The sequence below is a fragment of the Curtobacterium sp. PhB78 genome, from assembly GCF_003751685.1.
In the GTDB taxonomy this organism is placed as follows: domain Bacteria; phylum Actinomycetota; class Actinomycetes; order Actinomycetales; family Microbacteriaceae; genus Curtobacterium.
The window spans coordinates 1-54,486 of record NZ_RKIA01000007.1 but is presented as its reverse complement, the minus strand read 5'-3'; the positions used below and the strand labels follow the sequence as shown (position 1 = coordinate 54,486).

57 protein-coding genes are annotated in these 54,486 nt (G+C 68.4%); 35 read left to right on the top strand and 22 right to left on the bottom strand.

Annotation, left to right across the window (positions count from 1 at the left end; genetic code table 11):
• Nucleotides 1-89 precede the first annotated feature (89 nt).
• From EDF53_RS16120 to EDF53_RS16110, 3 genes are all read left to right on the top strand, one after another.
• Nucleotides 90-803: a DUF4232 domain-containing protein gene (locus EDF53_RS16120; protein WP_123294503.1), complete on the top strand. Its 714-nt coding sequence runs from the start codon at nucleotides 90-92 to the stop codon at nucleotides 801-803.
• 137 nt (nucleotides 804-940) lie between these two features.
• A complete protein-coding gene (locus EDF53_RS16115) occupies nucleotides 941-1,360 on the top strand; it encodes a GNAT family N-acetyltransferase (RefSeq protein ID WP_123294502.1) in 420 nt (139 codons plus the stop codon).
• A 59-nt stretch (nucleotides 1,361-1,419) separates the two neighbouring features.
• Entirely contained in the window at nucleotides 1,420-2,775 is a 1,356-nt protein-coding gene (locus EDF53_RS16110; RefSeq protein ID WP_148058378.1) for a hypothetical protein, read from the top strand.
• Between the two features lie 9 nt (nucleotides 2,776-2,784).
• On the opposite strand, the gene EDF53_RS16105 is transcribed toward EDF53_RS16110, so the two are convergent.
• Genes EDF53_RS16105 through EDF53_RS16095 form a run of 3 tightly spaced genes read right to left on the bottom strand, consistent with a single transcriptional unit; the run spans nucleotide 2,785 to nucleotide 7,175 of the window.
• Complete coding sequence (locus tag EDF53_RS16105) at nucleotides 2,785-3,723, bottom strand: serine hydrolase (RefSeq protein ID WP_123294500.1); 939 nt, start codon at nucleotides 3,721-3,723, stop codon at nucleotides 2,785-2,787.
• Complete coding sequence (locus tag EDF53_RS16100) at nucleotides 3,723-5,687, bottom strand: M13 family metallopeptidase (RefSeq protein ID WP_123294499.1); 1,965 nt, start codon at nucleotides 5,685-5,687, stop codon at nucleotides 3,723-3,725. The genes EDF53_RS16105 and EDF53_RS16100 overlap by 1 nt, the downstream gene beginning before the upstream one ends.
• A 39-nt stretch (nucleotides 5,688-5,726) precedes the next feature.
• Complete coding sequence (locus EDF53_RS16095) at nucleotides 5,727-7,175, bottom strand: hypothetical protein (protein WP_123294498.1); 1,449 nt, start codon at nucleotides 7,173-7,175, stop codon at nucleotides 5,727-5,729.
• Between the two features lie 98 nt (nucleotides 7,176-7,273).
• Here EDF53_RS16095 and EDF53_RS16090 point away from each other — a divergent pair, with 98 nt between their 5' ends.
• Entirely contained in the window at nucleotides 7,274-8,611 is a 1,338-nt protein-coding gene (locus tag EDF53_RS16090) for a uracil-xanthine permease family protein (RefSeq protein ID WP_123294497.1), read from the top strand.
• A gap of 164 nt (nucleotides 8,612-8,775) precedes the next feature.
• Here EDF53_RS16090 and EDF53_RS16085 read toward each other — a convergent pair whose 3' ends face one another.
• A complete protein-coding gene (locus EDF53_RS16085; RefSeq protein WP_123294496.1) occupies nucleotides 8,776-9,957 on the bottom strand; it encodes an ATP-binding protein in 1,182 nt (393 codons plus the stop codon).
• Nucleotides 9,958-10,131: 174 nt separating this feature from the next.
• On the opposite strand from EDF53_RS16085, the gene EDF53_RS16080 reads away from it, so the two are divergent.
• From EDF53_RS16080 to EDF53_RS16070, 4 genes are all read left to right on the top strand, one after another.
• Nucleotides 10,132-11,442 (top strand): MATE family efflux transporter, encoded by a 1,311-nt coding sequence (locus EDF53_RS16080; RefSeq protein ID WP_123294495.1) that lies wholly within the window; start codon nucleotides 10,132-10,134, stop codon nucleotides 11,440-11,442.
• Nucleotides 11,443-11,510: 68 nt separating this feature from the next.
• Complete coding sequence (locus tag EDF53_RS16075; RefSeq protein ID WP_148058377.1) at nucleotides 11,511-12,683, top strand: lipopolysaccharide biosynthesis protein; 1,173 nt, start codon at nucleotides 11,511-11,513, stop codon at nucleotides 12,681-12,683.
• 581 nt (nucleotides 12,684-13,264) lie between these two features.
• A complete protein-coding gene (locus tag EDF53_RS19070; RefSeq protein WP_148058376.1) occupies nucleotides 13,265-14,086 on the top strand; it encodes a hypothetical protein in 822 nt (273 codons plus the stop codon).
• Nucleotide 14,087: 1 nt separating this feature from the next.
• Nucleotides 14,088-14,477, top strand: a complete 390-nt coding sequence (locus tag EDF53_RS16070; protein WP_185021086.1) for a FlgT C-terminal domain-containing protein — start codon at nucleotides 14,088-14,090, stop codon at nucleotides 14,475-14,477.
• Between the two features lie 259 nt (nucleotides 14,478-14,736).
• On the opposite strand, the gene EDF53_RS19850 is transcribed toward EDF53_RS16070, so the two are convergent.
• From EDF53_RS19850 to EDF53_RS16050, 4 genes are read right to left on the bottom strand one after another with little or no spacing between them, the layout of a single operon-like run.
• Nucleotides 14,737-15,210, bottom strand: a complete 474-nt coding sequence (locus EDF53_RS19850) for a Mov34/MPN/PAD-1 family protein (RefSeq protein ID WP_395873815.1) — start codon at nucleotides 15,208-15,210, stop codon at nucleotides 14,737-14,739.
• Complete coding sequence (locus EDF53_RS16060) at nucleotides 15,195-16,508, bottom strand: ThiF family adenylyltransferase (RefSeq protein ID WP_260215934.1); 1,314 nt, start codon at nucleotides 16,506-16,508, stop codon at nucleotides 15,195-15,197. The genes EDF53_RS19850 and EDF53_RS16060 overlap by 16 nt, the downstream gene beginning before the upstream one ends.
• Complete coding sequence (locus tag EDF53_RS16055; protein ID WP_260215931.1) at nucleotides 16,505-17,044, bottom strand: hypothetical protein; 540 nt, start codon at nucleotides 17,042-17,044, stop codon at nucleotides 16,505-16,507. The genes EDF53_RS16060 and EDF53_RS16055 overlap by 4 nt, the downstream gene beginning before the upstream one ends.
• Nucleotides 17,041-18,000, bottom strand: a complete 960-nt coding sequence (locus tag EDF53_RS16050; RefSeq protein WP_123294491.1) for a nucleotidyltransferase domain-containing protein — start codon at nucleotides 17,998-18,000, stop codon at nucleotides 17,041-17,043. Before EDF53_RS16050 ends, EDF53_RS16055 begins: the two co-directional genes overlap by 4 nt.
• A gap of 101 nt (nucleotides 18,001-18,101) precedes the next feature.
• Between EDF53_RS16050 and EDF53_RS16045 the strand changes: the two genes are divergently transcribed.
• From EDF53_RS16045 to EDF53_RS19455, 3 genes are all read left to right on the top strand, one after another.
• Entirely contained in the window at nucleotides 18,102-18,902 is an 801-nt protein-coding gene (locus EDF53_RS16045; protein WP_123294490.1) for a DUF6602 domain-containing protein, read from the top strand.
• 191 nt (nucleotides 18,903-19,093) lie between these two features.
• Nucleotides 19,094-19,567, top strand: a complete 474-nt coding sequence (locus EDF53_RS19065; protein WP_148058375.1) for a hypothetical protein — start codon at nucleotides 19,094-19,096, stop codon at nucleotides 19,565-19,567.
• 133 nt (nucleotides 19,568-19,700) lie between these two features.
• Nucleotides 19,701-19,889, top strand: coding sequence for a hypothetical protein (locus EDF53_RS19455; protein ID WP_185021085.1), 189 nt, complete (start codon nucleotides 19,701-19,703; stop codon nucleotides 19,887-19,889).
• A gap of 594 nt (nucleotides 19,890-20,483) precedes the next feature.
• Here EDF53_RS19455 and EDF53_RS19060 read toward each other — a convergent pair.
• Entirely contained in the window at nucleotides 20,484-20,804 is a 321-nt protein-coding gene (locus EDF53_RS19060) for a hypothetical protein (protein ID WP_148058374.1), read from the bottom strand.
• A 395-nt stretch (nucleotides 20,805-21,199) separates the two neighbouring features.
• On the opposite strand from EDF53_RS19060, the gene EDF53_RS16035 reads away from it, so the two are divergent.
• The 8 genes from EDF53_RS16035 (at nucleotide 21,200) to EDF53_RS16005 (ending at nucleotide 27,909) form a co-directional block, all read left to right on the top strand.
• Nucleotides 21,200-21,628 carry a hypothetical protein gene (locus tag EDF53_RS16035; RefSeq protein ID WP_123294489.1) on the top strand — a complete coding sequence of 143 codons (429 nt, stop codon included), beginning with the start codon at nucleotides 21,200-21,202 and terminating at the stop codon, nucleotides 21,626-21,628.
• Nucleotides 21,629-21,869: 241 nt separating this feature from the next.
• A complete protein-coding gene (locus EDF53_RS16030; RefSeq protein ID WP_185021084.1) occupies nucleotides 21,870-22,691 on the top strand; it encodes a peptidoglycan-binding domain-containing protein in 822 nt (273 codons plus the stop codon).
• The gene (locus tag EDF53_RS16025) at nucleotides 22,688-23,344 is read left to right on the top strand and encodes an ABC transporter ATP-binding protein (protein ID WP_123294487.1); all 657 of its coding nucleotides are present in this window, start codon (nucleotides 22,688-22,690) and stop codon (nucleotides 23,342-23,344) included. Before EDF53_RS16030 ends, EDF53_RS16025 begins: the two co-directional genes overlap by 4 nt.
• Nucleotides 23,345-23,355: 11 nt before the next feature.
• The gene (locus EDF53_RS16020) at nucleotides 23,356-24,450 is read left to right on the top strand and encodes an FtsX-like permease family protein (protein WP_148058373.1); all 1,095 of its coding nucleotides are present in this window, start codon (nucleotides 23,356-23,358) and stop codon (nucleotides 24,448-24,450) included.
• 451 nt (nucleotides 24,451-24,901) lie between these two features.
• Nucleotides 24,902-25,366 (top strand): hypothetical protein, encoded by a 465-nt coding sequence (locus EDF53_RS19055; RefSeq protein ID WP_148058372.1) that lies wholly within the window; start codon nucleotides 24,902-24,904, stop codon nucleotides 25,364-25,366.
• Between the two features lie 58 nt (nucleotides 25,367-25,424).
• Nucleotides 25,425-26,141, top strand: a complete 717-nt coding sequence (locus EDF53_RS16015) for an ATP-binding cassette domain-containing protein (protein WP_123294485.1) — start codon at nucleotides 25,425-25,427, stop codon at nucleotides 26,139-26,141.
• Nucleotides 26,138-27,331 (top strand): hypothetical protein, encoded by a 1,194-nt coding sequence (locus EDF53_RS16010; RefSeq protein WP_123294484.1) that lies wholly within the window; start codon nucleotides 26,138-26,140, stop codon nucleotides 27,329-27,331. Before EDF53_RS16015 ends, EDF53_RS16010 begins: the two co-directional genes overlap by 4 nt.
• Nucleotides 27,328-27,909 carry a hypothetical protein gene (locus tag EDF53_RS16005; protein ID WP_123294483.1) on the top strand — a complete coding sequence of 194 codons (582 nt, stop codon included), beginning with the start codon at nucleotides 27,328-27,330 and terminating at the stop codon, nucleotides 27,907-27,909. Before EDF53_RS16010 ends, EDF53_RS16005 begins: the two co-directional genes overlap by 4 nt.
• Nucleotides 27,910-28,240: 331 nt before the next feature.
• Here EDF53_RS16005 and EDF53_RS19050 read toward each other — a convergent pair whose 3' ends face one another.
• Nucleotides 28,241-28,501 carry a hypothetical protein gene (locus EDF53_RS19050; protein ID WP_148058371.1) on the bottom strand — a complete coding sequence of 87 codons (261 nt, stop codon included), beginning with the start codon at nucleotides 28,499-28,501 and terminating at the stop codon, nucleotides 28,241-28,243.
• 228 nt (nucleotides 28,502-28,729) lie between these two features.
• Here EDF53_RS19050 and EDF53_RS16000 point away from each other — a divergent pair, with 228 nt between their 5' ends.
• The 4 genes from EDF53_RS16000 (at nucleotide 28,730) to EDF53_RS15985 (ending at nucleotide 31,763) form a co-directional block, all read left to right on the top strand.
• The gene (locus EDF53_RS16000) at nucleotides 28,730-29,092 is read left to right on the top strand and encodes a PadR family transcriptional regulator (protein ID WP_123294482.1); all 363 of its coding nucleotides are present in this window, start codon (nucleotides 28,730-28,732) and stop codon (nucleotides 29,090-29,092) included.
• Complete coding sequence (locus EDF53_RS15995; protein ID WP_123294481.1) at nucleotides 29,092-30,129, top strand: hypothetical protein; 1,038 nt, start codon at nucleotides 29,092-29,094, stop codon at nucleotides 30,127-30,129. The genes EDF53_RS16000 and EDF53_RS15995 overlap by 1 nt, the downstream gene beginning before the upstream one ends.
• Nucleotides 30,130-30,430: 301 nt before the next feature.
• Nucleotides 30,431-30,967 carry a VOC family protein gene (locus EDF53_RS15990; protein WP_123294480.1) on the top strand — a complete coding sequence of 179 codons (537 nt, stop codon included), beginning with the start codon at nucleotides 30,431-30,433 and terminating at the stop codon, nucleotides 30,965-30,967.
• Entirely contained in the window at nucleotides 30,960-31,763 is an 804-nt protein-coding gene (locus EDF53_RS15985) for a MerR family transcriptional regulator (protein WP_185021083.1), read from the top strand. The genes EDF53_RS15990 and EDF53_RS15985 overlap by 8 nt, the downstream gene beginning before the upstream one ends.
• 110 nt (nucleotides 31,764-31,873) lie before the next feature.
• Here EDF53_RS15985 and EDF53_RS15980 read toward each other — a convergent pair whose 3' ends face one another.
• Nucleotides 31,874-32,530 carry a hypothetical protein gene (locus EDF53_RS15980; RefSeq protein WP_123294478.1) on the bottom strand — a complete coding sequence of 219 codons (657 nt, stop codon included), beginning with the start codon at nucleotides 32,528-32,530 and terminating at the stop codon, nucleotides 31,874-31,876.
• Nucleotides 32,527-34,266, bottom strand: a complete 1,740-nt coding sequence (locus EDF53_RS15975) for a CocE/NonD family hydrolase (RefSeq protein ID WP_123294625.1) — start codon at nucleotides 34,264-34,266, stop codon at nucleotides 32,527-32,529. The genes EDF53_RS15980 and EDF53_RS15975 overlap by 4 nt, the downstream gene beginning before the upstream one ends.
• A gap of 116 nt (nucleotides 34,267-34,382) precedes the next feature.
• On the opposite strand from EDF53_RS15975, the gene EDF53_RS15970 reads away from it, so the two are divergent.
• Nucleotides 34,383-35,021 (top strand): TetR family transcriptional regulator, encoded by a 639-nt coding sequence (locus EDF53_RS15970; protein ID WP_123294477.1) that lies wholly within the window; start codon nucleotides 34,383-34,385, stop codon nucleotides 35,019-35,021.
• Here EDF53_RS15970 and EDF53_RS15965 read toward each other — a convergent pair.
• The gene (locus EDF53_RS15965) at nucleotides 34,987-35,925 is read right to left on the bottom strand and encodes an amidohydrolase family protein (protein WP_123294476.1); all 939 of its coding nucleotides are present in this window, start codon (nucleotides 35,923-35,925) and stop codon (nucleotides 34,987-34,989) included. The two genes, EDF53_RS15970 and EDF53_RS15965, sit on opposite strands and share 35 nt — an antisense overlap.
• Before the next feature lie 48 nt (nucleotides 35,926-35,973).
• Here EDF53_RS15965 and EDF53_RS15960 point away from each other — a divergent pair, with 48 nt between their 5' ends.
• Nucleotides 35,974-37,065, top strand: a complete 1,092-nt coding sequence (locus tag EDF53_RS15960) for an amidohydrolase family protein (protein ID WP_123294475.1) — start codon at nucleotides 35,974-35,976, stop codon at nucleotides 37,063-37,065.
• Entirely contained in the window at nucleotides 37,062-37,658 is a 597-nt protein-coding gene (locus EDF53_RS15955; RefSeq protein ID WP_123294474.1) for a TetR-like C-terminal domain-containing protein, read from the top strand. Before EDF53_RS15960 ends, EDF53_RS15955 begins: the two co-directional genes overlap by 4 nt.
• Before the next feature lie 57 nt (nucleotides 37,659-37,715).
• On the opposite strand, the gene EDF53_RS15950 is transcribed toward EDF53_RS15955, so the two are convergent.
• Nucleotides 37,716-38,843, bottom strand: coding sequence for a LacI family DNA-binding transcriptional regulator (locus EDF53_RS15950; RefSeq protein ID WP_185021082.1), 1,128 nt, complete (start codon nucleotides 38,841-38,843; stop codon nucleotides 37,716-37,718).
• Between the two features lie 118 nt (nucleotides 38,844-38,961).
• Between EDF53_RS15950 and EDF53_RS15945 the strand changes: the two genes are divergently transcribed.
• The 4 genes from EDF53_RS15945 (at nucleotide 38,962) to EDF53_RS15930 (ending at nucleotide 43,272) form a co-directional block, all read left to right on the top strand.
• The gene (locus tag EDF53_RS15945; protein WP_260215918.1) at nucleotides 38,962-40,356 is read left to right on the top strand and encodes an MFS transporter; all 1,395 of its coding nucleotides are present in this window, start codon (nucleotides 38,962-38,964) and stop codon (nucleotides 40,354-40,356) included.
• Between the two features lie 9 nt (nucleotides 40,357-40,365).
• Nucleotides 40,366-41,061 (top strand): endonuclease NucS, encoded by a 696-nt coding sequence (gene nucS / locus EDF53_RS15940; protein ID WP_111083752.1) that lies wholly within the window; start codon nucleotides 40,366-40,368, stop codon nucleotides 41,059-41,061.
• A 199-nt stretch (nucleotides 41,062-41,260) separates the two neighbouring features.
• Complete coding sequence (locus EDF53_RS15935; RefSeq protein ID WP_123294473.1) at nucleotides 41,261-41,917, top strand: HAD hydrolase-like protein; 657 nt, start codon at nucleotides 41,261-41,263, stop codon at nucleotides 41,915-41,917.
• A complete protein-coding gene (locus EDF53_RS15930; RefSeq protein WP_311316841.1) occupies nucleotides 41,914-43,272 on the top strand; it encodes a CynX/NimT family MFS transporter in 1,359 nt (452 codons plus the stop codon). Before EDF53_RS15935 ends, EDF53_RS15930 begins: the two co-directional genes overlap by 4 nt.
• A gap of 110 nt (nucleotides 43,273-43,382) precedes the next feature.
• Here EDF53_RS15930 and EDF53_RS15925 read toward each other — a convergent pair whose 3' ends face one another.
• Nucleotides 43,383-44,216, bottom strand: a complete 834-nt coding sequence (locus EDF53_RS15925; protein WP_123294472.1) for an NAD(P)H-binding protein — start codon at nucleotides 44,214-44,216, stop codon at nucleotides 43,383-43,385.
• 37 nt (nucleotides 44,217-44,253) lie between these two features.
• Nucleotides 44,254-44,892 (bottom strand): nucleoside/nucleotide kinase family protein, encoded by a 639-nt coding sequence (locus tag EDF53_RS15920; RefSeq protein ID WP_123294471.1) that lies wholly within the window; start codon nucleotides 44,890-44,892, stop codon nucleotides 44,254-44,256.
• Between the two features lie 54 nt (nucleotides 44,893-44,946).
• Between EDF53_RS15920 and EDF53_RS15915 the strand changes: the two genes are divergently transcribed.
• From EDF53_RS15915 to EDF53_RS15905, 3 genes are all read left to right on the top strand, one after another.
• Complete coding sequence (locus tag EDF53_RS15915; protein ID WP_123294622.1) at nucleotides 44,947-45,315, top strand: VOC family protein; 369 nt, start codon at nucleotides 44,947-44,949, stop codon at nucleotides 45,313-45,315.
• A gap of 76 nt (nucleotides 45,316-45,391) precedes the next feature.
• The gene (locus EDF53_RS15910) at nucleotides 45,392-45,580 is read left to right on the top strand and encodes a hypothetical protein (RefSeq protein ID WP_123294470.1); all 189 of its coding nucleotides are present in this window, start codon (nucleotides 45,392-45,394) and stop codon (nucleotides 45,578-45,580) included.
• Nucleotides 45,581-45,612: 32 nt separating this feature from the next.
• Nucleotides 45,613-46,293, top strand: a complete 681-nt coding sequence (locus EDF53_RS15905; protein ID WP_148058370.1) for a hypothetical protein — start codon at nucleotides 45,613-45,615, stop codon at nucleotides 46,291-46,293.
• Nucleotides 46,294-46,297: 4 nt separating this feature from the next.
• Here the strand turns inward: EDF53_RS15905 and EDF53_RS15900 are convergent, their stop codons facing one another.
• From EDF53_RS15900 to EDF53_RS15880, 5 genes are all read right to left on the bottom strand, one after another.
• Nucleotides 46,298-46,738 (bottom strand): NUDIX hydrolase, encoded by a 441-nt coding sequence (locus EDF53_RS15900; protein WP_123294468.1) that lies wholly within the window; start codon nucleotides 46,736-46,738, stop codon nucleotides 46,298-46,300.
• Nucleotides 46,739-46,816: 78 nt separating this feature from the next.
• Nucleotides 46,817-47,407, bottom strand: a complete 591-nt coding sequence (locus EDF53_RS15895; protein WP_123294467.1) for a TetR/AcrR family transcriptional regulator — start codon at nucleotides 47,405-47,407, stop codon at nucleotides 46,817-46,819.
• A gap of 97 nt (nucleotides 47,408-47,504) precedes the next feature.
• A complete protein-coding gene (locus tag EDF53_RS15890) occupies nucleotides 47,505-48,827 on the bottom strand; it encodes a carboxylesterase family protein (RefSeq protein ID WP_123294621.1) in 1,323 nt (440 codons plus the stop codon).
• A gap of 10 nt (nucleotides 48,828-48,837) precedes the next feature.
• Nucleotides 48,838-50,070, bottom strand: a complete 1,233-nt coding sequence (locus tag EDF53_RS15885; RefSeq protein ID WP_123294466.1) for an MFS transporter — start codon at nucleotides 50,068-50,070, stop codon at nucleotides 48,838-48,840.
• A gap of 4 nt (nucleotides 50,071-50,074) precedes the next feature.
• Nucleotides 50,075-51,373: an MFS transporter gene (locus EDF53_RS15880; RefSeq protein WP_123294465.1), complete on the bottom strand. Its 1,299-nt coding sequence runs from the start codon at nucleotides 51,371-51,373 to the stop codon at nucleotides 50,075-50,077.
• A gap of 255 nt (nucleotides 51,374-51,628) precedes the next feature.
• Between EDF53_RS15880 and EDF53_RS15875 the strand changes: the two genes are divergently transcribed.
• Both EDF53_RS15875 and EDF53_RS15870 read left to right on the top strand, forming a co-directional pair.
• A complete protein-coding gene (locus EDF53_RS15875) occupies nucleotides 51,629-52,429 on the top strand; it encodes a sugar phosphate isomerase/epimerase (protein ID WP_185021081.1) in 801 nt (266 codons plus the stop codon).
• The gene (locus EDF53_RS15870; RefSeq protein WP_123294463.1) at nucleotides 52,405-53,541 is read left to right on the top strand and encodes a Gfo/Idh/MocA family protein; all 1,137 of its coding nucleotides are present in this window, start codon (nucleotides 52,405-52,407) and stop codon (nucleotides 53,539-53,541) included. Before EDF53_RS15875 ends, EDF53_RS15870 begins: the two co-directional genes overlap by 25 nt.
• Before the next feature lie 136 nt (nucleotides 53,542-53,677).
• On the opposite strand, the gene EDF53_RS15865 is transcribed toward EDF53_RS15870, so the two are convergent.
• Complete coding sequence (locus EDF53_RS15865; RefSeq protein WP_111083743.1) at nucleotides 53,678-54,292, bottom strand: TetR/AcrR family transcriptional regulator; 615 nt, start codon at nucleotides 54,290-54,292, stop codon at nucleotides 53,678-53,680.
• Nucleotides 54,293-54,486: the final 194 nt, after the last annotated feature.

Below are 54,486 nucleotides of genomic sequence, written 5' to 3'. Positions count from 1 at the left end.
CGCTGCTCGGGTTCCTTGCTCCGGAGTGTGCTCGCGGTCCCTGGATGCCGACCGAACCGCGATCTCCCGGTGGTGGTTGCCTGTGCACCATGCAACGCAGCAGTCGATCGAAGTTCCTGCTCGCCGTCACCGGGCTCGTCGCAGTCGGGGCGTTGGCGGGTTGTGCCTCCGGCGGGGAGCCCTCCGCCACCGAGACGGTGACCGCACCCGCGCCGTCGCCGTCCGCGTCGTCGTCCTCGTCGGCGTCGTCGTCGTCCGCGACCCCGTCGTCCGGCTCGTCGGCGTCGGCCGGCACCGGTTCCGGGTCTTCCGGATCCGGCTCGTCGGGGTCCGGGTCGTCGGGGTCCGGGTCAGCGGCCGGCGGTCGCTGTGCCGCGTCCTCGCTCGCCGCCAGCATCGAGCCGGGCAGCGGCGGTGCGGCCGGCAGCGTCATCGTGCACCTCGCCCTGCAGAACACCGGGTCGACCACCTGCACCCTGCAGGGCTGGCCGGGCGTCTCGTTCGTCGGCGGCGGCAACGGCACCCAGATCGGTGCTGCGGCGACGCAGGAGAAGAGCTCACCGCACCCGACCGTGACCCTGGCCGCCGGGCAGACCGCCGTGGCGCCGCTCAAGATCGTCCAGGCCGGGAACTACTCGAAGGCCGACTGCTCGCCGAAGACCCCGGACGGCTTCCGCGTGTACCCGCCCGGATCCAAGCAGTCGCTGTTCGTGAAGGACGCCGACTACCAGGCGTGCTCGTCCGCCGATGCGTCGCTGCTGTCCGTGCAGGCGCTCGTGCCGGAGGGGCAGGCGACGTCGTAGCGGGTGGGTGACGGCTGGCTCGTCAGGCAGCCGGATCGCCGTGATGCCCACGAAGGGCACCTCCGGCAGTTCACCGGAGGCCCGGCGGCGGTGTCGGCCTCGGCCTGGCCGCCTCGGGCCTCGTGCACGATGGACCGATGACCTTCGCCATCAGGGACGAACGCCCGGGGACCGACGAACTCCTCACCCTCTACGACGCCGTCGGGTGGACCGTGTACACGCAGGACCCCGCCGCCCTCGCCAGGGCGAGCGCCGGCTCCCACACCGTGCTGACCGCACGCGACGACGACGACCGCATGCTCGGGCTCGTCCGCACGGTGTCCGACGGCGTGACGATCGTCTACGTCCAGGACCTGCTCGTGGTGCCGGAAGCGCACCGGTCCGGCGTCGGCGGCGCGTTGCTCGACGCTGTCCTCGAGCGGTACGCGGGTGTCCGCCAGACGGTCCTGCTCACCGATGCGGAGCCAGGTCAGCGCGCGTTCTACGAGTCACGTGGCTTCGTCGAGGTCCACGACGTCGCCCCGCAGCCGCTGCGGTCGTTCGTGGTCCTCCGCTGAGCACCGATGGGTCTCGCGACCGATACCGCACTGCGACGGCCCGTTCCTAGACTCACGGCATGGGGGCTCGAAGACGAACACGGTCCGCGGCAGCGATCGCGACCACACTCGGGGCCCTGCTGGCACTCGCAGCGTGCACGATGCCACCGCCGCCGCACGGGTCGGAGTCGGCGCTCGCGGACCTGATCGCGGACGTCGATCGGCTGCCCGGCGTGGGCTCGACCGAGGGCGAGATCCGCCAGTTCGACGCCAAGGACGACCCGGACAACTGGCTCACGTCGCTCCGGGTCACCGCGGACACCGCCGACCTCGCCGTCGCCGAGCGGGTCCGGCGGACGGCCGAGCGCGGTGTCACCGGCACGACGCTGCAGGTGACACTCGACGTGCCGTCTGCGCGGAAGACCGCTCCGGTCAGCCTCGATCCGATGGACCGCAGGGTCGTCGGCCTGGCCGGTCGGCTGCGCACGCGGACCTTCGTGCGACAGCTGTGGATGACCCCGACCGGTTCGAGGATCGGGCTCGTGCGGGACGTCAGCTTCAGCGATGCAGCGAAACGTGTGCGGACGATCACCGGTCCAGAGCCGACGAACACGAGTACGACGAGGACGACGACCTTGAGCCGCGGCGACGTGTCCGTCGACGTCACGGCCACGCACCCCGGCCGGGCCCTGATGCGCATGATCGACACACTCGCCGACGACCACCACGTGGAGCGCCTCCACTACTCGCCCGGGACGACGTACGCAGACGCGGCGCGGGCCCCCGACGACGCTTCCGGCCTCCCGGCAGTGGCCGATCGGCCGTCCCTGTCGATCGGCGTGCGTCCGCTCGGCGACGTCGCCGAGACCCTCGCCGCGACGACGGACGAGGCAGCCGATGCACACCGCGCACCGCGGACCGCCTTCGACCTGGGCAGCGGCGCGGTCAGTGGGTGGCTCGGGCTCCCCCTCGACGCACCCAAGCCGCGGGATGCCGGTCCGGACGGCGACGCACCGACGAGTCCCACGCCGACCCCGTGGGTCCCTGCAGACGTCGACGACCGCGCCATCGTGCTCCGCGCGTTCCTCGAGCGGTCAGCAGCCGCCGCCGGGGTCCCGGCGACCGTGACGACGGGCACCGAACAGTGCGCGACGTCCGGGTCGTCCGACCCGACCGGCACCCGGGCGACGGCGCTCAGCGTGGTGCCCGTGTTCGACGTGGTCGACGACGCCCAGGAGCCGTTCGACGCCGTGACCGCGCTCTGGACGTCCGAGGGCCTCGGGGTCAGTGACCGCGCGATGGGCCGCGACTCCTGGTCGTCTTCCTCCGGCGCAGACCCGGCCACCGCCAGCATCCGCGGCACCGTCGACGGGTTGAGCCTCACCGCCGAGTCGGCCTGCGTGCCGCCACCCGACGCAACATCCGAGGGGAACTGAGCGACCCGGTCAGCGGCGCGCCGGGGCGTGCACTGCCTCGAGCAGTTCGGTGCCCATGGTCCGCAGTGCCTCGATGACCGCGAGGCGCCGCTGCAACGTGGCGTCGTCGAACGTCACCGTCACGGCGTAGCTGACCGACGACCCCGGGCCGCGGAGGATCCCGGCCTCGGCGCGGACGCCCGTGCTCGAACCCGTGACCGCGACGACCTGCAGCCCGTGGTCGAGCGCACGGTGCGCCAGGGGGTCGAGGCCGAACGAGCCGGCGACCAGGTTCAGATCGCTCGCCAGCGACAGCCAGCCGAGCACCCGGTTCGAGACCGCTTCGTCCACGACCTCGCCGAGCGCCAGTCCGCGCATCACCCACGCGAGCTCACCCGTCGGGGCCACCGAGGCATCCGGGGCGTCGTCCGGACCACGACGGTCGCGCACCCGGTCGATCAGCGCGGTCCGCTCGATGCCGAGCGACTCCGCACGCTCGCGGACGGCGTCGATGCCGACCGTCGACAGCAGTGCGTTCATCGCCCAGGTGTCACCGGTGGCGCCGACCAGGGTCGCCAGGTCGGGCACCTGCATCGTCGGTTCCTGCAGGAACTGCCACAGCCCGGCGCCGGTCGCGGTGTCCCGTGCCATGCGCTGGAGGCGGTCGCCGTGCAGGCGTCCGTCCTCGAGCTGTGCCGCGACCTCGATCAGCAGCAGCACCCTGCCGAGGCTCGCGACGGGCTGCACGACGGTGTCGTCGATCGCGAGCAGGGCCTTGCCGGTCGAGGTGTCGATCACCGAGGCGCTGACGCCGGCGCCGTCGAGGGCGAGGGCACCGAGGGCCTCGGTCGTGGCGCCGAAGCGGTCGTCCGGCCGACCGCTGTGCCGACCGCGGGCCCGACCGCCACCATCCGAGCGGTCCTCCGGCCGCCGACGGCGTGACGACCGAGCCGCGTCCGGCTCCACCATCACCAGATCGCGACGCGCTCGGCGGGGTCGAGGTACATCGCGTCCTTCTCGGTCACGCCGAACGTGTCGTAGTAGCCGTCGATGTTGCGGACGACCTGGTTGCACCGGAACTCGTTCGGCGAGTGCGGGTCGATCGACAGCAGGCGCGCGGCTTCCTCCGGACGGATCGCCATCTGCCACGCCTGCGCCCAGCTCAGGAAGAACCGCTCGGCACCGGTCAGGCCGTCGACGACCGCGGGCTCCTGGCCGTCGAGCGACAGCAGGTACGCCTTCCACGCGATCGACAGGCCACCGAGGTCGCCGATGTTCTCGCCGATCGTCAGGGCACCGTTGACGTGGCCGTCCGGCACCTCGGTCGGGACGAGCGCGTCGTACTGGGCGATGAGGGCCTTCGTGCGCTCCTCGAACGCCGTGCGGTCGGCCTCGGTCCACCAGTTCTCGAGCTTGCCGTCGCCGTCGTACTGCGAGCCCTGGTCGTCGAAGCCGTGCCCGATCTCGTGGCCGATGACGGCACCGATCGCCCCGTAGTTGGCGGCGGCGTCGCGGTCGGCGTCGAAGAACGGGAACTGCAGGATCGCCGCGGGGAACACGATCTCGTTGAAACCGGGGTTGTAGTACGCGTTGATCGTCTGCGGGGTCATGAACCACTCGTCGCGGTCGATCGGCTTGCCGATCTTGCCGAGCTCGCGGTCGACCTGGAACGACGCGACGGCGCGGACGTTCGCGACGAGGTCGTCGGGCACGACCGGCAGCGCCGAGTAGTCGCGCCACTTGACCGGGTACCCGATCTTCGGCGTGAACTTGTCGAGCTTGTCGAGGGCACGCGCACGGGTCTCGTCGGTCATCCAGTCGAGCGCCGTGATGCTCTGCCGGTACGCCTCGACCAGGTTGGCGACGAGGTCGTCCATCGTGGCCTTCGAGGTCTCGTCGAAGTGCTCCTGCACGTAGATCCGGCCGACGGCCTCGCCCATCGCGCCCTCGACCAGGGAGACGCCGCGCTTCCAGCGCTCGCGCTGCTTCGGCGCCCCGGTGAGGGCGGTGCCGTAGAACGAGAAGTTCGTGGCCGAGAACGCGCTCGTCAGGTACGCGGCCGAGCCACGGATGACCTGCCAGCGCAGCCAGTCCTTCCAGACCTCGAGCGGCTGGTCGCGCAGGAGCTCGGCAAGGCCCGTGATGAACGACGGCTCGCGGACCACGACCGTCTCGAACGCGCCGGCCGGTGCGTCGATGGCCTGCCACCACGTCTGCAGGTCGATGCCCTCGGCGAGCGCCGCGACCTCGGCCCAGGGCAGCTTGTTGTAGGTCTTCTGGCTGTCGCGGGTGGTGACGTTGTCCCAGTGCTTCGACGCCAGGGCCGTCTCGAGCGCGATGACGTGCTCGGTGCGGTCGCCGCCGTCCTCGAACCCGGCGAGCGGGAACATCGCCGCGACGAACTCGCGGTACTTCGTCCGGATGTCGGCGAAGCGCTCTTCGCGGTAGTACGACTCGTCGGGCAGACCGAGGCCGGACTGCTCGAGGAACACGACGTAGGACTCGGGGTCGCCCGGGTCGTTGTCGACGAAGAGCTGCAGGAAGCTCGGCAGCCCCAGGCGCTCGAAGCGTCCGACGGTGGCGATGAGCTCCGGCACGGACTCGATGGCCGTGATCTCGGCGAGGAGCGGCTCGATCGGCGCGGTGGCGAGCTCCTCGAGCCGTGCTTCGTCGGTGAAGGAGGAGAAGAGGTCACCGACCTTGCGCTCCTCGGTGCCGGGTGCGGCCTGCTGCGAGCGCTCGATGATCGCGCGGACGGCGAGTTCGGCGGCCTCGGCCAGCACCGTGAACGAGCCGTAGCGGGCCTTGTCGTCGGGGATCGGCGTCTCGGCGATCCAGGTGCCGTTCACGTGGCGGTACAGGTCGTCCTGGGGGCGCACCGCGGGGTCGAGTTCGTCAGTGTGGATGCCGGAGGCACGTGCGACGTCGGTCATGCCGTCCACGATAGCCACCGACGCCATGTTCGAGCGGAGTCAGTCGCGGTGGGCTGCGCGACCGCGCAACCGGCGGGCGACGACGAGCCCCCCGAGGCCGGACGCCAGGAGGACAGCGGCGATCCGGACGGGCACGCTGGGGTCGGTTCCCGTGTACGCCAGTTGCTTCGCCGAGACGACGGTGATCCGGCCCGCTGCCGCGTGCTGCGCCGTCGGGTGGGTACCGGTGGACACCTCGGGCCTGGAGCCCGTGCCGTGACCGGGGCCCTGGCCGGGCTCCGGCCGCGGCGTCGGGTGGACCGGGAGCTTCGGCAGCACCAGGCGGAGCGCGCCCTGTTCGACGCCGTCCACCCGCTGTCGCGCGACGACCACGTCGCCCGGCAGCAGCGTGCGCGGGACCGTGAGTTCCCAGCCGCGTCCGATCGACGTCGCGATCGGGTGTCCGTCGGCGCTCTCGATCGCGGTGCCGTCCTCGGCCTCGAGCGCGACGACCCCACCGATCTCGCCGGTGCCCGCGAGCCGGACGGACCCGTCGGCGAGGACGTCGACCGTGCCGGTGAGTGCGAGCGGGATCGTGACCCGCGCCTCGGTCGCGCCGAGCTCGGTCGCGCCGTCGAAGGTCGTCACGGTGACGGAGTAGAAGCGGGCCGTGGCCGGGATGGGCAGCTCGACGGACCACGAGGTGTCCGCCGCGGTCGTCGCCGTCACCGGGCGGCCGTCGGGGTCGAGGACCGGCCCGTCGGCGTCCGCGAACCGCAGCGTCGTCCCGACCGGTGCCCGTCCGGCGATCGACACCCGTTCCGTCTCACGCGAAGCGGTCACGGTGGACACGACCGACGCACCCGAGACCGTGTACACGTCGTCGACACCGCCGTTGTGCGTGCCGTCGAAGTACTGCCACGCTTCGATGTGGTGGTCGCCGAAGGCCAGGTCCCGCAGGGTGGCGGACCAGGCACCGTCCGCATCCGCATCGGTCTCACCGACGGTCTCCCCGTCGTCCTTGATCACGATGTGCGCCCTGGGGTGCCCGGAGCCGTCGAGGGTGATCGTGCGGGCGAGGCCGTCGACGGTGGCGAGCATCTCCGGCGGGGTGAGCACGAGGACGTCCACCGGGACGTCGACCTGTCGTCCGGTCACCTGCGAGGTGACGTGCAGCACGCGCTCGCCCGATCGCACCCGGACCGGGGTGTTCCAGGACCCGTCAGGGCCGGCCTCGGTCCACGTGGTCTCGACGCCATCGCCCGTGATGCCCACGCTGCCCCCGGCCGGCCCGGTCCCGACGAGTGTGACGACACCCAGTCCGTGGTCGATCGACCGCACGCCGGCGGTGAAGTCGGCCCGCGGTGTCTGCCGCGTCGCAGCGGCACTGGACCCGTTCGCGGCGCTGGCCGAGGTGGCAGCCACGACGGGCGACAGCGCGACCGCCGCGACGGCGACGGTCGCCAGGGCGCGACGTGCTGGGGAGATGGACGGGGACGACTGCGGCATGGTGCTCCTCCGGTGGTACTCCACACACCATATACACGTTGTCCACAGGTGGGAACCGCGGGACGTCACGGGCCCACGGCTGCCGGTACGGTCATCGCATGGGACTTCCGTGGAAGCTGCACGGCGACGGCAAGACCGTCTCCGCGACGACGATCGTGGCACCGGACGAGCGACTGACCTGGGGCCGGACGATCGGTCTCGGCGTGCAGCACGTCGTCGCGATGTTCGGCGCCACCTTCCTGGTGCCGCTGCTGACGGGCTTCCCGCCGTCGACGACCCTGCTCTTCAGCGGCATCGGCACGATCCTGTTCCTGCTCATCACCGGCAACCGGCTGCCGAGCTACCTCGGTTCGTCGTTCGCCTTCATCGCACCGATCGGTGCTGCCACCAAGATCGGCGGCATCCCCCTCGCCCTGTCGGGCATCATCGTCGTCGGCGCCCTGCTCGCGATCGTCGGGCTCGTCGTGCACCTGGCCGGCGCCGGGTGGATCGACCGCCTGATGCCGCCGGTGGTGTCCGGCGCGATCGTCGCCCTGATCGGGTTCAACCTGGCACCTGCGGCGAAGAACAACTTCACCGCGGCCCCGGTCGTCGCGGTCATCACCCTCGCCGCGATCATCCTGGTCACCGTCCTGTTCAAGGGGCTGATCGGTCGCCTGTCCATCGTCATCGGCGTGCTCATCGGCTACGTGGCGGCGCTCATCGGCGGTCAGGTCGACTACTCGAAGGTCGGCGACGCGAAGTGGATCGGCTTGCCGACGTTCACCGCTCCCGCGTTCGACCCGTCGCAGCTCGCGATCTACCTGGCGTTCGTGCCGGTCGTGCTGGCGCTCGTCGCCGAGAACGTCGGCCACGTGAAGGGTGTCGGACAGCTCACCGGCCGCGACCTCACGCCCCTCACCGGCCGGGCGCTCTTCGCCGACGGCATCTCCACCGTGCTCGCCGGTGCCGGCGGCGGCTCCGCCACCACCACCTACGGCGAGAACATCGGCGTCATGGCCGCCACCCGTGTCTTCTCCACCGCGGCGTACTGGGTCGCCGCGATCGCCGCCGTCCTGCTCGGCCTCTCCCCGAAGATCGGTGCGGTCATCTCCTCCGTCCCCGCCGGCGTGCTCGGCGGCGCGACCACCGCCCTGTACGGCCTGATCGGTGTCATCGGCATCCGGATCTGGGTCGAGAACCGGGTCGACTTCTCGAAGCCGAAGAACCAGCTGACCGCTGGCATCGCGCTCATCATCGGCATCGCGGACTTCACGTTCGCGTTCGGCCAGGCGAGCTTCGGCGGCATCATCCTCGGCACCATCGCCGCGATCGTCGTCTACCACCTGATGGACCTGATCGGACGGGCGCGCGGCACCGACGAAGCGACGCCCGCCGCCTCAGAGGAAGCGCACGCCGCCACCGGCGGCGTCCCCGCCGAACCGCGCGTCGACTGACGCGAGTGGTCGTCCGGAACGCGCGCCCGGCCTGACGACGTGGGACCACCGGACTGGAGGCCCGTGGCGGACACGGCCACGGGCCTCCCGTCCGTCACGGCGCGGGTCGGAGATCCCGCGTCACGCGCGGAACGGAACGACGCCGCTGGCCCCGCCCTGTCTGCTCACGAGGGCAAGTCAGGCGCCGGATAGGCGTCCCACCCGCCGCTACCACCGCCGTCGCGTGCTTCGGCAGCAAGCTGGCGGCGGATGTAGGCGCCGAGGTAAGGCAGGGAGAACTGCACGTACCCGTGCCCGGCTGCGTGGACGTACCCACTGTCGATGAGGCGCTTCTTGTAGACCTGCACGTACGCATCGGACACGCCCATGCGCTTGACGATGTCGGCGACTTTCGTGCGGTCGTCGTCCTGGGCCATTGCGTCAAGGAACTTCTGATCGACATCGGAGAGGTCGCCGTAGACACGGCTGATGACTCGACTCTCGACCGCCCTGATGGCTTTGTCGTGGGCGACGCTGGCGTCCGCGAGGGTGATGGTGGGTGCTGTGGAGTTGTTCCGCCACGCGTAGTCGCCAGCGAGCTGCACAAGGTAGGGGTAGCCCTGGGAGAGGGAGACGAGCTTGGTGAGCGCTTCATCTTCTACGCGCCGACCACCGACGCGCGCTGTCTCGGCGAACACCCGCCGCGTCTCCGGTGCGGTCAGGCGCTCGAACTCCACCTCGCGTGAGCGTCGCAAGAAGGTGGTGTGCTCTTCTGCGAGAAGTGCGTCGAGGCTCACCTTCACCCCGGCGAACACGACCATGATCTGCGCACCGTCACGGAGTGCGTGCGAGATCTGCAGAGCGAAACGGCTCAGTTCACGGAGACGGACCTTGCCGGAGGACACCTCGTCGATGGTGATGAGGATGCCCCCGCTCGTTCCGAGCGCAGAAGAAAGGGCGGTGAGGTCGGAGCGCAGCTGCGGCTTCACACTGCGGTGCCGGTTCACGTACTCGATGTCCGCGCTGAACTCCCAGACCCCGAACGAGGTCAGTCGCGCTCGACTCGCCGGGGTCATGTCGTTGATGAGGGTAGGGATGGTTGAGTCCATCACCCGTCCCATGAGCCCCGCACTGGCGTCATCGCTGATGACCAGCCAACCAGCGTCACGGGCATGATCTTCGAGGGTCGTCATGAACGAGGTCTTGCCAGCACCACGCAGTCCAGAGACGAGGACGGAATGGTTCTCGCCGAAGTCGAGCGTGTCGAACACGGCACGGAGATCCGTGAGCTCTTCCCTGTGCCCGCCGAAGATGACAGGCTTCCTGCCGTAGCCCGGTGTGAACGGGGACGGTGCTGTCTCGACCATCGGGGCCTCCGAATCGTATTTATTTTATTCTATTCGCGAACAGCGTCCGACACCAGGACTCCTCGCGACGGTAGGCCCCCTGCCCGCCCTGCGGCCACACTCACCTCGCTTGCCGACACGACGGGTGCGCATCGCCGCCAGAATGGGCCGGTGCCCCGACCGACGCGACCCGCATTGACCAGCGAACGGCGTGCGGTCGATCGCGACATCGTGCGGCTGGCGGTACCCGCGCTCGGCGCGCTCGTGGTCGAGCCGCTCTTCCTGCTCACCGACACCGCACTCGTCGGCCACCTCGGTGCGACACCCCTGGCGGCCGTCGGACTCGCGAGTGCCGTGCTGTCGACGGTGACCGGGCTGCTGGTGTTCCTGGCGTACTCGACGACTCCGGCCGTGGCGCGCGCGCTCGGCGGTGGTGACCGTCGCGGCGCAGTCCACGCCGGCATCGACGGGATGTGGCTCGCGCTCGTGCTGGGAGTGGTCCTCGCGCTCGTCGGGTGGCCGCTCGCCGGGCCGCTCGTCGACCTGTTCGGTGCGTCGCCCGACGTCTCGGCGGCGGCGACCGCGTACCTGACGGTGTCGCTCATCGGGCTGCCCGGGATCCTGGTCGTCACCGCTTCGACCGGGCTGCTGCGCGGGCTGCAGGACACGAAGACCCCGCTCGTCGTCGCGACCGTCGGGTTCGTCGCGAACGGACTGCTCAACGCCCTTCTGATCTACGGGGCGGGTTGGGGCGTCGAGGGGTCCGCCGCCGGCACCGTCATCGTGCAGTGGGCGATGGCGATCGTCTACGTCCGGATCGCGGTGCGGGCCGCGCGGTCGTCGGGAGCGCCGCTTCGCCCCGGCGCTTCGGGCGTCGTCCGGGCACTGCGGTCCGGGGCCTGGCTGTTCCTGCGGACCGCGTCGTTGCGGATCGCGATGCTCGCGACCGTCGGCGCGGCCGCCGGACTCGGGACGGCAGGACTCGCGACGACGCAGGTCGGGCTGACCGTGTTCTCGACCCTGGCGTTCGCGCTCGATGCCCTGGCGATCGCTGGGCAGGCGCTCGTCGGGCACGGCCTCGGGGCGCGGGACCCGGCCCGGGTACGGCTGGTGACGCGGCGGCTCGTGCTGCTCGGGATCGTCGGTGGGGCGCTGCTCGGCGTGGTGACCCTGGCGGTCAGTGGTGTGCTCGGGCCGGTGTTCTCCGACTCGTCCGCCGTGCGGGACGCGCTGCCGCTCGTGCTGGTGCTCATCGCCGTCGGGATGCCCGTCGCCGGGTACGTCTTCGTGCTCGACGGGGTGCTGATCGGCGCCGGGGATGCGCGGTACCTGGCGATCGCGGGAGGCGTGAACCTGGTCGTGTACCTGCCGCTGCTGTGGTGGGCCGGCGGGACGCTCGCCGGGTTGTGGGCGGCGTTCGCCCTCGGGTACATCGGGGTCCGGGCGGTGACGCTCGGGGTGCGCGCGCATCGGCGTGGATGGGTGGAACAGGCGTTGGCGCGGTGAGCGGGTCTGGTTCTTCCAGCGGGCCTGCTGCCCCTGTGGCTCCGTCGTCTTCTGTGGCGTCGTCGGCCGTGCTCGCCACGGTCGGGATCGGGGTGCAGGGCGTCGCGAAACTGCTCGTGACCGTCGTCGTCGGGCGGGTGTTCGGCACCGAGACCCTCGGGCAGACCACGGCGCTGTTGTCCCTGTCGGTGTTCGTCGCGCTGCTCTGGCCGAACGCCGCGGGCAACACCGCCTCTCGGTACCTGGCGATCGCGTTGCGGGGTCGGCGGTCGGACGCCGCGGTGAACCGGGTGCTCGGGCTGTCGATGCTGGTGTCGACCGTGGTGCTCGCCGCGGTCACCGTGCCGGTCGCGGTCGCCTGGGGCAACGGGCCCGGCATGGTGCTCGGTGGTGTCGGGGTCGTCGTCGGCTACGGGCTGTACTGCTACGCCCGCGGAGCGCAGCTCGGCTACGGCCGGGCGCCGCGGGTAGCGCTCTGGGACTCGGTGACGAGCGTGCTCGCGCTCGGACTGCTCGTGGTGGCGTGCATCACTCGGCTCGAGCCCTTCGTGCTGCTGCCGCTGGCCATCGGGTACACGGTGTTCGCGATCGGGTGCTGGCCGCGGTGGAACGAGTTCGGCCCTGCCGCTCGCGAACCCGCCGCAGGGGTGCTCGGGTTCGCGGCGTGGAACGTGCTGGCGGTGGTGACCTCGAACGGGTTGCTGCAATTGACGATGATCTCGGCGCAGGTGACCTCGTCGGCGCACGAGGCCGGGGTCTACGCCGCGGCGTTCACCCTGGCGACGCCGGCATCGATGCTCGGGCAGGCGCTGGGGCAGGTGCTCGTGCCGGCGTTTGCGCACCGGACGGATGGTGGGTCCTTGCGGTCTCGCGGCGCGCTGATGCTCGTCGTCGGGTTCGCCGCTGCTTCTGCCGTCGTGTTCGGTCTGGTGGCGCTGCTCGCCGGGTGGTTCCTGCCGATCGTCTACCCCGCCGAGGGGGCTGCTGCCGTGGCTGACCTGCGCTACTTGATGGTCGGGGTGTGGGTGTTCACCGTCGGGCTCGTGCCTGCGGCGCTGCTGCTCGCATCGGGGCGGTCACGGCAGGTGGCGTTGGCCTCGGTCGCCGGGTTCGTCGTCGGTGCTGGGCTCATGGCGGTGCTCGGGCCGGTGGCCGGCGTCGCGGGTGGGACGACGGGGTTCTTGGTGGGGAGTGCTGTCAACCTCGTGGCGGTGGTGGGGCTCGGGGTGCGGCGGCGCTGATTCCTCCGCACGTGGTGGGCGTCGGTGGAACGCCTCGTTTGACGTCCCGTCATTCGGAATCGTTTCGGACCACCTATCCGAGAACGCCCCCATCAGGAAGCACGGGGCTCGAGGGGGAGCTGGACCGCTGCGCACGAAGTCGCGGTAGTCGACCGGCTTACGGGACTGCTCAAAGCACGAGCGTCCCAGGTTTGGGTAGCGTACTTGGGAGCGGAAACGGAGCCCCAATGTCTGGACAGCAAGTCGCGATGGTCACCATGGGGTGCTTTGTGATCGTCGCCGGCATTGGTGTGATTACAACCTCACGCGGACTTGCGCGCGCCATCTATGAGGCATCCTGGGGCAGGTTCGGAGTACCGTTCCGGCCGCGACTCGCGCGCATGGGCTTGATCGGTGCTGGCGCGATCGGAGTCGTGATCGGCGCGACTGTCCTCGTTCTGGCACTCACAGTTGCCGCCTCCTGACCTGTGGCCGCTTGCCGATCGTTCGGTGGGATGGCACCACCGACACCGAACGCTGCGAAAACCCCGACACTGAGCGAAGCTGCTCACAGCAGTGGCGGCCCGCGGTAGGTTCTCACCGTGACCTCTGCCCGTAGCGTGAGCTTCGCCGTGTTTGCTGGTGTTGGTGCCGTCGGCGGGATCATCACTTTCATCTGGGATGCAAACGATAAACATGCTTATTGGATCATTTGGCTGAGCATTTTAGCCCTGGGGGTCGCGTTTCTGTTGGCCCTCCCGTCAATGATTCAAGGCATACGACGATGCGTGTGTGCCATCCGACGCGCGGCACAGCATGTTCGCGATTACGACATTCTCATAAGGGCGAGAGATGACGCCGTCACGCGAGTAACGAACATTGAAAGCGAAAGGGACACCGCCCGGACGCGCGTATCAGAGCTTGAAAGCGAATACGACACCGCCGTCACTCGCATTTCGGAACTTGAGGCGATGGTCGACGTCACTGCGGATTGGCAGACCAGGGCCGCTACTGCCGAGGAACGATTGAAGGATTGGGACACCGCATCTTTGAAGGAGGGCCGCCGCCGTGTTCTTGGAGAGCTTCTCGCTACTCAGGAGCCGGCGACCTTCGGCACCCCTTCAGTGTTCGCCAGCGCGAGCGGAATCTTAGTGGGAGTAGATTTACTCGACGGACAGTTGCCGGCGAAGGACTCACTATTCGCAGTCGTTCATACACCGACCGGTGGAAGAGCGATGTGGTTGAAGTGTCTAGGAACGAACGAATCTGGGACTGGGAGCATCTTCGCTCCCGAGCGGTACGAGCAGCAAGGGCCCTTCACGGAGGGCCACCTCCGTGACCTCGCAGAACCAGGTGCGGCGTGGCCCGCGGGATATGCGATTCTTGCGCCTACATCCGAATATATCTTTGAGAAGGAGCAGTGAAATGCGGAAGATCACGGCAAAGGTTGCAAAAGTGCTATCTAAGTCAGAGATAGCCATCAATGTTGGAGAGAACGTTGGCGTTGAGGAAAACAATAAGGTTAAGGTCATGCGGCAAATAGACATTTTCGACCCAGAGTCGTCCGAATCACTTGGGTCAATCACGCGAACCGTCCTCACCTTGGACGTCGTTTCGGTCCAGGAAAAGTTGGCTATCGCCAGAATTCCCGTTCAATCCATGCTTGCGCCCATACTCGGCCGGCGAGAAAAAATCATCGGCGGCGTAGATGTAACGGACAGCACCACCGTCATGCTGACGGAGGGGGACGACGTCGCTGTTTTCGTACGAGACCACGGTTTCGAAATCCCCGATGAGGCCACTGATACCGAGTGATGGTTGCGCTGAGCGCACCGCCGGCCAGGGCAAGTCGACCTGATCCTGACGAGTCGCCGCCGGATTGGTTCCGGAGGAAGCATCGGAAGAGGATCCGTGACTGGGAAGCCGTTTCGGAAACGAACCATTTTATAGGGGGCTAACCCACGTCAGTACGTCAGTCCCGAGAGCGCCCGGCTACGCCTCTGCGGGGACGCAGGGCAGCATGCGATCCGAACTGACGCAGAGCGACACCTCTGGCAGGCACGACGACTCCGGACTACGACAGGATCGTGATCCGTTCCAACGATGATTGCGTCACAGCCCAGCCGACCATCGTGCAGTTCTGCCCTCGCGACCGGACGAGGAGCGACAAGAACGCGCTGGGGCCGACGTTGCCCTCGCGCAGGTGAGCTCGGTAGGTCGACAGATCCACTCGGCTCGGTATCAAGGAGCTGGTGGGGTGGGTGTGCCACTCACCGATCCATTGAGAACGATCTCGGTCCCACGCCTCGTCCGCCAGTTGGGAGGCATAGAGCGTGTCTCGCTCGAACCTGCGCGCCTGGTGCACTGCCCCAGGTCCGGGCCCACCCGCGACGCTCACCAAAATCTCGGCCCCAAGGTCATGTCCGAGAAGTACTCCACCCGTTTCAAGATTGGCGTCGGTCCGGACCACCTCGGTTTCAATGGCACGGCGTGCTGCCGCACTCAGCCTGACAAGCCCGGGACCCGACGCGGCTAGGTCAGAGAACATGTCGCGCACGCGGCTCGAGGCGGTGGCACTTCCGACCAGCGGAGCTCCCCTGGCGCCGAGACGCCAAACGGGCCCGCAAGCGCCGCCACCGGCCGGAGCCCGATGACGGCGTGATCGCTTGGAAGGCGCGAACCCGGCATTCCTTGCCGCGACTCGAGGAGCGTTGCGATAGTCGCCTGTGCCGCGAATTGCCCTATCAACTGCAGGTCGCTCGGGATCGCCGTCATTGGCTTGTGCGAAATTCCAGTGCCGTACCCGACTTCCTGATCGGCTTCCGGGTCGATCCACCCGTTGGCTTCCAGGTAGGCGCGGTGACAGAGCAGACATCCTCGGCTTCGGCCCGGGCGCGATCGAAAGATCTCGCCGATACTCCCGTCATTGAGTACACACGCGAAGATCGCAGGCGTCCGAGCCAGACGGGCCAGATGATTCACCACGCGTCGCGGTGCGATTCCATCTGCGCAACAGAGCACGACTGTCGAAGCCTGGATGATCGGACGAAGGAGCTCGGCGCGCTCGACGACGTCAAGTCGGTGTGGGATGAGCGTTGTCCGAGTGGCCGTATTCGTGTCCGCGTCTCGCTCGGCTATGGATGCAGCCAATGCGTCGACTTTGTACCGACCTACGGATTCAGGTCCAAGGCGATGGCGGATCACGTTGTGCCACAGAAGCCGATCGGGATCCACGAGGTGAATTTCCCCCACGCCGATTCGTGAGAGCGCGTCAGCCGCCGCGCTGCCGATCGAGCCCGTGCCGACAATGGTTATCGACTCTTTCGCCAGTTGACGGAGCGGCCAGTCACCAGTGAGTTGGGAGGCGCCGAAGTCGTCTGGCTCGGCATGAACAGGGAACGGGACGACACCATGTCTTTCGACCAGCCATCCCGAGAAATCCGGCATGCCCGCTGTCTTCAGTTCCAGAGGAATGTCTTCGTGGCTCACGATGAGCAGTCCTGCGATGTCGCCGGGGTCGTCGGTCCCGGGGACCATTTGGTGGAGGGCGTCGAAGGGAAGGGCTCCGTTTGGTCGCCGTGTGAGCAGTAGGTAGGTTGCCGCGAGATCCGGGCTGTCAGATCGTGCCCATTGCCCCCACCGAGTCAGGTCACCCCACGTAAGCGAGGCGAACAGCCGATCGGGCCGCACGTCGACGAATGTGTTCTCGCTCGTCTCAACGGCGTCCACGACGAAGCGACCGTCCGTCTCGGAGAGCTTCAATCGGAGGTTGCCGAGACGACGCGACGAGGCATTCATCAGGCGGAGAGCATCGCGCGGCAGCATCACGAATGGAGAGTTCGTCATTCCTCGGCCGCCTGCTTCGCCTGCTCGATGACGAGGTCGTCAAGATGCGTGTCGGTGACGATTCCCCGTTCGGTCATCCGATCAATCGCGCCTCGATGCATCAGCTCGTATTCGATGCGCCAGCCGGCGCTTTTGAGGACGATGTCTCCGATGCTGGCCAAGGGATCCCACATTCCGTCGGACTGGAAGAGGCAGAGCGACCCTCCCGGCGACACATGCCAGACAGTGTCCGAGACCTCCAGGATCGCCGGTTGTGGCTCCGTTGGGTAAACGCGAGGCGGAAGCATTGGGTACGCGGAGGGGTACGTGATGACGACGCTCATCGGGTGCGGAAGGAGTGCGTCGAGGTTCGAGGGCGCGGGCCGATCAAACGGCCACAGAGGCAGCGTGCCGACCCAGCCACCGTTCGCGAGGAATTCACTCTCCGGGGTGCAACGAACCAGGTCCGGCGCGATGACGGCAAGTTCGTCGACATCTCGGAGGAGTCGGCTCGGGTCCCAGTCGAACCACCGGGTTAGGGCTTCTTCGTCCGTCACCCTTGCGGACTGTCTTTCACGGTCCGTGGCCCATCAGGCACGACGGCTGCGCCAGCGGCCGCAAGAATCTCCGGGAACTCAGCACCGAAGATCTCTCGCCACAGCCGGCTCGCACGAGCGTCATCGTTCGCGACTTGCGCTGCGCCGGCGTCGATGGCGATGTTCGACGCGGTCCGGAGTCGAGAGCCGAGCTCGTCCATGTCGAGATCGCTCTGGATCGGGCCGCACAGGTGTGCCGGGTCTTCAACGACAAGCCCGGAGTCGATCCGGAACGCGGCCGCAGTGAAGAAGTTCCGAATCGCGGCAGGCCGATTGAGGTCAGTGGACAGATGTTCGAGTGCGAGCACTTCCATCACAAGCGACTTGACCTTCAGCGGCGCTTGCTCCGTGCCCCAAAACTTCAGCATTCGAACTGTGCCTGCGTACTGCGACCACTCTGAGTGCTTGCGGGCAGCCTCCGCGATGAGGTGCTCAGGATCCGCGTCAACCCATCCTTCGCTAAGGGCCTCGGGGATGATGAAGCCCCGATCGGTTCTGAGCGCTGGCATGACATCGACGGTGAACGCGTCCTCGTCTTCGGGATCGTCCAAGAAGCACTTGACCGCGTGGTTTCGAGGGCGGGCGAGGCGAACCAGCCGGTCGACCGTTCCTGCCCCGACCCCGAGAAGGCGGTTGACGGCGGCGCGCGCATGATCGAGGGCATCGTGGGCGGATGCGCCGGGCGCGCCCCACTCCTCGTGCTGATCCGCGTCGTAAACAACGATGAGGTCGACATCGTGGATCGGATCTTTGTGAGTTCCTCGTGCCAGCGACCCGGAGGGTACGACCTCGACGACGTCGGGTTCGGACTTGAACGCACGCTCGAACAATCGCCTCCGGCGACGGGCCTCGGCCACCTGATCGGGGTCCGCGTTCACGACGGACTGGAAGGTCGCGAACGAGTCGAAGATGGTCATGGCGCTCCACAGTTTCCGAGTGTTGGGTGATCCTCACGCTAGCGTCGACCCCCGACATCCGCGCATAGGGTGAGCGCGGGACCGACCGAAACGAGGGGTGCATGGCCAAGCAACATCGCGTCGATATCAGAGAAGCGTTCGTCAAGCGACAGCGCCTCCTGGCTGCTCAGCTCGAGTTGCCGCTGGACTTCACCAAGCACCCCACTACCCTCGGAGATGCGTCGGAGGCGAACTGGGGCCGTATGCTCCGCTCGTTCCTTCCCGGGCGGTACGAGATCGGCCCCATCTTCGCTATGGACTCGAACGGCGATCAGAGCGAGCAGATCGATCTTGCAATTTACGACCGCCAGTACTCGCCACTCTGGTTCGAGGCCGGAACCAGCCGCATCGTGCCCGTCGAGAGCGTGTACGCAGTCCTCGAGGTGAAGCCTGAGGTCGCAGCGGGGACACTAAGGTACGCGGCCGAGAAGGTCGCGAGCGTCCGTCGCCTCGTCCGCCGGTCCGGACCGATCGTGGACATTTTGGGTACGCATGATGGGCCTCCGCCTGAATCTCGACCCATTCTTGGCGGCATCGTCGGGCTCCGGAGCGGATGGACGAACGGGTTTGACTCGCCCGCGGCGAAAGCGCAACTTGCCAGCCACCACGGCGACGCTCATCTCGATCTGGGACTCGCCCTAGAGCACAGCGCTTTCGATCACGTTCTCGACAGCGCGAATTTGGAAATCCTCAGGCCGGGTCTAGAAGTGTCTTCACCGGGTACCCAACTGATCTTCTTCGCGTTGCGTTTGTTCCGCAGGCTGCAGTCCGTTGGAACCGCGATGGCGGTTGACCTGCGTGCGTACGATGCCCTGCTCGAGGGCATCGATCCGGCCGAGTTCCCGGAGAGCGGCGCAGACTAGCTCACGTGCTATCGACCGGAGGTCTGTCGCGGCGATCGGTCGCAGTAGATCGACACCCAGCTCAGTCTTGGTGACTCTCACACGGCAAGATCCGGCGCGGCGCGACTCGTCCTATTGGACCATGGGCTATCGGTAGGCACGTTCATCGAACGCTGGCAGCATCTTCGCGCGGCGCGATCTACCCTGTCGGCATGGTGGCATCTCGAGACGAGTCGGCGATGAGTTGTCCGCGCCGAGCTGCGTTTCCTGCTGTAGTCGTCCTTGCTGGCGCGATCTTCGCGGTCGGGATGTTCAGCCTCGGGAAGATCAGGTACAGCTACGTGAGCTGGGAATCGGTGGCTGTCGCCTCACAGGTCGCGATCCCGTTGGGAGTCGTGGTGGCCGCTACCGTCGCACGTGTCGGAGTGATCGCGAGGAACCGTGCGGAAGACGAACTCGTGGCGCATCCGGTCCGCCGTGCATCGACTGTTGTGGGAGTGCTGGCATTCGTCACTGCCGTTGTTGGCGGTCTGCTGTTGACGGTGGGCGGTTGGCAACTTGTCCTGCCGGCGGCAGCCATCTGCGGTTGCCTGGCCGCGGGATGCGCAGGTCTTCTTCTCCGACGACCAAGAGTAGACGCTCGAGACGACGAGTCAGATCACCACAGGGCGGCGCACGCCCGGTAGCCGATCGATCACTGGACAGCAGTCTGGACGCGCTCAGACCCGTCGGAACAGTTGCTGTCCAGTGATCGATGAGTCACCGGACGCCGCTAGTGGAGAGTTGAATGCAAGCATGTTGTCCCGTATTCAGCCTCGCGTGCTCGGCCTTGCGATCGGCGTCGGGGCTCTGGTTGCGGGACTCGTCATGGCCGTCCTCGGCGCCGGCGTCGGTTACGTCGGGCTCGTAGCCGGCGGGCTGGTCATCGCTGCGATGGGACTGCTGGCGGCAATCGTTGGTGCGATCGGCTTCGCCCGACACGGGTCCGCCCGAACCGAGCGTGAGTGAACGAAGTGAATACGAGCGACTGATAGGCGTGTCCGGTAGTCCATCGGCTAACGGACACGTCACCGGGGCAAGCGGCTCGGCGTTACGCATCGCCCGTTCGTGTTCCTCCGCGGGCCAGGGGGAGGAGTACTGCGAAGCAAACGACTTGCACCGGTAAGTCATGGCGAATACGCGCGCCCGATCTAAGACCGGGTTCGTGGAGGCGTGCTCGAGGGCACGCCAGCCGTGCCATGTCGCAAGCGCAGCGACGTCCTCGGCGGGATCGTCCGCACTCGCGAGATCCCAGTCAAGCGAACCTGCAGCAGTCCCTCGAGTCCGCACGAGGGCTCTGCTGCCGCCCGCAAGGTATACGGCGGTTCATGTGCACCAGATGCGGAGCGGCCCAAAACCTTGACCAGCTGTGCGCCTGGTTGGACGACCGCGCATGATTGGATCGAGTTTGGGTGAGCGTCTCCGCCGACGATGCGACTGGCTATCGACCTGCCAATGGTCTTTCGGCAGTCGCTGACAAACACAGAAATGTGCTTCAATTTGCCATATTGAGAAGGGGCCAACTACTCGAAGTAGCCGACCCCTTGACATGGATTGGTGGTGCTAGTTGTAGCAGGTACTCGCCTTGCTCTTGATGACGAGGCTGTTGGTCGCTCGCATTAGAATGCTCCCTTTCTGCATGCCGGAGTAGCTCACGTGGGTACCTTTCCCGGTGTCCCAGTGCTGATGCCATTCGTAGGACCCGAGCGGGTTTGTGCCGTCATACCAGTGCTCGATGATCCCTGCGCCGGTTGCAACTGATGTGGTTTTCACGCGGTAGTTCCCTGCGCACGAGTACTCGGCTGCTTGCGCCGCCTGCGGCACAAGCACGGATGCAGCGACGACGCCGACGCCGATGGCTGTAGCGATGAGCTTCTTCTTCATGGATCCCCCTCGGATCGCACTCCCTTAGTAGGAGCACATTTGCACTCTATGCAGATTCCTGGCCCTCAAGCAAGGCCGACCACACGACAGCCTTGTAGACATCCTCGTCATGTGCCCGTGCCGAGACCCGCCCGAATCCCTCGCCGTCTGTTTATAGTGGGACAACCGATCGCGACCTTGGGGGAGCCATGCGACAGCGAAATCACCGTCCTCTTGTCGCCGCCGTCATGTGCGCGTCCCTCGCTGCAGGGGTCTCCGCGTGTTCGTCGCCGAGTGGCGCCGTACCTACTCCAGATACGCTGAGCAGCGCCCAGGCGAACAGCATTCTCGACACGAGCGCGGACCAAGCGTGGCAACTCGTAGCTTCCCGCTACCCCGGTGTGCAGCGCCCAGCCGTGGAGCGCATCCGGGTCGTGTCGCACGCCGAGTGGGCATCCGCTCAGGCGAAGTGCATGAGTGCAGCCGGGTTCCCGCAGGCGAAGGCGATGCCGGATGGGAGTCTCACCTCCGGCCAGGTACCGAAGGAGCAGGCTGAACCCTATGCGCTCGCGGAGTATTCGTGCGGGGTCGAGTACCCGATGGACGCGAAGTACAAGACGGATTTCAACGAGTCCCAGCTGAAGTGGCTGTATCGGTACTACACCGGAGAGCTCACGACGTGCATGGAGAAGCACGACGTGTCGGTGGGGAACGCGCCGAGTGAACAGAAGTTCATCGACAGCGACGGCGCGTGGTCGCCGTATCAGTCGGTCGATCTTCCCCAACAGGACTACTACGACCTCGTCACAGACTGCCCTGAGATCCCCGACTCGATCTATGGCTGACGGGGCACGGGTAAGGCGTCGCCCCGAGCGTGTCGCTTTGGTCGTCCTGACTGCGGCTGTCATGGCCCTCTCCGTCGGTTGGGCTGCGACGACCGTCCTCCGCCCGGCAACTCCGGCAGTTTCGACCGTAGCCCGGGCCACGGCGGTGGTTCAGACGGGAAGCGTCGGCTCGAGCGTGTCTCTTAGCGCGTCAGCGTCGTGGACTACACGCGGGACTGGCGTCTCCAGAGCAGCGGGCATAGTGACTGAGATCATCCTGCACAACGGAGCCACCATGCAGCCCGGCGACGTGGTGTTGACGGTCGACCTCCACCCGGTGGTGGTGGCTGCGGGCAGCGTTCCGTCGTTCCGTGACCTCGCGGTTGGATCGAAAGGTGCTGACGTTCGTCAGCTCCAGCAGCTTCTGAAGGACCTCGGCCGTTTCGCCGGCACCCCAGACGGCAGCTTCAACGCGGCGACCGCGGCAGCGGTACGCGGATGGCAGGAATCCAATGGAGAAGCGTCCACGGGGGCGGTTGGCCAGGGCGACATCGTCTACGTCCGCTCTCTTCCCGCCCGCGGCAAGATTGCGTCCGACATCAGCGTGGGATCGACCCTCACGGGTGGCGATCCAGCCGTCGAGGTACTCGGCACCGCCCCAGTGTTCTCGCTCTCAGTCGACGAAGCGCAAACACGCTTCCTCGCGCTCGGGACAGAAGTGGACATCACCGCGCCGGACGGGAAGACCACTTGGAAGGCAACCGTCGGCGGACAGGAGCCGTCCGACAGCGGCACCGTCAAGGTTGCGCTCGCGCCACACCCCGGAGAAACCATCTGCAACACGACGTGCAACCAGGTCGACACATCAACCGCAGCGTCGCTCCCCGCGAGAGTCATCACAACTCCCACCGTTACAGGCCTCACCGTGCCGACCTCTGCGGTGAGTTCCTCCGGCGTGAAAACCTGGCTCACCCTGACATCGGGACGGAAGGTGTTCGTGAAGGTCCTCGCCACCGCCGACGGCGTCTCTGCAGTCCGCGGCGCCACCAGCGGAACCCGTGTCCTACTCAACGGCGACCGATGACCGGAGCCCAGCCTTTGCTGCGCGCAGCGGATCTGCAATTCGGCTACAACCACGAGGGCTCCGTGATCGACGGTTGGTCGCACAGTTTCGAGCGGGGCGAATCCGTGGCGTTGGTCGGCCCCAGCGGCCGAGGCAAGTCAACCCTCCTCTACCTCTTAAGCCTGATGCTCACACCGTCAGCCGGCGAAGTTTTCCTCGCCGAACAAGCCACCAGCAAACTGCGCGACCGTGAACGAGCGCGCCTGCGAGCAGAGCACTTCGGCTTCGTCTTCCAGGACGCGGCCTTGGATCCGACCCGCACGGTTCTCGACAACGTCCTGGAACCGTCGCTATACCGCGCCCCGGGCCCTGAGGATCTTCGGCGACGGGCGCACGACCTGCTGAACCGATTCGGCGTCCTCTCACGCGCCGACCACAAGCCCGGTCAGATTTCCGGTGGTCAGGCGCAACGCATCGCGTTGTGTCGCGCGCTTCTCACGAGCCCGAGCGTGGTCTTCGCGGACGAACCGACCGGCAATCTCGACGCGGACTCAAGCGCGACGGTAATCGATGCGCTCAACGAACACGCCGTTACCGAATCGGGCGCCGTGGTCCTCATCGTCACCCACGACCAACGGGTAGCAGAACGGTGCGGACGGGTGATCTCATTGTGACTCGGACCCCCTTGTTCCTCCGCGAAGCAGTCGTCTCCGCACGCGCACAACCCGTTATCTCACTGCTCACCATCTTCCTCGTGGCCGCAATGTGCCTCGCGGTCGCTCTCACCTCCGGACGCCTCGCCGGTTCACAGCAGCAGATCGTCGATCGGCTCGACGCAGCTGGTACACGCACGATCGTCATCCGGGCGAACACCGCAGCAGGGGTGAATTCTTCCGCGATTGCGCGTCTTACCAGGGTGAGCGGGGTTCAGTGGGCTGGCGGATTCGGTCCGGCCGTAGACGTTTCCAACACGGCGCTCCGCGGCGGGGACCCAGTCGCTCTTCGAACCGCCGTGGCAAGCAGCTGGGATGTTCTCGGGCAGCCACCCGACTACGCTCCGATCCCGGGACGCTCCGTCCTCGCCTCCAACGCAGCGCTGCACCGGCTTCAGCTGGCAACACCCGACGGCGCCGTCTACGACCCAGAGACGACCGCAGATTTCTCTATCGCCGGCACATTCCGCACCCCAGACTTTCTGCGCTTCCTCGAACCGACCGTCCTCGAGCCCATCGATGCGGACTCGACTGCGCCGATACCGCTCACAACCGTCGTCATCGTCGCACGCGATCCAGCACTCGTCGAAGCGCTGACCACAATCACACCCGCGCTCCTCGGAGCAGACGACACTTCCCACCTTGAAGTTGCTAGCAGCGAAGATCTTGCGAACCTCAGGCAACTTATCGACGCCCAGCTCTCTGCGTCCGCGCAATCCGTCGTCGCCGCGATCTTCGCCATCACCGCATTGCTCATCGCAGTCGTCATGTTCGCCCTGGTGCTCCTCAGACGACGCGACTTCGGCCGACGACGCGCCCTCGGCGCCACACGCGGGTACGTCCTTGGACTCGTGGTCCTGCAAGTTGCCCTCCTAGCCGGGGCCGGCGCTGCACTGGGGTCAGCTGGTAGCGTCATCGCGCTCACCGTGATCGGCGCACCTCTGCCATCGCCAGCGTTCTTCGTCGCAACCGCAATCCTCGCAACGTCGACCGCGGCACTTGCCGCCACGCTCCCCGGACTCTTCGCAGCATCACGAGATCCGTTGCGCGAGTTGCGGGTGCCGTAAGGACGAACCGAGCGTCCCGGGGCACTTGCCGTTCAGGCGCCGCAGACGGTGCGCTACGACAACAACCGCTGTCGGCTCATCCTGTGACGCCAGTCGACCAGTGGCCGATGGCTGATCCCTATTCGCCGCCGACGTGTCTAGCCCCAGCGCGGCGAAGCTCGTACGAAGAGCCAACTCGAGGGGTTCGGTGCACGTGTTGACGGCTGGTCCCAAGGAGGATGGTCATCCCGATCGGTCGGCCGGGTCGGTTCGCGATCGAGCCCTCACTGGCCAACCCACGATGGGCGTGCATCCACGGCGGCAACGGGCATCTGCGCATCAACCGCAGGCCGCACCCTAGAGGCGAACGAACCCGTGCACCGGGCTGAGTGTAACGATCTGTCTGCCGTGTTGCGGCGCTCCGAAATCACTGCTTGGATAGCGACGAAACGACAACTACGGGGGGAATCTCATGTCATTCCGACGGAACATCGCAACCGTTGCTACGGCGATCGCCGTATTGGGTGCGGTAGCGCTGCCCACCGCAGCGAACGCCGCGTCTACTAACTGGGGATCACTGAGCGTGATCGTCAATCACAACATCACCGGAATCGGACGGGGCACCGCTTCATCCACGTCTCAGGAACTGCGCAACACTGCGCGCACGACCGGAACCCCGACGCACAACGTTCGGACCGAGACGACCTACTACTTCTATGAGACGAGTCCTTCGTCCAACAAACTGGAGTGGAATTCGGCCGGACGCAAGGACGGCCCCACCACGCAGAGCACCTCGAAAGAAACCGTGAGTTACAGTTCGGTGCCGCTCCACTTCGCCGCCGACCGGGGCCGCGTCAACCCGCGGGTGTGTGACACGAAGCCCTGGGGCACTCCGGTGCCTTGCTCCAACTACGCGATCAACACCTTCAGCTACTGATCTTGTTGTTCAAGAGGGGCCGCCGCCTGGGTGGCCCCTCTTCCTTTTTGGGAGAAGAATGTCCTACTTATTGACGGTTTCTGGCGTCGTCGTGCGTCGCAGGCGTCGCAACATACTCGACGACGTCAGTTTTCAGCACGAGGGCGGAGTCCTTGGGCTGGCTGGCGCGAATGGCGCGGGAAAAACGACCCTGCTTCGGACCTGCGCCGGCTTGCTTCGTCCAGACGTTGGGACCGTGCTGCTCGACCAGGAAGGCCGCCCGGTCCGCCTGTCGCAGCGGGCGCGGATGCTTCCCCAGGCGTTCGACTATCCGAGGAATCTCCGGCTCAAAGACTTCGTGGCGTACTCGGCATGGCTGAACGGCGCCGGCAAGAATTCCGAAAACGCCGCGACGGAGGCACTCGCCTCGGTCGATTTGGCTGATAGTGCGCGAACGCTTCTAGGGGAGGCCTCCGGCGGGATGGTTCGAAGAGCAGGTCTGGCCGCAGTGCTCGCCACCGACCCGGGGCTGGTCATCCTCGACGAGCCAACGACGGGCGTGGATCCCGAACAGCGCATTGTCATGCGCGCACTCATCGGACAGATCGCCGAGCGCAAGCCGATTCTTCTCTCCAGCCACATTGCCGAAGACCTCGAGCAGCTATGCGGGCGCCTACTGGTCCTCGGGACGGGACGGCTGCTGTTTGACGGCGCCCCGCAGGACCTCATACGTGCTACCGGAACGGCCACACTTGAGACCGCCATTGTCACGCTCCCTAGGAGTGCAGCGGCATGAAGCACTTGGTGAAAGCGAGATTCGGCGCAGCAACTTCGATCCCGTGGCTGCTCTTCCTGGCGGCGGACGGATTCCTCCTTTTCACGGACCGGCGATGGGTCGGCGAACTCACTTGGGCGGTCGAGTGGGCAAACGGCGGGCTGTATCTCAGCTCGTCTCTCCTGGCCGCCCTCGTCGTCTTCTCCAGCCGCCACTTGCTCGGCGGCGGATCTCTCGTCGTGCTCGGTGCTACCGGCTGGGCGGGCCGGATCCGTCACCTCGGGGCGATCTGGACAAAGTCGGTTCTCTTCGGCGTCAGCGCGCACGCCGTCGTCTGCGCAGTCGCTCTCACTTGGACTCTGGTCGAAGGCACGACCGACCGGCTTGCATGGCAGCCCTTCGTGTACGCCTTGCTCCCGATCGCCTACGCAGCAACCTTGGGGCTACTGATCGCGGTGTTCGTGCCCTCGATCGTGGGCGCTGCACTCGCTCTCGTGCTCGCGTATGTTCTCGCGTACATGGCTGCAACTGGCGCCCTGCAGATACCGGTCGTCGTCGGCGGTATCACCGGCTCGATGGTGGGAATCGATTACAGCAACGTGGTGTTGATGCAATACGTTGCGAGCACGGCCCTGATAGTGGGCCTAGGTATTTGCGGGGCGCTCATCATCATGGGCGTCAGATCCTCCGCAGGTCAGCCTTGGACTTTCGCCGCCGCATTGGTTTTGGCAGTCATCATCCCTTCGGTTCTCCTGCCCGTTTTCCCCGACCGCGGAGGCGCATCCGACCGCACAGCGAAGTACGAGTGCGCTGGTGAAATGCCGCAAGTATGCGTCTTGCCGGGCCACACTACCCGCCTGACAGAGCTTTCTCACAAGGTGAGAGATTCAGCACGTCCGCTCGTGAGAGTGGGCGTGAATGTCGACGGAATGGTTCTAAAAGAAGAGCGGCTCGGCGCTCATGCTCCGACAAGCGGTCGGACGCTCATGCTTGATACCAGTCGGCTGAACCAGGCTGATTTCTCGCCTGAAGAGATAGCGAGCGCGCTGGCTCAACCCGGAGATTGCTACGCATCCGCTGAGAGTGCAAACCGTGTCCGGCTCGAGCAACTCAGCTACGAGCTCACTACTTGGATTGCGAGGGGTGGATCGGGACGGTCCGGTGCCTGGGCAAGGAACGCGTTCGAATCTCTCGACAGCTGCTCGCCGTGAGCCCGGGTCTGCGCGCCACCATCACGCACATCACGGACCGCCGGTTGCTCCTTTTCACCGTGTCCGCTGCGATTCTGGGCGGGGTCCTGGTGTCTGTGCCGGGCGCAGTGGGCGTCCCGGGAATCAGCGAACCGGTCGACGTGCTCTACTTCGTTCCGCTCGTTGTCGGCACCCTGATGTCCTGTGCCCTTCCCGAGCGCTTGAATTGGCTTACTGGGCCGCGCAGCAGCAGGTCACGAGCGGTGCGGCTTGGGACGACGCTGACCGCGGACGTTATTGTCGGCGTCGCGTGCGCATCAGCCAGCGGCGCGTTCGGTTACGGCGAGATGGAACTCGTATGGCCGGCGGTAGCTTTGGTCGTCGGAGTCGGCCTTCTCAGCGCAAGCATCCTCGGGACGTACGCGTGGATGGTCGCTGCGGCCTTCGGCTCGGTGATGGTCGTTCCCACCGGAGGACCGGGGGCGTCACCGATAGCCGTGAGCGTGCCAGCCGGAGCCGGCATCGCAGTGGTAGCGGCTGGCATCGCCGTCTACGCATGGTGCGGATTCGAGCGCCGGTCTGGCACTTGGGATGGCTAATATCGATCCCGATCCCGATCCCGATCCCGATCCCGATCCCGTCGGTTGAGATTCGATCGTTACCGCATTCGATTGCCGCAATCACGACCTCACGACCGATGGTTCTTGTTCGATGTGGTCCACTCCGCATGCAGCTGAAGACGGCCGCCTCGTGACTTGTGACAAGCACGATCTTTCTATCCGCCTGTAGCCGTCGAGGACACCAAGCACTTCGTCAGCCCAATGTTGTAAGCAGCTTCGCTCTGTGTCGTCCTCCTGTCTTCGCTCTGGGTCCGGATCGCGTCCCGTGACCGATCGGCCTACGGACTGGTGAACGCCCGCGACCTGATCCTCAACCGTCGTCGCGCTCTGCGCGAAGCGCGCGTCGACCGGCGATTCGCTGATAGAGCTTGTAGACGAAGACGACTTCCAGAAAACCGAAGAGCACCAGGGCTGCGATGGCGAACAGAACACTCGCCGGGGCTTCACCAGTGGTGAATGCGATAGTTGGCACACCAAGGACAAGTGCACCGCCCAGGAGAGCGTTGAACCAAGCGCCCAGGATACCGGCCGGAGCATCAGGCACGTTGTCTATCCAGCGATCGTCCGTCACGGCGCCCACGGTACGCGGGCGGGGGCTGGCTCGGGCGGTGTCCGCTAGCCGATCCCCTACCGGAACGATCAAGAGCGACCGACCCAGCGTTCGGTAGCCCACGCCCTACTGGGCGTTGGGTCTGAAGCGGGAGAGCGTCCGCCTGGCTTCTGGAGCCCGAATCAGTCGCCGCGCCGATACGACCACTCGAGCACTTGAATACTCAAGCCATCTGTATATAGTGGTGCCATGAGTGAAGTTGAGATGCGTGAGCCCACAATGTTGGTGCTCACTTCGCTTGCGGGGGGCCGTAAGCACGGGTACGCGCTGATCGCGGACGCGGCCGAGCTCTCGGACGGCCGTGTGCAGCTGAAGGCGGGAACGCTCTACGCGGCGCTAGATCGTCTGGTGGAGCAGGGCCTCGTGGCCGTTGCCGGCGACGAGGTCGTGGACGGCCGGAATCGCCGGTACTTCGAGATCACCGGTGACGGGATTGACGCGCTGCAGGCCACAGCAAGCAGGCTCGAAGCCAACGCTGCTGCGGCGCGGTCGCGGATCGCTGAGTGGCGTCCGCGCGGCATCGCCGGGCAGATGCAGTTCGGGGGGATCTGATGAGCACGATGCACGTCGAACAGGGAACCCTCGAGCCGAGCTACCGACGGCTCCTCCGCTGGTACCCAAGACGTTGGCGTCGTCAAAACGAGGACGCTCTCATCGGGACCCTGCTGGACGTTGCGGAAAGCGAAGGGCGGAACCGACCGCGACGGTCGGAAGTCGTTGACCTCGCTGTCAACGGGATCGGCACTCGCGTCGCCGCGGTCCTTCCCGCGACTGCACGGGATCAGGCCGCGAGCTTTGCGCTGGGGACGGGGCTGGCATGGTCGTTGGTGTACTTCATCGTGCAGGACTGGATGCCCTGGAACCCGAAGGCGCACAACTACGCGCTGAACCCGATGGGGCCCTTCAACAGCCCCGGCGTCATCGTCACAGCACTGTGGGTCCTGGCCGGTGTCTTCGTGCTGTTCGGCAGGCACCTCCCGGCACGCTTGTCAGCGTTGGCGTCGTCGGTAGTCGCCCTCGTGTTGCTTGCCGTCCAGGCTGCATCCTCGCCGGAATACGTCGTGGTCTACCCGAGCCCGGATCGAGTCACCTTCGTGCTTCTTGTCGGGCTCGGTCTCATCGCCGCGGTCGGAACCCCGCGTCGGCACTGGACGACCGTTCTCACCGCTGGCGGTTGGGGCTTGGCGCTTTCGGCAGGTCTGCTGCTCATGCACGGTCGCGACATGACCTCAATCCCGCTCGCCGCGGGGTTGCCGAGCTGGTACGACTTCTTCAACCGGTACCTCTGGAGCGGTGGCCTGCTCACAACCGGTGTCGTTTGGATCCTTGTCAGCGCCCTCCTGGCGACGGCCGTTGTAAGCCGTTGGAGAGGCCATCGCGCGAACGCCGCGGCGCTCGTCGTGTCGGTGATGCCGTGGGTTGCTGCAACTGTGACGAACTCGATGCGCTTCCACGCAGTCGGTGCGTCCTCGATCCTCATCAACCTCGTGATGGCCGCGACCTGGATTGCACTCGCAACAGCCGCACTCACTTTGCACCCGAAAGCCTTCGCGAATGGGGACGCTCGTGGAACGCCAAATCCGGCCTGAGGCGATCGCGTTGCCGCCGACGCAACCCATCGACATCACTGAGTGGTTGAGGCAGGAGCAGGAGCAGGAGCAGGAGCAGGAGCACCCCACCAGCCACTGACATGGGCAAGAGCGGAGCGATCCTGGGGGGCGTTCCGCTCTTGTTCTGTCCTACGCGGACTACGCACCACCATGTCTCTACGGCGCCCGGTTGAGGATCGTTCTCCGGACGCGGGCCGCAACTCGGTGAACCGGGCCAACAGGTTGGTCCCAGAGTTCCCCGATTTGACCCTCACGCCGCGTGAGGGCAGAACGTGGACCCATGAGCAGCTACTACAACGCCTTTGAGATGAGCCCGGTCCCCGCCCCCGGCCCTGACGTGGTCGCGCCTGAGCCGTTCCACGGGATCTACGGGATGCCGTCGTTCGTGACGATCCCGACAACCGACCTGGCCGCTTCCGTCGACTTCTGGACCCGCGGCCTGGGCTTCTTCGACCTGTTCAGCGTGCCGGGCCAGCTCGTGCACCTGCGCCGGTGGGCCTTTCAGGACGTCCTGCTGGTCCCAACCGCGTCCGCTCCGGATCAGGCGCCGGCGGTGAGCTTCAGCTTCGCGTGCGTCCTGAACCAGATCGACACCCTCGTCACCGCGTGCCGAGCCCACGACGCGGGCGTGGTGAGCGAGCCGCGGGACACGCCCTGGGGCACCCGCGATGTCGAGGTGATCACGCCGGAGAAGGTGCGAGTCGTCTTCACTGCCGCGAAACCCTTCGAGCCGACCAGCCAGACCGCCAAGAACCTCGAAGCGATCGGCATCACCGCACCTGACGCCGACGGCGAGAAGAATGGAGCGCATGCCTGATGACAGCGACGCCGTGGACCTGACTGTTGGTCAGGCCGCGGCGCTCCTGGGCGTGACGGTCCGGACGTTGCATCACTGGGACGAGATCGCCCTTGCGAGGCCGTCGTCACGGTCAGCTGCCGGGTACCGGCTCTATGCCGAAGACGACCTCGAGCGGCTGCGGCGCATCGTCGTCTACCGCGAGCTGGGGCTCGACCTGGAAGCCATTCGGAACGTTCTCGACGATCCGAGTGCGGCCGTTGTCATTGCGCTGCGCGCCCAGCAGTCCCAGCTTGCGGCGCGGATCGAGCATCTCAGCGCGCTGGGCGATGACCTGGCCCGGATGGCCGACGCCCACGAGCACGGGCTGCTCATGACCAATGAGGAGCAGACCGCGACGTTCGGGCCTGGATGGAATCCGCAGTGGCCGGCTGAGGCGCGGCAACTCTACGGCGATACGCCGGAGTGGCGGCACTACGCCGAACGCTCGGCGTCACGCACCGTGGACGACTGGCAGGCCGTCGCCGATGCGTCTGCGGCGCTTGATCAGGCCCTTGCCGACGCCATGGATGCTGGTGTCGAACCCGGCAGCCCGGCCGCGGACGCTCTCGTTGAACAGCACCGCGAGGTGTTCTCCGCCTACTTCCCGATCACCCGGCAGATGCAGGTCGTCCTCGGCCGCATTTACGAAGCCGATCCGGGGTACGCCGCACACTACGACGGCATCCGAGCCGGGCTCGCCTCATGGTTGCGTCGCATCATCGACGCCGGCGCACGCGCCCGCGGCATCGACCCCGACACCGCCACCTGGCAGTAGGACTCGCAGCTCACGGTCGCGCGCGGAGCGGCCGACGTCGACGTGGGAACGAACGCTGCCCTGAGCCACCGTCTCGATGACCGATGGGCTACCGGACTGCGCTGCTACGGTCACCGCTCGTTGGCGGCTCGGCGGATCCAGGTGCGGAACTCGACGGCGAAGTGCTCGAGGTGCTGCTCGATCACCGCCGGGGCGCAGGTCGCCGGCAAGGTGACGGACAGACGTGCGGTGAAGCCGTCCTGCTCCTCGTCGAAGGAGTTCGCGATCGAGCCGATCACCGTCCCGTCCGCCAACAGCATGTGCGACCGGCGACCGGCAGTCGCTTCTGCGGCGGGCAGCTCCTGCTCGACGACGGCACTGTCGTCCCAGGGGCGCATGAAGAACGAGCAGACGTACTCGTCGAGGGTCTCGACGATGTTCACGTTGCGCCCCGGCTCGGCGTGGATCCCGTAGTGCTCCGGGTGTCCGGCGAGCATGACGTCCTCGCGGGCGAACGCGGCGCCGAGCCACGCACCGAACTGCGCGGCACTGATGCCCCGTGCACGGAGCGTGGTCGTGCCGGTTGCCTGCTCGCCGCCGGAGCGTCCGAGGTGGGCGCGGAGGAACGCGTCACCCGCAGCGATCTCGTCCTCGAGCAGCTCGAGCAGCTGGACCCGGCCGAGCTTCCGTTTCAGGAGCGCGAGCGCCCGGCGGGCGGAGAACAGCTCGAACCCGTCGATGGTCGAGTCGGTGTCCTCGCCGGCCAGGCGGACGGTCGCGCCGGTCACCGTGCGGCCCGGACGGGGAGCTGGAGGTACGAGGCCTGGTCGCCGCCGGTGTGCACGACGTGCCGCCCGGTGTTCGCGCCGACGTACTCGCGGATCGCCGGCATGAGCGTGCCGAGCAGGTTGCGGGAGCTCACGATGAACCGCAGCTGCTCGCCCGCGTGGAAGCGCAGGCCGACCGGGAACAGGTCGATCTCGATCTCGGCGACCTGCCCGGCAGCGAGCTTCTCGACGCGGTCGAACGAGTGCGCGGGGACGTCGTCGGTCGACAGCGCCTCGTCGAGGTGCCGGGCGGACACGCGGAGGCGTCCGTCGGAGCCCTTGTAACGCAGGATCGTCGCGCCGTGGTCGGTGAGGTCGTGCGCCATCGCCGACTGGTTCGGCACGGTGAACGCCTGCAGCGGCGTTCCCCAGCGGTCGAGCTTCTGGACGAGGACGAACAGGTCCATGTCGTCGGCGCCCCGGGCCTCGACGAACAGGTGCGCCTTCGGGTACCCGACCAGGACGGTCTCCTCGTCGAAGCGGGTCAGGAACGAGACGGCGTCCGGGTTCGCGTCGACGGCGTAGGACGCTTCTGCAGGTGCCTCGGGCGCGGCCGTGGTCAGCGTTCGCGTCCGGGCGTCGAGGAAGTACTTCGTCGAAGCGGCGTCCTGCGGCGGGAACGACTCAGCCGGCACGGCGACCTCGTCTCCGCCCTGCAGGTCGAGGACCGAGTACCGGACGGTCGGAGTGGTCTCCCACCCGTTGTCGGCGCCCTTGAGGAAGTGGTCGAAGAACCGGCGGAGGTCCTCGACGTTCGCCGGGTCGTAGTAGTCCGGCCACTCCTGGGTGTTGTGGATCCGGAGCCACTTCTCGTCGCTGGCGATCCGACGCCAGGCGCGGAAGGTCCCGGCGGTGTGCAGGGTGTTCGAGTAGCTCGCGACGACGTACGCCGGCACCTCGATCTGCGAGAAGTCAGGGATCTTCTGCTCCCACAGGTCGGTCATCAGCGGGTGGGCGTCGACCTCGGCGAGGATGTCCTCCTTCTGGCCCTTCCCGAAGAAGCTGCCGTCCTGCAGCTGCTGCGCGAACCCGGTGTCGGGCATGCCGCCGCGCTTCACGAGGTCGCGGTAGACGTCGCTGACGCCCTCCCACGGGTTGATCGCGACGAGGTGCGGGGGCTGCTCGGCGGCGGTGAACCACTGCGACACGGCGAGGTAGCTCGTGCCGCTCATGCCGACCTTGCCGTCGCACCACTCTTGCTCGGCCAGCCACTCGATGACGTCGTACGCGTCGCGGCCCTCCTGCCGGTCCCAGAGCACGCTGTCGCCCTCGGAGTCGACCACGCCGCGGATGTCGACGTTGCAGATCGCGTAGCCGTGCTCGACCCAGTACGCCGGGTCCGGTGCCTCGAACTTCTCGAGTCCGGACACCGTGCTGTTCGGCAGCCCGACGAGCCCGAACACCCCCATCACGCTGAGCGACGTGCCCTGCGCCTTGCCGTACGGGCTCCATGCCACGATCACCGGCACCGGCTCGGTACCGACCGGGCGGAACACGTCGACGTGGATGGTCGTGCCGTCGCGCAGCTGCATCGCGACGTCCTTGTCGAACACCGTGTCGACGGGCAGCGGCTTGAACTGCGGCGCGATCCGGAACCCGGCCTCGAGGGTTCGGGTGCCGGGCTCGAAGGGGGTGAGCACACCCGTGCGCGGAGCGGGCAGCGGGGTGGAGGGGACGGTCATCCTCTGGTCGGTCATCGTGTTCTCCTTCGTGCGGGAGTCCTCCGTGGGCTCGTCGTCGAGGCGAGCGTACGTCCGATCCGGCAAGAACTCAACGCGTGTTGAGAAACCCGTCGGCGGAGTAGATTGCGGGCATGGACGGAACGACGGAAGCAGCGACGACCTCCCGCGTGGGTCGCCGTCCCGGGGCGGCCAGCACCCGCACGACGGTCCTCGCGGCGGCGAGTGCGCGGTTCGCCAGCGACGGTTTCGCCGGCACGACGATCCGGGCCGTGGCGGCGGACGCCGGCGTCGACCCTTCGCAGGTGATGCAGTTCTTCGGGTCGAAGGCCGACCTGTTCGCAGCGGTGATGGCCGTGTCTCCGTCCGCGCTCCGGCGCTTCGACACGGCCTTCGAGGGTCCGGACGAGCATCTCGGCGAGCGTGTCGTCCGGGCGTTCCTACAGGCCTGGGAAGGCGCCCCGGAGGAGTCGGAACCGCTGATGGCGATGCTCCGAGGTGCGATGGTCAACGAGGACGCGACGGCGCAGCTGCGGGACTTCATCCAGGCCCGCCTCGTGCACGGAGCCTCCGGCGCCGATCACGAGGACCGTGCGCTCCGGGCCGGGCTCGCCGCGGCCATGCTCGTCGGGATCATCACGAGCCGGCAGGTCTTCGGGGTCCCTGCCGTGCTCGCAGCCGACCACGACACCGTCGTCGCGATCGCCGGACCGGCGATCCAGAGCGTCCTCGCCGGAGTCAGTCGAGCAGATGCCGAGCGTTCCGGGTCGTGAGTTCCCGCCAACTCGTCGCGTCGCGCGGTGGCTCGGCATCGTCGAGCGCGGCGATCTGCGCGTCCACGCCCTGCGTCGGCGTCCAGCACGAGTCGCTGCCGTAGAGCAGCCGATCCGTCCCGGCGACCTCGGCGAGGACTGGCACGTCGAGTGGGAACGGCGTGCCTGCCGTGTCGAACCAGAGCCGCCGCATCGCATCCTTCCAAGGCATCGTGCCGGCGGCGGCGCCGAACAACTGCTGGAACAGGGCGATCCGGTCGGAGAGGACCGGCAGGGTCGCACCCGAGTGCGGCACGATGACGCGCAGGTCCGGGTACCGGTCCAGGACGCCGGCGAACACCAGGTCGACGATGCTCCTGGTGCTGTCGAACATGAACTCCAGCATCGGGCGAGGACGCCCGAGGGCGGTGTGCTCCCACCCGACGGGCGAGGTCGGGTGCACGAAGACGGCCGCACCGCGGGCGTCGAGCTCGGCCCAGAGCGGCTCCAACGCGGGATCTCCCAGGTACTGGCCGTGCGCGTTGGACTCGAGGACGACGCCGACCGCACCCGGCCCCTGCAACGTGCGCCGGGCCTCCAGGACCGCACTGTCGACATCCGGCACCGGGAGGGACGCGAAGTACGAGAACCGGTCCGGGTGCGCGGCCGCGATCGCGGCGGCTTCGTCGTTGAGTGTCCGCGCGAGCTCCGCGGCTCGGTCGTCGTCCCCGAAGTGCACTCCGGGCGACGAGATGGACAGGACCGCTCGGGCGATCCCGCGGCGGTCCATGTCACCGAGCTGGCCGGCGAGCGACCAGCTCGGCCAGGCGGGCATGCCGTCCGGCTGTTCGTACCCGGCTGCTCGGGCCGCTGCGACGTAGTCCGCGGTGACGAAGTGTGCGTGGACGTCGATCAGTTCGGACATCGATGGCTCCTCGTTGCGTGTAGTGAACGATTCTGTATCGTAGACCGCATGACCACGACCATTCGCAACGTCCGCACCAGCTCCGGCGGGGTGACCACAACCGAGGCTGTCGACGTCGAGTTCGACGAGCACATCAGCACGGTCCGTCCCGCGGGGACCGTCGCTCCAGCCGGCGGTCCGGTCGTCGATGGAACGGGGCAGTTCCTCGTTCCGGGCCTGATCGACACGCACGTCCACCTGGGCTCCCCGGCGGCGCTGTCGTCCGCAGTCCGAGCCGGCGTCACGACGATGGTCGACCTCGGGACACACCCGGACTCCCTCGTCGACGAGCAGCGACGAGCACCGGGGGCCCCGGGGCTCCTCAGCGCGGGCTCGGCCGCCTCGGCACCGGGCAGCACCCAGATCGCTCGGATGGGCTTCCCGGACGCGAGCGGCGTGAGCAGCGCAGCCGATGCCGAGCGGTACCTGGACTGGCGGGCCGCGAACGGGTCGGACCTGGTGAAGATCATCATCGAGGACCCCGACGCCACCGACGTCCCCGCGCTCGACGTCGCAACGATCACGGCCCTGGTCGACGGTGCACGCCGCCGGGGGCTCCGGACCGTGGCCCACGTCGTGACCGCCGCGTCGTTCGTCCGCGGGCTCGACACCGGGGTCGACATCCTCACGCACGCACCGCTCGACCGGCCGCTGCCGGGCGAGACCGTCCGTCGGATGGTCGACCAGGGCACCATCGCGTCACCGACCCTCGTCATGATGCGCGCGATGGCCCGCGCGCGGCTCGGGGACCGTGCCGACGCCGCATTCGAGAACGCCGTCGAGAGTGTGCGCCGGATGCACACCGCCGGTGTGCCAGTCGTCGCCGGCACGGACGCGAACGAGACCCCGTTCGCGCCGGTTCGCCACGGCGAGGCCCTCCACGAGGAGATGCTCCTCTTGCGGGACACCGGGATGACGAACGGCGCGGTACTGACCGCTGCCACGGACGGGGCAGCGGCGGCATTCGGCCTGCACGACCGCGGGCGTGTGGAAGTGGGGCTGCGTGCGGACCTCCTGCTCACGACCGGCGATCCCCTCGTCGACCCAGCCGTCCTCGCTCAGCCGGGCGCTGTGTGGGTCGGTGGGACACTCATCTCGTGAACGCTCCCGTCCGGCGGCGCGGTGCTGACCTCGAGCACGCGATCTTCGCCGCCACACTCGAACAGCTGGCTGACCACGGCATGGCGGGCCTCACCTTCGAGAACGTCGCCGCGGCAGCCGGTGCGGGCAAGGCCTCGCTCTACCGGCGCTGGACCGATCCGGAGCAGCTCGTCCTCGCTGCCCTCGCCTGGACCGAAGACACCGCGGAGCGGAGCGATCACCCCGGGGGGACCCGACTCCAGCCGGTCGGTGACCTCCGCGACGAACTCATCGCGTTCCTGTCCGATCTCGCGGACGGGCTCACCACCCCCGTCGGACGGGTCCTCGCACCACTTCTCCTGGAGCGAGAGCGACGACCCGAGATGTGGCAGCGCATCGTCGCACTGCTCATCGAGCCGCGCCAACGCCTCGTGACCGAAGCATTCGGACGCGCCGCGGCCCGTGGCGAGATCCCCTCGAGCGCTGTCAGCCCATCACGCGTCAGCGCTGGCGCCGCACTCGTGCTCGCCCGTCACCTCACCACTGGCCCGCTGTCCCGCGACGACATCGTCGAGGTCGTCGATGACGTCGTACTTCCCGCCCTGTCGCGGTGATCGTCGCGAAGTTGCGCTGACCGACTCGTAGGGGTGTGGCGGAATCCGGGGGTGGGATCAGCGCACAGCCGGCGGCGGCCCCGTCGTGTCCCCCACCCGCAACTCCGAGATGAACGACGCCGGCTGCGGCTCCGCCCCCTCGAGCATCGCCAGCGCAGCACGAGCGGCAGCCTGGCCCTTCTGCACGAACGGCTGCACGAGCGTGGTCAGGTGCCGGATCGGCGTGCGGTGCAACAGGCTGTCGTCCACCGTGATGCCGTCGAACCCGACGACGCTGACGTCCTCGGGCACCCGCAGCCCGGCGTCGAGGGCAGCCGAGATCACCCCGACGGCGATCAGGTCGCTCTGGGCGATGACGGCGGTGGGGCGAGGGCCATCGGCAGCGAACAGCTCCACGCCTGCCAGGCGTCCTTCTTCCACCGAGCTCCCCGCCGTCTCGACCGCCACGGCGGAGGGGTAGACCTCGCGCACGCCCCGCAGTCGCTCCAGCGTCGTGAACGCGATGCCCGAGGCGAACCGGTCGTCGTCGATCGCCCCCCGCCGACGAGCAGCGTCGAGCGGCAGCGTCACCACCGTGACCGCAGTGTGCCCGAGGTCCTGCAGGTACGCAGCAGCACGGCGCGAGGCATCCCGGTTGTCGAGCTGGACGGGCACGGCACCCTCGATCTCGTCCGCCTCGATCGCGACGACGGGGATCTGCCGGCGCCGCAGCACCGCCACGGCCGGGTCGATCCGGACGTTGCACCCGACGAGCACGACGGCGTCCATCGGGGCATCGACGAGTGGGCCGGCCCCCTGTTCGTCATCGAGCGGACTCCGGACCAGCAAGAGCGAAGCGCCCGCAGCCCCGGCGACCTCGGCGATGCCGTCGAGCGTCAGGACGTTGACGGGGTCCCGGAAGGCATCGCTCAAGCGTTCGTCCATCACGACGCCGATGACGCCGGAACGGCCTCGGCGGAGCGAACGCGCACGGGGGTCGGGGCCGCCGTAGCCGAGCTCGGCAGCGGCGGCGAGGACTCGGGCCTTGGCGTCCTCGGACACCGGGCCGCTGCCGCTGAACGCGAGCGAGGCCGTCGACGGCGCGACACCGGCGGCGCGGGCAACCGCGGCCAGCGTCGGGCGCGACGGACGGGTGCCGCCGCCGTGGGAAGGCGACGCGCCGAGTGCTGTTGCCGGTTCGTCCATCGCCGGTTAGCGTAGCGGGAACAAGCGGTCGAATCGATTCGATAGCGGCCGACCTCGAACAAAACGCGCAGCGCGACCCGCACCACGACCACCAGCAACGAAGCACGATGGGACCACCATGACGACGCCGTCCACCCGCACCGTTCCGACCACCAGGGCCTGGATCATCGCGGTGTTCGTGGTGTTCACCCTGTCCGGGCTCGACATCGCGACGTGGCTCGGCCGGATCCCGAGCGTCCGCGACTCCCTCGGCGCGAGCACGTTCGAGATGGGTCTGCTCGTCCTGGGCATGGCCGTCGGTTCGATCGGCGGCCTGACCTTCGCCGGCCACATCGTCGCCAAGCTCGGCGCGCGGCGCGGGATCCAGATCGCCGCCGCCTGCCTGGCGCTCGGCATGGTCTTCGCTGGCATCGCGGTCACGCTCGGCTGGGGCTTCGCCGCCATCTGGATCGCCCTGATCGCCTTCGGGTTCGGCAACGGCCTGTGCGACGTGTCGATGAACGTCTCGGGCGCCGCAGCCGAGAAGGCCGGTGGGCGCACGATCATGCCCCTGTTCCACGCCGCGTTCAGCCTCGGCACGCTGGCGGGCGCCGGGCTCGGTGCCCTGGCCGAGCGGCTCGAGATCCCCGTCTCCGTGCACTTCATCGTGCTGGTCGTCATCACGAGCGCCGCGATGCTCGTCGCCGTCACGAAGTTCCAGGACGAGCACCGCTTCGCCGAGCAGGTCTCCACCGACACCAGCCCGGTCGCGACGCCGCTCACCCGCATGCAGGTCTGGGCACAGCCGTCCACGATCCTGATCGGCGTGATCGTGCTCGGCATGGCCCTGGCCGAGGGATCCGCGAACGACTGGCTGCCGCTCGCGATGATCGACGGCCACGGGCTCGACAACGCCGCCGGTGCCGGCGTGCTCACCGTGTTCCTCGCGGCGATGACCGTCGGTCGCGTCGCCGGCAGCCCCCTCATCGACAAGTTCGGGCGCGTCCCGATCCTGCGCATCAGCGCCGCCGTCGCGGTGGTCGGCCTCGGCATGCTCATCTTCATCGACAACGTGCCGCTCGCGATCGTGGGCGTCGTGCTCTGGGGCCTCGGTGCCAGCCTCGGCTTCCCGATGGGCATGTCGGCCGCTGCCGACGACCCCCGCACGGCCGCCGCCAAGGTCAGCGCCGTCGCGACCATCGGGTACGTGGCGTTCCTGGCCGGTCCTCCGCTCATCGGGTTCCTCGGCGAGCACGTCGGACTGCTCGGTGCGCTCCTGGTCGTCTTCGTGTTCATCATCGCGGCGGGACTCGCGTCGGGTGCCGCCCGTGAGACCGGCGCCGCCGCCAGGCCGACCCGTGGGGGCGGCGACGGACACGACGGGGGCGAGCCGCGCCTCCCGGCCGACAGTGCCGACAACGTCGACAACGCCGACAACGCGACGAGCGCTGCCAACACGACGACCGCTGCCGACGCAACCAGCACTGCTGACGCGACGAGCGCGCCGTCCGGGTCGGGACGCGACGCCCGTTAGGCTTCCCGGGTGCGTCTCGTCATCGCCCGCTGCTCCGTCGACTACGCGGGCCGGCTCTCAGCCCACCTGCCGCTCGCGACCCGTCTGCTCATGCTCAAGGCGGACGGCTCGCTGCTCGTGCACTCCGACGGTGGCAGCTACAAGCCGCTGAACTGGATGAGCCCGCCGTGCTCGATCGAGATGAGCGAGCCCGACGAGGAGCAGACCGTCGGTGGCATCACCGAGGTCTGGACGGTGACGCAGAAGAAGACCCAGGACCGCCTGATCGTGTCCATCCACGAGGTCATCGCGGACCAGACCCACGACCTCGGCGTCGACCCGGGCCTGGTGAAGGACGGGGTCGAGGCGCACCTGCAGCAGCTCCTCGCGGAGCAGATCGAACTGCTCGGAGACGGCCACACGCTGGTCCGCCGCGAGTACATGACCGCCATCGGGCCGGTCGACATCCTGGCCCGCGACGACGCCGGGGCGAGCGTCGCGGTCGAGATGAAGCGGAACGCCAACATCGACGCGGTCGAGCAGCTCACGCGCTACCTCGAACTCATGAACCGCGATCCGCACCTGCGGCCGGTGCAGGGCGTGCTGGCGGCGCAGACGGTGGCACCGCAGGCGCGCACCCTCGCCGAGGACCGCGGCATCCGCGTCCTCGTGCTCGACTACGACGCGATGCGCGGCATCGAGGGCGGGCACACCCGCCTGTTCTGAGCGCGGTCGCGTTGGTGGGTCTCCCGCCGGAACCAGGTTCCGGACACGGAACCGCGGAATCGCGTGGTGCTGTGTCCGGAACCAGGTTCCGCCCGACGGCCCGTCCGCCCGCCCGACCGGGAGGCCCGGCGCACGTCCGCCCCGTCGCGCGCGGCACCAGGATGGTCCCGTCGACCACCGCCGGTAGGGTGGGCAGGACATGACCAGCCCGTTCTCCGCCATCCTGTTCGACCTCGACGGCACCATCAGCGACTCCGCGCCGGGCATCCTCGAGAGCCTGACGCACACCTTCCGCACCGTGGGCGTCCCGGTGCCCGACCACGACACCCTGATGTCGTTCGTCGGCCCGCCGATCATGGACACGTTCCGGGTCGCGATGGGCATGGACGAGGCGCAGGCGGAGCACACCCTCGCCGTGTACCGCGAGCACTACTTCTCGCACGGCGCCCTCGACTCGACGATGTTCCCCGGCATCGACGTCGTGCTCCGGACGCTGCACGACGCGGGGCTGCCGATCTCGACCGCGACGAGCAAGCCCGAGACGCCGGCGACGTACATCCTCGAGCACTACGGGCTCACCGGGGACATCGACATCATCACGGGCGCCAGCGACGACGAGGTCCGGTCGAGCAAGGCCGACGTCGTCGAGGAAGCGCTGCGCCGCCTCGACGCCCGAGGGTTCGACATCAGCCGTCCGGTGCTCATCGGCGACCGGGTGCACGACGTCGAGGGCGCCACGGTGCACGGTGTCCCGGTGGTCTTCGCCGAGTGGGGGTACGGCTCCCCCGCCGAGGCCGAGGGCACCATCGCCACGGCCGCCACCCCGCTGGACCTGCTCCCGATCCTGCTGCCGTGACGGACGGGACCGACGCGACCGGCGGGACCGACGCGACCGGCGGGACTGACGCGACGAGCGGGCACGGCCGGACCGGCGCGACGCGGCAGGGGCTGCGTGCCGCCGCGTGGGTACTGCCCGCCGCCATCGTCCTCATCGCACTGAACTTCCGCGGGCCGATCGTCGCGACGGCCCCGGTCATCGGCGACGTCCGGCTCGACCTCGGCCTGACGTCCACGATCGCCGGGCTGCTGACGACGATCCCCGTGCTCTGCTTCGCCCTGGCGACGCCGTTCGCCAGCTGGGTCATCGCGAAGGCCGACCCCGAGCGTGCGGTGTCCCTGTCGCTCGTCATCGTGCTCGCCGGCACCGTGGTGCGCTCGATGCCGTCGTCCGCCGCACTGCTCATCGGCACCGCGGTGATCGGCATCGGCATCACGATCGGCAACGTGGTGATCCCCGTCGTCATCCGGCGGGACACCTCGCCGGAGCGTGTCGGCCTGGTCACCGGCGTCTACACGTCGGCGCTCAACGTCGGGTCGATGATCACCTCACTCGCGACCGCTCCCCTGGCGGCGCTGTGGGGTTGGCCCGTCGCGATCGCCGTGTGGGCGGTCTTCGCGGTCATCGCCGGGTTCGCCTGGACGTACGCGGTGGGTGCCCGGGCCGCGTGGCGCCGCCCGGTGCGCTCCGACGACGACGAGCCCCTGCCGATCACCGGTCCGATCGACCAGGTGCTCGACACCGGGGCGATCCGGACGATCCGCGCCGACCGGGCCGCGGCGGCCGCTGCTGCCACCGCCGCCGAGCCGGTCCGTCCTGCACGACGACTCATCACGTGGGGGCTCACGCTCGCGTTCGGTGGCCAGGCGTTCTCGTACTACGCCCTGACCGCCTGGATCCCGACCCTGCTGCACGACGAGATCGGGTTCTCGAAGGCGTCGTCCGGGGCGAGCTCGTCGGTGTTCCAGATCCTGGCCGTGGTCGGTGCGCTCGGGGTCCCGCTGCTCGCGGCGAAGTGGCGGCCGCGGGCGATCATCGCGCTCGTCGCGTTCCTGTGGCTGGCGATGCCCCTCGGGCTGCTGTTCGCCCCGCAGCTCTGGTTGCTGTGGTCGGTGCTCGGCGGCGCGGCCCAGGGCGGCGGCATCACCGTGATCTTCATCGTGATCGTGCGGATCGTGTCGAGCGACGCCGATGCCCGTCGGATGTCCGCGTTCGTGCAGGGCGGCGGGTACCTGATCGGCTCGGCCGGGCCGCTCGTGGCGGGCGCGCTGCACGGTGCGACCGGGGACTGGACGGCACCGCTGCTCGTCGTGCTCGTGTCGGTGCTGACGCTCGGGGTCGTCGGCACGCTCGCCGCGCGCCGCGTGTCCTGAGGAGCGCCGCTTGTTCGCCCGCTGCGCTGCGGGGCGCTTCGTGAGCAGAAATGGTCAGGTCGCCGCACCTGACCCGACCATTTCTGCTCACGAAGTCCCGCCCGCGCCAGCTACCGCGCAGCGAGCACCTCGCGCAGCGACATCGGGCGCCGCCCCGTGATCCGCTCGACGTCGCCGGACACGTGCGCGAGAGCCCCCTCGGCGATCGCAGTGTAGGTGCTCACCCACGCGTCCGCCTGCCACGGCTCGGGGTTCCACTGCGCACGAGACGCGTACGCCTCGTCCAACGTCTCCGGGTGGTACGTCACCGTGCGGCCACGCGCCTCGGTCACCACCGCGGCGGCTTCGGCGAGCGTGAACGCCGCCGGCCCGGTCAGCTCGTACGTGCGGTCCACGTGCGCACCCGGGTCCTGCAGCACGGTGGTCGCGACCCGTGCGACGTCCGCACGGGCGACCGCCGCCATGGCGCCGTCGCCTGCCGGCCCGCGGATCACGCCGTCCTCGCCGACCAGGTCCTCGACGAAGTCCAGGTAGAAGCTGTCCCGCAGGAACGTGTACGCCGTGTCGGTCGCGCGGATCGCCTGCTCGGTCGCCCAGTGGTCGCGCCCGAGGGTGAAGGTCGCGTCCTCGGCCGCGCCGAGGAACGACGTGTAGACGACGTGCCGCACACCGGCCCCGGCAGCTGCTGCGACGAAGGTGCGGTGCTGGTCGAGCCGGTCCTCGGCCTCGGCCGCCGACACCATCAGGAGCACGTCGACCCCCTCGAGCGCCGCCCGGCTGGCATCGGCGTCGGCGAACGTCGCGACCGTGACCTCGGCGCCGGGCAGCTCCGGCGCGCGCGCTGCGTCGCGCACGATCATCCGGAACGGCACGCCGTCCGCGGCGATCGCGCGTGCGACGGCGCCCCCGATGTTGCCGGTCGCTCCGGTGATGGCGATGGTCATGGTCGCTCCTTCGATCGGTGTCGCGTCGTTCTGATGGTCACGTCCGCACCGTCCTGGAGGCACGGATCACCGTGGGCGCGACCCTCGCCGCGTTCACGCCGTCGACCTCCACCGCCCAGGCGCGCGCGGCGTCGTGGTCGCGTCCGTGACGCATGTGCCGACCGACCAGGCGGTTGACGCGAACGCCGTCGTCGACGGTGCAGAACCAGGTCTCGGTGAACAGGTCGCCGAGCGCTGCCCACGGTTCGGCATCGTCGAGCAGGTAGTTCCCCTCGGAGACCACGAGCCGGGCGGTCGGCGGGACGGCGATGCTGCCGGCGACGGGCTCGTCGATGCGGCGGTCGAAGTCCGGCGCCCACACGGTGGTGTCGGCAGCGACGAGTCGTCGGACCAGGGCGACGTAGCCGTCGGCGTCGAACGTGTCGACGGCCCCCTTGCGGTCGTGCCGGCCGAGGGCGTCGAGCGCCGCGTTCGACAGGTGGAAGCCGTCCATCGGCACCTGCACCGCCGTGCCGGCCCCGAGTCGCTCGTCGACGGCGGCGACCACGCGGCGGGCCAGGGTCGACTTGCCGGCACCGGGAGCACCCGCGATGCCGAGCACTGCCCGGGGCCCCGCCGAGGCCAGCTCGACCGCACGCTCGACGGCGTCGTCGACGCTGCTGTCCGGGTGGCTCACGGCCCCATCCTGGCAGAGCGCGCCGACACCGGACCGGGGTGGTTCACTGGCGGCATGGTCGATGCGACGAAGGCGTTCAGCGGGTTCTCGGTACGGGACGTCCCGGAGGCGAAGGAGTTCTACCAGGACGTCCTGGGGGTCGAGGTCACCGAGGACCACGGCATGCTCTTCCTGCAGCTCGGCGACGGCCACGGTGTCCTCGTCTACCCGAAGGGCCCTGCGCACGAGCCCGCGGCCTTCACGGTGCTGAACTTCCCCGTGCCGGACGTCGACGCCGCGGTGGACGAGCTCACCGCGAAGGGCATCACGTTCCTGCAGTACGAGGGGATGACGGACGAGAAGGGCGTGAACCGCAAGGGCGGCCCGCTCATCGCCTGGTTCACCGACCCGTCGGGCAACGTCCTGAGCGTCGTCGCCGAGTGAACATGTTGTGTTCAGAAAGCTCGCGCCGGCTCCACTGACCGCCCTACCGTCTTCCCACAACGACGAGAGGACGGCCATGACCGCTGTGGTGGGACGACATTGGACCCGCGAGGAACTCCTCATCGAACGCGCGCGGGTCCGGGCGCAGTGGGACCTCGATGAACGAGAGTTCGAGCCGACCGAGCAGTGGCGCGATCTCTTCATCGACGAGTTTCTGGCGCAGGACTGGCTCGACAGCATCTCCTTCCTGCTGGGCGAGCGATGACCGGCGGTGCGGAGTCAGCGGCGCAACAGCAGATGGAACTCGCGCAGGCTCTCCTGGACGCTTGCCTGCCCGGACACGGGGCGCGAGTCGACTACGACCTCGACGTGCCGAGCGGGACGATCGTCATCCAGCCTGCTCCAGAGGCAGGAAGCACCCCGCGAGTCAGTCTGACGGTCGGAGGCGTCCACACCGCCGACGTCACGCTGTCGATACGGTTTCGCTGGTTCGACCACCTCGACGCGCTCGAGGTGAACGAGAGCCGGTTCACCCTGTTCCTCGCAGACGACCGGCAACCGCTGGTCCGTTTCGAGTTCCAAGAAGCGTTGACCGCCACCCCGCAGTCGCACTGGCACCTGCACGCCGAGCGCGGCTCGTTCAGTGCATTGCTGGCCAGGGCGGGCGACAACGGATCAGGGCGTCGCGACGCCGCTCGGCTGTCCTCGTTGCACTTCCCGCTCGGCGGCCCGCACTTCCGACCGAGTCTCGCCGACGTGGTCGAGTTCGTCATCGTCGAGTGCGGCGTCGATTCGCTCCCGACCTGGCGGTCAGCGGTGCACGAATTCCGGAAGCATTGGCGCCGAGGTGAAGCGGCGGCGACAGCTCGTCAGTTCCCCGCCGAGACCGCCCAGGCACTCCGCGCACTCGGGTGGTCCGTCCAGCCGCCGGCACCCGCTGAGATCCCGGCACAGTTCGCGACGCTGGCAGCCGGATGAGGGGTCAGCGGGTGAGCGCGCCCGCCCACGCCAGTGCTACGGGTACGAGCAGCCCGTGCCGGTGGTGCGGGAGCTCGGCGATGGGCAGCCAGCGCGACTCGTCGGTCGACCCGTCGATCTCGTCGCGCAGTGTGCCGCCGACGACCGTCGCGCGGAACACGACCTGCACGGCCTTCATCGGGCGACCGTTGGCGTGGATCCGGCGCTCCGCGGGGACGACGTGGTGCCGGACGCCGAGCAGGGCGCCGACCTCGGACTCGTACCCGGTCTCCTCGCGGACCTCGCGCACGACGGCCTGCTCGACGGTCTCGTCGAACTCGACGCCACCGCCCGGCAACGTCCACGTGCCGGCTTCGGGGAAGCGCAGCTTCGCCAGGAGCACCCGGTCACCGTCCGTGATCACGCCGTACGCGGCGAGCCGGGTGTCGTAGTCGGTGTACTCCATGGGCCGACCATGCCAGGTGGGCGAGCCGACGCACGCAAGCCGCGCCGTGCCTCCCGTCCGTGCTCCCGCTCGGAGTCCTCAGGCGTCGACGCGCGCTGCTGCCCAGCCGACCCGCATCCGGGCGACGGCGCGGTCGAAGCCGCTCAGCGGCTCGGCGTCGTCGCGGACCATCGCCTGCAGCTGCAGCCCCTCGAACAGTGCCATGAGCTGCTCGGCGGCGTGCCGGGGCGAGGCGCCGCGTGGCTCGCGTGCAGCGACGACGTCACGGACCAGGGCGAGGGTGAGGTCCTCGAACGCCCGGGTGTACTGGGTACGGAACCACCCGGCTGCGGGGTGGCCGGGGTTCGACGCGGCGCTGAGCACGGCGATCCGGAGCCGGACGAGCGCCGGGTCCGTGATGCCGGCCTCGAGCCGGGCACGCAGGTACGCGACGGCACCGTCCCGTTCGGCGACGGGCCACAGCGCGAGCCGGCTGCCGTTGTTCCACCGGTCGATGACCGCGACGACGAGGAGTTCCCACATCGGGAACGCTCGGCTGACCTCGGCGACCGGCACCTCGGCGTGCTCGGCGACCTCGTCCGGTCCGACCCGGTGGAAGTCCGTCGCGCGGTACGCCTCGATCGCACCGGACACGATGCGTGCACGGAGATCGGCGTCGGGCGTGGGCATGCAGACGATTGTCCGGTCCCGGGGGCGACCACGCGACCGCCAGTTCAGGGGGCGCGAAGACGGCCAGTGCCGGTCGAACGTCAGAGCCGGTCGAAGGTCAGGGCCGGTCGAAGGTCAGCGTCTCGTCGTCCGGGGCGGTGACGGCGCCGGTCCGGGCGAACTCGGCCCAGATCGCACGGAAGGCCCGGCCGCGCCGCTCGACCTCGGGCCAGTCGCGCTCGGGGACGAAGCGGGTGCCGGCCCAGGCCTCGCGGCCGCCGAGCAACAGCGGCAGGTCGCTCATGTGGACGGCGCCGGTCGGCGCGGTCGTCACGCCACGGAGGAGCCGGTAGGACGTCGCCCGCCCGCCGGCTCGACGATGCCGCGCGGTGAAGCGTCGGACGTCGCGGCCGTAGATGACGTCGGAGAGCGGACGGACCACCCACCAGCGGAGCGCCGGGCGCAGGATCCGTGACCGAGCGACCCGGGACAGACCGCGGACCAACGGCACGTACATGCCGGTCTCGTCCGTCGCGGAACCGATCAGGACGTCGACGTCGGGAGCGACTCGGCTCCAGGCGTCGTCGAGGTCGCGTTCGGCGGGCAACGGGGCGAACCCGTACTGGGTGCCGAACGGCATCCCGCCCGCGAGTCCGTACGGCGCGGCAGCCCGGGTGCCGAGGGCCTGCCGTTCGAGCAGGTCGTCGAGCGGGGTGTCGGCGTGCACGGCACCGACGGCCCGGATCATCGCGCGGTTCATCCGGGAACGACCGCGCGACAGCCCGAGCGGTGCGCTCTGGATGATCGCCCGGCGGAACAGCCCGGCCGCGCCGTCGCTGATCATCAGGTGGGCTGCTGCGTCGCCGCCGGCGGACTGCCCGAACACCGTGACGAGGTCGGGGTCGCCACCGAACGCGGCGATGTTCGCCTGCACCCAGCGGAGCGACTCGAGCAGGTCGAGCAGTCCGAGGTTCGCCGGGATCGACGCCCCGTCGCCCAGGAACCCGAGGACCCCGAGCCGGAAGGTCACCGACACCACGATCACGCGCTGCTCGGTCACGAGGTCGCGGGCTTCGTAGATCGGCAGGTCGCCGCCGCCGATGACGTACGAGCCGCCGTGGATCCAGACCATCACGGGCAGGCGCTCGTCGGGCGTCACGTCGGCGGGCAGCGTGATCGACAGGCGCTGGCAGTGCTCGTCGACGGTGATGTCCTCGACCTCGCCGAGCAGCTGGTCGACGAACTGCGCGTGCGGCTGCGGCGCCACGGGGGACGGCGTCGACGCGTGCAGTTCGCTCGCGAAGGGCGGCATCGGCTCCGGCGGCGCGAACCGGTCGGCCCGCGCGTAGGGGATCCCGAGCACGCGGACGACGTCGCCGTCCACCGTCCCGACGATCCGGCCGGCCGGGGTGTCGAACGGGGCAGGCGTCGCGTCGAGCATGGGCTCCACGCTACCGAGGGTCGCTGACCCGCTCGTGGGTCGGTTCGGCGACCGGACGCAGCGACCCGGATGCGGCGAAGGCGGCCACGAAGAGCACGGCGATCAACCAGAGCGCGCTGAGCGCGCCGACCTGCTCGGCGATCGCGCCGATGACGGGCGGGCCGGCGAAGTTCGCGAAGTACCCGATCGACGCGACGACGCTGACCCGGGCAGCCGGGTTCGGGCCGCTCTGCGCCGCTGCCGACATGCCGAGCGGGAACCCCATCGAGACGCCGACCGCCCAGAGGACCACGCCGATGAGCGTGAGCCACCAGGTCGTGCCGACGATGAACAGGACGGCGCCGAGGATGCCGAGCGCGGTCGTCCAGCGGACCGTCCGGACCCGTCCGAGCCGATCGACGACGGGGCCGGCGAAGACGCGCGTCGCGGCCTCGGAGACCGCGAACACGGTGAAGAAGAGTGCGCCGACCGTCGCCGTCTGGCCGTGTCCGTCGGTGGCCGCCAGGGCGAGCCAGTTGTTCGCCGACCCCTCGCCGAGTTCGACGCCGAGCATCACGACGCCGATCAGCAGCAGTCGGACGTCCGCCCAGCCGCGCGCCCACTGCCGCAGGCGCTGCCGCGGGGTGAGCGTCGTGTCGTGTTCCTCGGCGCGAGTGCCGTCCGGGATCGCCCGCATGGCGATCACGCCGACCACCAGGATGACGACGGCCTCACCGATCAACTGGGCCGAGGGGGTGATGCCCAGCCATGCGCAGAGGGCGGCGATCCCGGCGCCGAGGGCCGCGCCTCCCGACCAGGCGGCGTGCATCAACGGGAGCAGCGTGCGACCGGCGAGCGCCTCGATCGCCGTGCCCTCGACGTTCGCCATGACGTCGAGCGCGCCGATCCCGGCACCCGCGACGACGAACCCGACGCTCGCGAGCGGCACGGAGTGCAGCGCAGCGGCGACGCCGATGAGTGCCAGTGCGGCGGGGACCAGGACGGCGACCGCCGTCAGGGCACGTCGGCCGCCCAGGCGCCGGAGCAGCGAGGCGGCACTGAGCAGCCCGCCGATCGAGCCGATCGTGACACCGCCGAGCATGAGACCGATGGTGCCGATGTCGACACCGAGCTCGACGCGGAGCTCCGGGAGCCGGGGACCCCAGCCGGCCAGGCTGATCCCGCCGATGGCGAACGCGACGATGATCGCGTTCCGCCACCCGGCGAGCTGGCTGCGGTCCACGTCGACCCCGGAGGTGTGCATCCGGCTATCGAACCCGCTTGATGGGGATCACCACAAGGGCACCGATGATCGCGATCGCACCGGCGGCCCAGCACATGAGCGTGTAGTTGTCGGCGGCGTCGCCCGACCCGATCTTCAGGAAGAACAGTGCGACGGCCGGAGCGAGCGACTGCGGCAGCGCGTTGGCGATGTTGATGACCCCGAGGTCCTTGCCGGGGCGGTCGGCGTTCGGCAGCACGTCGACGACGAGCGCCGTGTCGATGGCCGAGTAGATCCCGTACGCGAAGCCCATGATGACCTCGGCCACGTAGAAGCCGTTCACGGTGTCGGCGTGCGCGAGCACGACCAGGCCGACGGCGAACATCGCCGTCGAACCGCCGACGAAGACCTTGCGACGGCCGATCTTGTCGGACGCCCAGCCGGACAGCGCCGCGCTGACCAGGAGCGCGATCGTGTAGAGCAGCACACCGAAGGCGACGGCCGCGGTGGCCTCCTTCGCGTCCTCGATGCCGAGGTGCTTCTCCATGTAGAGCAGGCGGTAGGTCGTGAACATGAAGGTGGCGAAGATGATCAGGAAGCGCGACCACCAGGCGAACGCGAAGTCCGGGTTCTTGATCGGGTTCGTCCAGAACGAGGCGATGAGGTTCAGGAACGTGAACTTCTTCAGCTTGTACGTCGGCAGGTCGTCACGGGCGACCACGGCGTACACCGCGACGAGGATGATCGCCAGGATGCCGGGTGCGATGAACAGCACCGGCAGGTTCGCGACGAAGAACACCGACAGGTAGGTGCCGGCGAGCACGGCGATGTTCTGCGCGAGGGCGATGATGCTCGACGAACGGCCGCGCTGCAGCTGGGGGACGTTGTCGGCGAAGCTCGCGAGCAGGGTGGCCAGCGTCGCGTTGGCGGCGAGCTGGGCGAGGAGCCACGCCAGCGTCAGGTTCAGGACGTCGGGCGAGTAGGCGATCCAGGCGAGGGCGATCGCGAAGACGACGACACCGCTCAGCAGCCAGGGCCGACGACGACCCCAACGGGTGCGGGTGCGGTCGGACAGCGCGCCGGCGAGGGGGTTCATGATGAGCGCACCGAACGCGCCGATCGGCAGCACCGAGCCGATGACGTTCGCCGCGTCGTCGCCGACCAGGGCCTGCGCCTTGAGCTGCATGCTGACGTAGACCGGTGCCATGAGTGCGACGAAGAGGCCGAACTGCCCGAGGAACAGGGCGATCTGGTAGCCGATGCCCACCTTCACGGTGCTGATCGGCTGGGTGATGCCCTCTTCCGGGTGCAACAGTGCCGGGCTGCCGGGTTCGGGTGTGCTCATGACGCCTCCTCGAGTCGATGCTGGTGGCCAAAACCGTCTCGTGCACGGTTTTGACTGGCTGAGCATACATCGACAGGTGTCGTTCATGTAATGACGTGCGACACGGGGGGACGCAAAAACTACACACCGGGTGGTTTTTGGGGTAGCGTCGTCATCGATCTCGCCGTGGAGCATCGCTCCTCGACGGACTGCGACACCCGGTGCTTCGACACCTGGGAGTCGCGACACCCAGACAGGACCGAAGGAGCCTCTGCAATGCCCACCACTTCTGTGCAGCTGTACTCGCTGCGAGACGCCATCGCCGAAGACCTCGACAAGGCCATCGCCCGCGTCGCCGAGATCGGGTACGAGAACGTCGAGCCCTACGCGTTCGTCGAGCGTGCCACGGACCTCGAGCGTGCCTTCGCCGCGACCGGCCTCAAGGCACCGTCCGGCCACGTCGCCGTGATCGACGCCGACGACACCGCGCCGATCTGGGACGCCGCCGAGCGCCTCGGCATCCAGACGGTCATCGACCCGTTCATCCCGACCGACCGCTGGCAGACCGCCGACGACGTCGCGAAGATCGCGGAGCGCGTCAACGTCCTGACCGCCGAGGCAGCCTCGCGCGGCCTGAAGTTCGGCTACCACAACCACCAGTGGGAGTTCACGAACAAGGTCGACGGCCGCACGGTCTACGACCACTTCGTCGAGCAGATCAGCCCGGAGACGGTGCTCGAGCTCGACACCTTCTGGGCCACCGTCGGCGGCGCCGACGCCCCCGCCGTCCTTCGGGCGCTCGGCGACCGCGTCGTCGCCATCCACGTCAAGGACGGCAAGGTCGACGGTGACATCCTCACCGCGCTGCCCTCGTCGGAGAGCGCGCTCGTCGTGCCCGAGGCGCTGCAGCGTGCGTTCGAGAACCAGACCCCCGCGGGCCAGGGCGACGTGAACGTGGCGGGCATCCTCGCCGCGGCGCCGCAGGCCATCCGCGTCGTCGAGTTCGACGCCTACTCGGGCGACGTCTTCCAGGGCATCACCGAGTCCCTCGCATGGCTGAAGGACAACGACAAGTGAGCCGCATCGGAGTCGGCATCATCGGTGCGGGGAACATCTCGGACCAGTACCTGACGAACCTGACCCAGTTCGCCGACGTCGAGGTCCTGATGGTCGCCGACCTCATCCTCGAGCGCGCCGCGTCGCAGGCCGAGAAGTACGGCGTCCCCGCGTCCGGCACGGTCGAGGAGCTCCTCGCCCGCGACGACATCCAGATCGTGGTGAACATCACGATCCCCGCCGAGCACGCCAAGGTCGGGCAGCAGATCATCGCTGCCGGCAAGCACACCTGGAGCGAGAAGCCGGTCGCGACGAACGCCTCGGACGCGCAGGAGCTGCTCGCAGCCGCTGCGGCCGCCGGTGTCCGCTACGCCTGCGCCCCCGACACCGTCCTCGGTGCCGGCATCCAGACCGCCATCCGCGCCATCGCCCGCGGCGACATCGGCACGCCGCTCACCGCGACGACGATGTTCCACGTGCCCGGACCGGACCAGTGGCACCCGGACCCCGAGTTCCTGTACGCCCAGGGCGCCGGTCCGCTGTTCGACATCGGCCCGTACTACGTCACGACGCTCCTGCACGCCTTCGGCGCCGCCTCGCGCGTGCAGGCCGTGTCGTCGAAGTCCCGCGAGACGCGTGTGATCGGTTCCGGCCCCCGCGCCGGCACCGAGTTCGCCGTCGAGGTGCCCACGCACCACGCAGCGCTCATCTCGTTCGAGGGTGGCCAGTCGGCGCAGACGACCCTGTCGTTCCAGCACGCACTGCCCCGCAACGGCTTCGTCGAGATCAACGGCTCCGAGGGCACCATCGTGCTGCCGGACCCGAACGTCTTCGACGGTGACAGCACGCTGTGGACGCTCGGCAAGGACGAGCCGACCACGCTGACGCACAAGGGCTCCACCTGGGGCCGCGGCACGGGCGTCGTCGAGCTGGCCCGCGCGATCGCCGAGGGCCGCCCGGAGCGCGCCTCCGGTGCCGTCGCGTCGCACGCGCTGGACGTCATGCTCGGCATCCGCGATGCCGCCGAGTCGGGTCAGTCCGTCGAGATCACCTCGTCGATCGACCCGATCCAGCCGCTCCCCGAGGACTTCGACCCCGCCGCCGCGGTCCTCGCCGAGGCCGCGAACGCGTAGTCACGTCGTGCGTCGCGCACCGCGCCGCACTTGGTGAGCAGAAATGGTCGGGTCCCGAACGGGGACCCGACCATTTCTGCTCACGAAACGCACGCGCCACGCACGGACGCACGCACCACGCGCGCACGCGCCGCGCTCACTCCGGCGGCGCCGGCACGATCTGCTCGAGCAACCGCAGCACCTTCTCGCCGTCGACCGCCTCGGGGTCGAGCAACCACTGCACCTGCAGCCCGTCGGACGCCGCGATGCTCAGCGAAGCGAGGTCGACCGGGTCCAGGTCGCTGCGGATCCGTCCCGCCGCCTGGTCCGCCGCGATCAACGCGGCCAGGTCGGCCCGGAGCCGGGTGAACCGCTCCCGCATGAAGTCACGTGTCGCCGGGTGCCCCTCCTGCACGGCGTCGGCCGCGAGCGTCGTGTAGAGCTGCACCAGGCCCGGCACCGCACGGTTGCGCGAGGCACTGTCGCGCATGTCCCCGATCGCCGACTTCAACCGGTCGGGCGCCCCCTGCTCGCGCACCTCGTGCTCGCGGTAGACGGCGAGCAGCAGTTCGTCACGGCTGGGGAAGTAGTGGCGGAGCGCCGCGTGGGTGATCCCGAGGGCCTCGGCCACGGACCGCAGCGACGACGCGTCGACGCCCTGTTCCGCGACCATGCGGATCATCTCGTCGAGGATCTGGGTCCGGCGCTCGGCTCCCTTGCGGTACCCGCCGCGTCGCGGCGGGGCCGCGTCGTCGTCGGCGGGGTGCGTCATGCACCCAACTTACCGCTGGAAGGTTTTTCCGCCACCGTCTGGAGGCCCGCAGCGATTGGACTGGTCCCCGGTTCTTGGACTGATTAGTCGGTTCGAGATCGGGGATGGTTCGTGTGGGTGGTACCGCGTCGTCGTTGACGAGTGCGCAGCGGGTGGCTGCGGTGGAGTGGTTCGGTCGGGGGTTGAGTGATTGG

What these genes read in the sequence shown, in the direction of transcription:
- EDF53_RS16070 (WP_185021086.1), top strand. Translation starts at nt 14,088, where the DNA reads ATGCGGAAGATCACGGCAAAGGTTGCAAAAGTGCTATCTAAGTCAGAG.
- EDF53_RS15960 (WP_123294475.1), top strand. Translation starts at nt 35,974, where the DNA reads ATGACCACGACCATTCGCAACGTCCGCACCAGCTCCGGCGGGGTGACC.
- EDF53_RS16025 (WP_123294487.1), top strand. Translation starts at nt 22,688, where the DNA reads ATGACCGGAGCCCAGCCTTTGCTGCGCGCAGCGGATCTGCAATTCGGC.
- EDF53_RS16100 (WP_123294499.1), bottom strand. Translation starts at nt 5,687, where the DNA reads ATGACCGACGTCGCACGTGCCTCCGGCATCCACACTGACGAACTCGAC.
- EDF53_RS16085 (WP_123294496.1), bottom strand. Translation starts at nt 9,957, where the DNA reads ATGGTCGAGACAGCACCGTCCCCGTTCACACCGGGCTACGGCAGGAAG.
- EDF53_RS15905 (WP_148058370.1), top strand. Translation starts at nt 45,613, where the DNA reads ATGGAACTCGCGCAGGCTCTCCTGGACGCTTGCCTGCCCGGACACGGG.
- EDF53_RS15950 (WP_185021082.1), bottom strand. Translation starts at nt 38,843, where the DNA reads ATGGACGAACCGGCAACAGCACTCGGCGCGTCGCCTTCCCACGGCGGC.
- EDF53_RS16090 (WP_123294497.1), top strand. Translation starts at nt 7,274, where the DNA reads ATGGGACTTCCGTGGAAGCTGCACGGCGACGGCAAGACCGTCTCCGCG.
- EDF53_RS15865 (WP_111083743.1), bottom strand. Translation starts at nt 54,292, where the DNA reads ATGACGCACCCCGCCGACGACGACGCGGCCCCGCCGCGACGCGGCGGG.
- EDF53_RS19850 (WP_395873815.1), bottom strand. Translation starts at nt 15,210, where the DNA reads ATGTTCTCTGACCTAGCCGCGTCGGGTCCCGGGCTTGTCAGGCTGAGT.
- EDF53_RS15975 (WP_123294625.1), bottom strand. Translation starts at nt 34,266, where the DNA reads ATGACCGACCAGAGGATGACCGTCCCCTCCACCCCGCTGCCCGCTCCG.
- EDF53_RS19055 (WP_148058372.1), top strand. Translation starts at nt 24,902, where the DNA reads ATGTCATTCCGACGGAACATCGCAACCGTTGCTACGGCGATCGCCGTA.
- EDF53_RS15915 (WP_123294622.1), top strand. Translation starts at nt 44,947, where the DNA reads ATGGTCGATGCGACGAAGGCGTTCAGCGGGTTCTCGGTACGGGACGTC.
- EDF53_RS15925 (WP_123294472.1), bottom strand. Translation starts at nt 44,216, where the DNA reads ATGACCATCGCCATCACCGGAGCGACCGGCAACATCGGGGGCGCCGTC.
- EDF53_RS15885 (WP_123294466.1), bottom strand. Translation starts at nt 50,070, where the DNA reads ATGCACACCTCCGGGGTCGACGTGGACCGCAGCCAGCTCGCCGGGTGG.
- EDF53_RS16045 (WP_123294490.1), top strand. Translation starts at nt 18,102, where the DNA reads ATGGCCAAGCAACATCGCGTCGATATCAGAGAAGCGTTCGTCAAGCGA.
- EDF53_RS15985 (WP_185021083.1), top strand. Translation starts at nt 30,960, where the DNA reads ATGCCTGATGACAGCGACGCCGTGGACCTGACTGTTGGTCAGGCCGCG.
- EDF53_RS15890 (WP_123294621.1), bottom strand. Translation starts at nt 48,827, where the DNA reads ATGCTCGACGCGACGCCTGCCCCGTTCGACACCCCGGCCGGCCGGATC.
- EDF53_RS16000 (WP_123294482.1), top strand. Translation starts at nt 28,730, where the DNA reads ATGAGTGAAGTTGAGATGCGTGAGCCCACAATGTTGGTGCTCACTTCG.
- EDF53_RS16060 (WP_260215934.1), bottom strand. Translation starts at nt 16,508, where the DNA reads ATGACGAACTCTCCATTCGTGATGCTGCCGCGCGATGCTCTCCGCCTG.
- EDF53_RS16095 (WP_123294498.1), bottom strand. Translation starts at nt 7,175, where the DNA reads ATGCCGCAGTCGTCCCCGTCCATCTCCCCAGCACGTCGCGCCCTGGCG.
- EDF53_RS19065 (WP_148058375.1), top strand. Translation starts at nt 19,094, where the DNA reads ATGGTGGCATCTCGAGACGAGTCGGCGATGAGTTGTCCGCGCCGAGCT.
- EDF53_RS15990 (WP_123294480.1), top strand. Translation starts at nt 30,431, where the DNA reads ATGAGCAGCTACTACAACGCCTTTGAGATGAGCCCGGTCCCCGCCCCC.
- EDF53_RS15895 (WP_123294467.1), bottom strand. Translation starts at nt 47,407, where the DNA reads ATGCCCACGCCCGACGCCGATCTCCGTGCACGCATCGTGTCCGGTGCG.
- EDF53_RS16115 (WP_123294502.1), top strand. Translation starts at nt 941, where the DNA reads ATGACCTTCGCCATCAGGGACGAACGCCCGGGGACCGACGAACTCCTC.
- EDF53_RS16050 (WP_123294491.1), bottom strand. Translation starts at nt 18,000, where the DNA reads ATGACCATCTTCGACTCGTTCGCGACCTTCCAGTCCGTCGTGAACGCG.
- EDF53_RS15910 (WP_123294470.1), top strand. Translation starts at nt 45,392, where the DNA reads ATGACCGCTGTGGTGGGACGACATTGGACCCGCGAGGAACTCCTCATC.
- EDF53_RS16120 (WP_123294503.1), top strand. Translation starts at nt 90, where the DNA reads ATGCAACGCAGCAGTCGATCGAAGTTCCTGCTCGCCGTCACCGGGCTC.
- EDF53_RS15870 (WP_123294463.1), top strand. Translation starts at nt 52,405, where the DNA reads ATGGCTGAAGGACAACGACAAGTGAGCCGCATCGGAGTCGGCATCATC.
- EDF53_RS15875 (WP_185021081.1), top strand. Translation starts at nt 51,629, where the DNA reads ATGCCCACCACTTCTGTGCAGCTGTACTCGCTGCGAGACGCCATCGCC.
- EDF53_RS15880 (WP_123294465.1), bottom strand. Translation starts at nt 51,373, where the DNA reads ATGAGCACACCCGAACCCGGCAGCCCGGCACTGTTGCACCCGGAAGAG.
- EDF53_RS16110 (WP_148058378.1), top strand. Translation starts at nt 1,420, where the DNA reads ATGGGGGCTCGAAGACGAACACGGTCCGCGGCAGCGATCGCGACCACA.
- EDF53_RS15970 (WP_123294477.1), top strand. Translation starts at nt 34,383, where the DNA reads ATGGACGGAACGACGGAAGCAGCGACGACCTCCCGCGTGGGTCGCCGT.
- EDF53_RS15965 (WP_123294476.1), bottom strand. Translation starts at nt 35,925, where the DNA reads ATGTCCGAACTGATCGACGTCCACGCACACTTCGTCACCGCGGACTAC.
- EDF53_RS15945 (WP_260215918.1), top strand. Translation starts at nt 38,962, where the DNA reads ATGACGACGCCGTCCACCCGCACCGTTCCGACCACCAGGGCCTGGATC.
- EDF53_RS16105 (WP_123294500.1), bottom strand. Translation starts at nt 3,723, where the DNA reads ATGGTGGAGCCGGACGCGGCTCGGTCGTCACGCCGTCGGCGGCCGGAG.
- EDF53_RS15995 (WP_123294481.1), top strand. Translation starts at nt 29,092, where the DNA reads ATGAGCACGATGCACGTCGAACAGGGAACCCTCGAGCCGAGCTACCGA.
- EDF53_RS19060 (WP_148058374.1), bottom strand. Translation starts at nt 20,804, where the DNA reads ATGAAGAAGAAGCTCATCGCTACAGCCATCGGCGTCGGCGTCGTCGCT.
- EDF53_RS15935 (WP_123294473.1), top strand. Translation starts at nt 41,261, where the DNA reads ATGACCAGCCCGTTCTCCGCCATCCTGTTCGACCTCGACGGCACCATC.
- EDF53_RS16010 (WP_123294484.1), top strand. Translation starts at nt 26,138, where the DNA reads ATGAAGCACTTGGTGAAAGCGAGATTCGGCGCAGCAACTTCGATCCCG.
- EDF53_RS16015 (WP_123294485.1), top strand. Translation starts at nt 25,425, where the DNA reads ATGTCCTACTTATTGACGGTTTCTGGCGTCGTCGTGCGTCGCAGGCGT.
- EDF53_RS15900 (WP_123294468.1), bottom strand. Translation starts at nt 46,738, where the DNA reads ATGGAGTACACCGACTACGACACCCGGCTCGCCGCGTACGGCGTGATC.